This window comes from Serratia sp. PGPR-27 (assembly GCF_022678525.1).
GTDB lineage: Bacteria > Pseudomonadota > Gammaproteobacteria > Enterobacterales > Enterobacteriaceae > Serratia > Serratia nematodiphila.
This window is the reverse complement of the sequence record NZ_JALBYS010000023.1, coordinates 1-56,547: the sequence shown is the minus strand read 5'-3', so window position 1 is coordinate 56,547 and position 56,547 is coordinate 1. Positions and strand designations below refer to the sequence as shown.

54 protein-coding genes, 1 other RNA gene and 1 pseudogene (1 of these 56 only partly in view) are annotated in these 56,547 nt (G+C 60.6%); 26 read left to right on the top strand and 30 right to left on the bottom strand.

Annotation, left to right across the window (positions count from 1 at the left end; genetic code table 11):
• The 7 genes from MMS95_RS14260 to MMS95_RS14230 all read right to left on the bottom strand — a co-directional run.
• Positions 1-763: the 5' portion of a sugar ABC transporter ATP-binding protein gene (locus MMS95_RS14260; RefSeq protein ID WP_082997434.1), read on the bottom strand. 755 nt of this gene lie to the left of the window's left edge; 763 of the gene's 1,518 nt are visible here — the first part of the coding sequence; its start codon is at positions 761-763; the stop codon falls past the left edge of the window.
• Between the two features lie 2 nt (positions 764-765).
• Complete coding sequence (locus MMS95_RS14255) at positions 766-1,749, bottom strand: substrate-binding domain-containing protein (protein ID WP_025304134.1); 984 nt, start codon at positions 1,747-1,749, stop codon at positions 766-768.
• A 47-nt stretch (positions 1,750-1,796) separates the two neighbouring features.
• Complete coding sequence (locus MMS95_RS14250) at positions 1,797-2,615, bottom strand: DeoR/GlpR family DNA-binding transcription regulator (RefSeq protein WP_004931653.1); 819 nt, start codon at positions 2,613-2,615, stop codon at positions 1,797-1,799.
• A gap of 381 nt (positions 2,616-2,996) precedes the next feature.
• A complete protein-coding gene (locus MMS95_RS14245; protein ID WP_004931651.1) occupies positions 2,997-3,314 on the bottom strand; it encodes a BrnA antitoxin family protein in 318 nt (105 codons plus the stop codon).
• Positions 3,277-3,600, bottom strand: a complete 324-nt coding sequence (locus MMS95_RS14240) for a BrnT family toxin (RefSeq protein WP_015378978.1) — start codon at positions 3,598-3,600, stop codon at positions 3,277-3,279. The genes MMS95_RS14245 and MMS95_RS14240 overlap by 38 nt, the downstream gene beginning before the upstream one ends.
• 77 nt (positions 3,601-3,677) lie before the next feature.
• A complete protein-coding gene (locus tag MMS95_RS14235; protein WP_242141796.1) occupies positions 3,678-4,424 on the bottom strand; it encodes an SDR family oxidoreductase in 747 nt (248 codons plus the stop codon).
• Between the two features lie 96 nt (positions 4,425-4,520).
• On the bottom strand, positions 4,521-4,754 hold the full coding sequence (locus MMS95_RS14230) for a hypothetical protein (RefSeq protein ID WP_242141795.1): 234 nt from the start codon (positions 4,752-4,754) through the stop codon (positions 4,521-4,523).
• Between the two features lie 189 nt (positions 4,755-4,943).
• Between MMS95_RS14230 and MMS95_RS14225 the strand changes: the two genes are divergently transcribed.
• From MMS95_RS14225 to MMS95_RS14215, 3 genes are read left to right on the top strand one after another with little or no spacing between them, the layout of a single operon-like run.
• Positions 4,944-5,603, top strand: a complete 660-nt coding sequence (locus MMS95_RS14225) for a response regulator (protein WP_004931642.1) — start codon at positions 4,944-4,946, stop codon at positions 5,601-5,603.
• 4 nt (positions 5,604-5,607) lie between these two features.
• Entirely contained in the window at positions 5,608-7,014 is a 1,407-nt protein-coding gene (locus MMS95_RS14220; protein WP_118891730.1) for an ATP-binding protein, read from the top strand.
• A gap of 11 nt (positions 7,015-7,025) precedes the next feature.
• Positions 7,026-7,553: a GNAT family N-acetyltransferase gene (locus MMS95_RS14215; protein WP_242141823.1), complete on the top strand. Its 528-nt coding sequence runs from the start codon at positions 7,026-7,028 to the stop codon at positions 7,551-7,553.
• A 10-nt stretch (positions 7,554-7,563) separates the two neighbouring features.
• On the opposite strand, the gene MMS95_RS14210 is transcribed toward MMS95_RS14215, so the two are convergent.
• The 8 genes from MMS95_RS14210 to MMS95_RS14175 form a co-directional block, all read right to left on the bottom strand.
• A complete protein-coding gene (locus MMS95_RS14210) occupies positions 7,564-8,529 on the bottom strand; it encodes a zinc-binding alcohol dehydrogenase family protein (RefSeq protein WP_048324709.1) in 966 nt (321 codons plus the stop codon).
• A 108-nt stretch (positions 8,530-8,637) separates the two neighbouring features.
• Positions 8,638-11,517, bottom strand: a complete 2,880-nt coding sequence (gene gcvP, locus MMS95_RS14205) for an aminomethyl-transferring glycine dehydrogenase (protein WP_082997438.1) — start codon at positions 11,515-11,517, stop codon at positions 8,638-8,640.
• 92 nt (positions 11,518-11,609) lie between these two features.
• Positions 11,610-11,996 carry a glycine cleavage system protein GcvH gene (gene gcvH / locus MMS95_RS14200; RefSeq protein WP_004931633.1) on the bottom strand — a complete coding sequence of 129 codons (387 nt, stop codon included), beginning with the start codon at positions 11,994-11,996 and terminating at the stop codon, positions 11,610-11,612.
• 46 nt (positions 11,997-12,042) lie between these two features.
• Positions 12,043-13,140 carry a glycine cleavage system aminomethyltransferase GcvT gene (gene gcvT, locus MMS95_RS14195; protein WP_004931631.1) on the bottom strand — a complete coding sequence of 366 codons (1,098 nt, stop codon included), beginning with the start codon at positions 13,138-13,140 and terminating at the stop codon, positions 12,043-12,045.
• 506 nt (positions 13,141-13,646) lie between these two features.
• Positions 13,647-14,849 (bottom strand): FAD-dependent 2-octaprenylphenol hydroxylase, encoded by a 1,203-nt coding sequence (gene ubiI / locus MMS95_RS14190; RefSeq protein ID WP_004931629.1) that lies wholly within the window; start codon positions 14,847-14,849, stop codon positions 13,647-13,649.
• An 81-nt stretch (positions 14,850-14,930) separates the two neighbouring features.
• Positions 14,931-16,109, bottom strand: coding sequence for a 2-octaprenyl-6-methoxyphenyl hydroxylase (gene ubiH / locus MMS95_RS14185; protein WP_242141794.1), 1,179 nt, complete (start codon positions 16,107-16,109; stop codon positions 14,931-14,933).
• A gap of 1 nt (position 16,110) precedes the next feature.
• Positions 16,111-17,427, bottom strand: a complete 1,317-nt coding sequence (pepP, locus tag MMS95_RS14180; protein ID WP_242141793.1) for a Xaa-Pro aminopeptidase — start codon at positions 17,425-17,427, stop codon at positions 16,111-16,113.
• Between the two features lie 55 nt (positions 17,428-17,482).
• Positions 17,483-18,061 (bottom strand): YecA family protein, encoded by a 579-nt coding sequence (locus tag MMS95_RS14175; RefSeq protein WP_004931622.1) that lies wholly within the window; start codon positions 18,059-18,061, stop codon positions 17,483-17,485.
• Between the two features lie 319 nt (positions 18,062-18,380).
• On the opposite strand from MMS95_RS14175, the gene zapA reads away from it, so the two are divergent.
• The 3 genes from zapA to MMS95_RS14160 all read left to right on the top strand — a co-directional run bounded on the left by zapA (position 18,381) and on the right by MMS95_RS14160 (position 19,595).
• Positions 18,381-18,710 carry a cell division protein ZapA gene (gene zapA, locus MMS95_RS14170; RefSeq protein ID WP_004931621.1) on the top strand — a complete coding sequence of 110 codons (330 nt, stop codon included), beginning with the start codon at positions 18,381-18,383 and terminating at the stop codon, positions 18,708-18,710.
• Positions 18,711-18,751: 41 nt separating this feature from the next.
• Positions 18,752-18,934: non-coding RNA, 6S RNA (ssrS, locus tag MMS95_RS14165), on the top strand.
• A 52-nt stretch (positions 18,935-18,986) separates the two neighbouring features.
• A complete protein-coding gene (locus MMS95_RS14160; RefSeq protein ID WP_015378987.1) occupies positions 18,987-19,595 on the top strand; it encodes a 5-formyltetrahydrofolate cyclo-ligase in 609 nt (202 codons plus the stop codon).
• Positions 19,596-19,643: 48 nt separating this feature from the next.
• On the opposite strand, the gene serA is transcribed toward MMS95_RS14160, so the two are convergent.
• Both serA and rpiA read right to left on the bottom strand, forming a co-directional pair.
• A complete protein-coding gene (gene serA / locus MMS95_RS14155) occupies positions 19,644-20,882 on the bottom strand; it encodes a phosphoglycerate dehydrogenase (protein ID WP_004931617.1) in 1,239 nt (412 codons plus the stop codon).
• A 292-nt stretch (positions 20,883-21,174) separates the two neighbouring features.
• A complete protein-coding gene (gene rpiA / locus MMS95_RS14150) occupies positions 21,175-21,831 on the bottom strand; it encodes a ribose-5-phosphate isomerase RpiA (protein ID WP_004931614.1) in 657 nt (218 codons plus the stop codon).
• 204 nt (positions 21,832-22,035) lie between these two features.
• Here rpiA and MMS95_RS14145 point away from each other — a divergent pair, with 204 nt between their 5' ends.
• Positions 22,036-22,929, top strand: a complete 894-nt coding sequence (locus tag MMS95_RS14145; protein WP_004931613.1) for a LysR family transcriptional regulator ArgP — start codon at positions 22,036-22,038, stop codon at positions 22,927-22,929.
• A gap of 48 nt (positions 22,930-22,977) precedes the next feature.
• Here MMS95_RS14145 and MMS95_RS14140 read toward each other — a convergent pair whose 3' ends face one another.
• The 3 genes from MMS95_RS14140 to MMS95_RS14130 form a co-directional block, all read right to left on the bottom strand.
• Positions 22,978-23,709, bottom strand: coding sequence for an oxidative stress defense protein (locus MMS95_RS14140; protein ID WP_004931607.1), 732 nt, complete (start codon positions 23,707-23,709; stop codon positions 22,978-22,980).
• Positions 23,710-23,830: 121 nt separating this feature from the next.
• Positions 23,831-24,448, bottom strand: coding sequence for an arginine exporter ArgO (gene argO / locus MMS95_RS14135; protein ID WP_004931603.1), 618 nt, complete (start codon positions 24,446-24,448; stop codon positions 23,831-23,833).
• 125 nt (positions 24,449-24,573) lie between these two features.
• Positions 24,574-25,392 carry an IclR family transcriptional regulator gene (locus MMS95_RS14130; RefSeq protein WP_033632146.1) on the bottom strand — a complete coding sequence of 273 codons (819 nt, stop codon included), beginning with the start codon at positions 25,390-25,392 and terminating at the stop codon, positions 24,574-24,576.
• 374 nt (positions 25,393-25,766) lie between these two features.
• On the opposite strand from MMS95_RS14130, the gene MMS95_RS14125 reads away from it, so the two are divergent.
• The 12 genes from MMS95_RS14125 (at position 25,767) to MMS95_RS14070 (ending at position 38,079) form a co-directional block, all read left to right on the top strand.
• Positions 25,767-27,320 carry a sugar ABC transporter ATP-binding protein gene (locus MMS95_RS14125; RefSeq protein WP_033632145.1) on the top strand — a complete coding sequence of 518 codons (1,554 nt, stop codon included), beginning with the start codon at positions 25,767-25,769 and terminating at the stop codon, positions 27,318-27,320.
• A complete protein-coding gene (locus MMS95_RS14120) occupies positions 27,313-28,398 on the top strand; it encodes an ABC transporter permease (protein ID WP_103086245.1) in 1,086 nt (361 codons plus the stop codon). The genes MMS95_RS14125 and MMS95_RS14120 overlap by 8 nt, the downstream gene beginning before the upstream one ends.
• A 14-nt stretch (positions 28,399-28,412) precedes the next feature.
• Positions 28,413-29,513 (top strand): substrate-binding domain-containing protein, encoded by a 1,101-nt coding sequence (locus MMS95_RS14115; RefSeq protein WP_033632144.1) that lies wholly within the window; start codon positions 28,413-28,415, stop codon positions 29,511-29,513.
• On the top strand, positions 29,510-30,385 hold the full coding sequence (locus MMS95_RS14110) for an SMP-30/gluconolactonase/LRE family protein (protein ID WP_242141792.1): 876 nt from the start codon (positions 29,510-29,512) through the stop codon (positions 30,383-30,385). The genes MMS95_RS14115 and MMS95_RS14110 overlap by 4 nt, the downstream gene beginning before the upstream one ends.
• A 256-nt stretch (positions 30,386-30,641) precedes the next feature.
• Positions 30,642-31,640 carry a 3-dehydro-L-gulonate 2-dehydrogenase gene (yiaK, locus tag MMS95_RS14105; protein ID WP_016930017.1) on the top strand — a complete coding sequence of 333 codons (999 nt, stop codon included), beginning with the start codon at positions 30,642-30,644 and terminating at the stop codon, positions 31,638-31,640.
• 13 nt (positions 31,641-31,653) lie between these two features.
• Positions 31,654-32,127 carry a YhcH/YjgK/YiaL family protein gene (locus MMS95_RS14100; protein ID WP_156866481.1) on the top strand — a complete coding sequence of 158 codons (474 nt, stop codon included), beginning with the start codon at positions 31,654-31,656 and terminating at the stop codon, positions 32,125-32,127.
• 121 nt (positions 32,128-32,248) lie between these two features.
• On the top strand, positions 32,249-33,544 hold the full coding sequence (locus MMS95_RS14095; RefSeq protein WP_016930019.1) for an MFS transporter: 1,296 nt from the start codon (positions 32,249-32,251) through the stop codon (positions 33,542-33,544).
• The gene (locus MMS95_RS14090; RefSeq protein WP_099982739.1) at positions 33,544-35,034 is read left to right on the top strand and encodes an FGGY-family carbohydrate kinase; all 1,491 of its coding nucleotides are present in this window, start codon (positions 33,544-33,546) and stop codon (positions 35,032-35,034) included. The genes MMS95_RS14095 and MMS95_RS14090 overlap by 1 nt, the downstream gene beginning before the upstream one ends.
• A complete protein-coding gene (gene ulaD, locus MMS95_RS14085; RefSeq protein ID WP_099982740.1) occupies positions 35,031-35,687 on the top strand; it encodes a 3-keto-L-gulonate-6-phosphate decarboxylase UlaD in 657 nt (218 codons plus the stop codon). Before MMS95_RS14090 ends, ulaD begins: the two co-directional genes overlap by 4 nt.
• Before the next feature lies 1 nt (position 35,688).
• Positions 35,689-36,549, top strand: a complete 861-nt coding sequence (locus MMS95_RS14080; RefSeq protein ID WP_082997448.1) for an L-ribulose-5-phosphate 3-epimerase — start codon at positions 35,689-35,691, stop codon at positions 36,547-36,549.
• Positions 36,543-37,238: an L-ribulose-5-phosphate 4-epimerase gene (gene araD, locus MMS95_RS14075; protein ID WP_079452420.1), complete on the top strand. Its 696-nt coding sequence runs from the start codon at positions 36,543-36,545 to the stop codon at positions 37,236-37,238. The genes MMS95_RS14080 and araD overlap by 7 nt, the downstream gene beginning before the upstream one ends.
• 142 nt (positions 37,239-37,380) lie before the next feature.
• Entirely contained in the window at positions 37,381-38,079 is a 699-nt protein-coding gene (locus MMS95_RS14070) for an RluA family pseudouridine synthase (protein WP_049277087.1), read from the top strand.
• Between the two features lie 7 nt (positions 38,080-38,086).
• Here MMS95_RS14070 and MMS95_RS14065 read toward each other — a convergent pair whose 3' ends face one another.
• Positions 38,087-38,626 (bottom strand): DUF2058 domain-containing protein, encoded by a 540-nt coding sequence (locus MMS95_RS14065; protein WP_242141791.1) that lies wholly within the window; start codon positions 38,624-38,626, stop codon positions 38,087-38,089.
• Between the two features lie 303 nt (positions 38,627-38,929).
• Between MMS95_RS14065 and MMS95_RS14060 the strand changes: the two genes are divergently transcribed.
• From MMS95_RS14060 to MMS95_RS14050, 3 genes are all read left to right on the top strand, one after another.
• A complete protein-coding gene (locus MMS95_RS14060) occupies positions 38,930-39,907 on the top strand; it encodes a DUF1852 domain-containing protein (protein WP_049277091.1) in 978 nt (325 codons plus the stop codon).
• Between the two features lie 25 nt (positions 39,908-39,932).
• Positions 39,933-40,964, top strand: coding sequence for a methionine synthase (locus MMS95_RS14055; RefSeq protein WP_015378990.1), 1,032 nt, complete (start codon positions 39,933-39,935; stop codon positions 40,962-40,964).
• Positions 40,965-41,136: 172 nt separating this feature from the next.
• Positions 41,137-42,486, top strand: a complete 1,350-nt coding sequence (locus MMS95_RS14050; protein ID WP_118891721.1) for an aromatic acid/H+ symport family MFS transporter — start codon at positions 41,137-41,139, stop codon at positions 42,484-42,486.
• A gap of 82 nt (positions 42,487-42,568) precedes the next feature.
• On the opposite strand, the gene mscS is transcribed toward MMS95_RS14050, so the two are convergent.
• Positions 42,569-43,435, bottom strand: a complete 867-nt coding sequence (gene mscS, locus MMS95_RS14045; RefSeq protein WP_015378992.1) for a small-conductance mechanosensitive channel MscS — start codon at positions 43,433-43,435, stop codon at positions 42,569-42,571.
• 205 nt (positions 43,436-43,640) lie between these two features.
• Between mscS and MMS95_RS14040 the strand changes: the two genes are divergently transcribed.
• Entirely contained in the window at positions 43,641-44,309 is a 669-nt protein-coding gene (locus MMS95_RS14040; RefSeq protein WP_049186806.1) for a DUF1345 domain-containing protein, read from the top strand.
• Positions 44,310-44,365: 56 nt separating this feature from the next.
• Here MMS95_RS14040 and fbaA read toward each other — a convergent pair whose 3' ends face one another.
• The 8 genes and pseudogenes from fbaA to MMS95_RS14000 form a co-directional block, all read right to left on the bottom strand.
• On the bottom strand, positions 44,366-45,445 hold the full coding sequence (gene fbaA, locus MMS95_RS14035) for a class II fructose-bisphosphate aldolase (RefSeq protein ID WP_004931586.1): 1,080 nt from the start codon (positions 45,443-45,445) through the stop codon (positions 44,366-44,368).
• Between the two features lie 116 nt (positions 45,446-45,561).
• Positions 45,562-46,725 carry a phosphoglycerate kinase gene (pgk, locus tag MMS95_RS14030; protein ID WP_004931584.1) on the bottom strand — a complete coding sequence of 388 codons (1,164 nt, stop codon included), beginning with the start codon at positions 46,723-46,725 and terminating at the stop codon, positions 45,562-45,564.
• A gap of 70 nt (positions 46,726-46,795) precedes the next feature.
• Entirely contained in the window at positions 46,796-47,812 is a 1,017-nt protein-coding gene (gene epd, locus MMS95_RS14025; protein WP_004931582.1) for an erythrose-4-phosphate dehydrogenase, read from the bottom strand.
• Between the two features lie 311 nt (positions 47,813-48,123).
• A pseudogene (locus MMS95_RS14020) lies at positions 48,124-48,249 on the bottom strand (LysR family transcriptional regulator); the annotation flags it as partial.
• Positions 48,250-48,298: 49 nt separating this feature from the next.
• The gene (locus tag MMS95_RS14015; protein WP_015379001.1) at positions 48,299-49,369 is read right to left on the bottom strand and encodes an ABC transporter ATP-binding protein; all 1,071 of its coding nucleotides are present in this window, start codon (positions 49,367-49,369) and stop codon (positions 48,299-48,301) included.
• Positions 49,362-51,131, bottom strand: a complete 1,770-nt coding sequence (locus MMS95_RS14010; protein WP_004931567.1) for an iron ABC transporter permease — start codon at positions 51,129-51,131, stop codon at positions 49,362-49,364. The genes MMS95_RS14015 and MMS95_RS14010 overlap by 8 nt, the downstream gene beginning before the upstream one ends.
• A gap of 78 nt (positions 51,132-51,209) precedes the next feature.
• Positions 51,210-52,298, bottom strand: a complete 1,089-nt coding sequence (locus tag MMS95_RS14005; protein WP_041922370.1) for an ABC transporter substrate-binding protein — start codon at positions 52,296-52,298, stop codon at positions 51,210-51,212.
• Between the two features lie 169 nt (positions 52,299-52,467).
• On the bottom strand, positions 52,468-53,385 hold the full coding sequence (locus MMS95_RS14000; RefSeq protein WP_004931563.1) for a DMT family transporter: 918 nt from the start codon (positions 53,383-53,385) through the stop codon (positions 52,468-52,470).
• A gap of 287 nt (positions 53,386-53,672) precedes the next feature.
• Here MMS95_RS14000 and MMS95_RS13995 point away from each other — a divergent pair, with 287 nt between their 5' ends.
• From MMS95_RS13995 to brnQ, 3 genes are all read left to right on the top strand, one after another.
• Positions 53,673-54,005 carry a tRNA-binding protein gene (locus MMS95_RS13995; RefSeq protein WP_004931561.1) on the top strand — a complete coding sequence of 111 codons (333 nt, stop codon included), beginning with the start codon at positions 53,673-53,675 and terminating at the stop codon, positions 54,003-54,005.
• A 30-nt stretch (positions 54,006-54,035) separates the two neighbouring features.
• Complete coding sequence (locus MMS95_RS13990; protein WP_033632129.1) at positions 54,036-54,911, top strand: 2OG-Fe dioxygenase family protein; 876 nt, start codon at positions 54,036-54,038, stop codon at positions 54,909-54,911.
• Between the two features lie 199 nt (positions 54,912-55,110).
• Positions 55,111-56,433 (top strand): branched-chain amino acid transport system II carrier protein, encoded by a 1,323-nt coding sequence (gene brnQ / locus MMS95_RS13985; RefSeq protein ID WP_242141790.1) that lies wholly within the window; start codon positions 55,111-55,113, stop codon positions 56,431-56,433.
• Positions 56,434-56,547: the final 114 nt, after the last annotated feature.

Sequence of the window (56,547 nt, the reverse complement as noted above, 5' to 3'; positions counted from 1 at the left end):
AGTCCAGCTTCAGACCGGTCATCAGCTCGGTCAGACGATCGCCGGTGATCTCCGCCGCCGGCCAGGTGCCGACTTTGTTGCCGTCGCGGATCACCGTGACGCGATCCGAGATCTCCAGCACCTCGTCCAGCCGGTGGCTGACGAACACCACGCAGATGCCCTGCGCTTTCAGATAGTCCACCGTGCGCAGCAGTTGGTTGACCTCGGTGCGGGTCAGCGAAGCGGTCGGTTCGTCCATGATCACCAGCCGCGCCTGCGCCACCAGCGCGCGGCAGATCGCCACCTGTTGGCGCTGCGCGATCGGCAGCTCCGCCACCCGTTTGTCGAGATCCAGATTGAAACTCAGCGATTGCAGCTGGCGTTCGGCGGCGCGCCGCAGCCGCGCCGGGCGGTGCCAACCCAGCAACCCGCGCAGGTTGTGTTCGAAGGCGATGTTTTCCGCCACCGTCAGGTTGGGAAACAGCGACAGATCCTGATAGATCACCTGAATGCCGAAGGCGCGCGCCTGATCCGGCGACAGCCGGCCGAAGGTTTGCCCATCGAGGGTAATGCGGCTGCCGTCGTCCGGTTGATAGACGCCGGCGATCGCCTTGATCAGCGTGCTCTTGCCGCAGCCGTTGGTGCCGGCCAGACAGTGCACCTCCCCCGGCATCAGCGCCAATGAAATATCGTTCAGCGCACGCTGCCCGCCAAAGGTCATCGACAGCTGTTGCAGTTCGATAAGCGGCGCGCCCTGCGTTGCCGTATTGCCGGAAATCGCCATAATTACAGCCCCATCTTCACCAGCTTCGGCAGGTTTTGCTTATCCAGGCTTTCGGTGGCGTTGCCGAGAATGGTGTGCTGCTGCGCATCCACCTGCACCTTGCCCATGCCTTCGATGGTCATGCCGTCGGTGATTTTCTCCCCCTTGTGCATCATGTCGGCGATGCGCACGAACACTTCGCCGGCCACCATCGGATTCCAGATATAACCGCCCTTGATGGCGCCGCGATTGACCAGCGAAGCGCCCTGGCCCGGGCTGAACGGCCCGATGACGCAGATATCGTTGCTTTTGCCGCGGTTGAGCACCGCGCGCCCGGCGCCGATCGGCCCCTGCGAGCCGAACGCCAGCACGCCTTTCAGATCGGGATACTTGGCCATCAGATCGTTGGTGGTGCGCACGCTGTCATCCAGCGATTCCCCCACGCCGAACTTGTCGCCCACCAGTTGCATGTTCGGGTAGTGCTGCTTCTGGTAGTTGATGGCCGAGTCCGACCAGGTGATGTGCAGCGGCACCGTCAGGCTGCCGACGTATACCGCGTACTTGCCCTGCTCTTTCATGCAGGCGGCCAGTGCTTTCATGTGGTTGACCCCGTGCTGCGAGGCGTCCACCAGCTCAAAATCCCAGTCGGCGTACTTCTGGCCGGGGGATTCGTGCACGATCACCTTGATGCCCGCCTCCTGCGCGCGCTTGAGCACCGGCTCCAGCACCCGGGCGTCGTTCGGCACCACGCCGATGATGTCCACCTTCTGCGCGATCAGATCCTCGATGGCGCGCACCTGCAGCGCCGGATCCGCCGCCGTCGGCCCGACCATCCAGGCGTCGATGCCGCGTTTGGCGCTCTCACTTTTGATGCCGGCCTCCATGGCGTTGAACCAGGGAATGCCGCCGATCTTCACCACCACGCCCATTTTCAGCTTGTCCGCCGCCTGCGCGGAGACCGACAGCAGCAGCGAGGCAAACAGACCGACCAGTACGGATTTTTTCATTGTTCTCTCTCCACAAGTGTTGGCTGTAATAAGGGTTTTCATTGTTGTTATCGCGCCGCCCTTTTCGCGGCGGGTGAAACTTCAATCACGTCGACGTTGTTCCAGGCCAGTTCCTGACGAAATTCGTCGTCGCTGAGCCTGTCGGTGATCAGCGTGTCTATTTCCCGGTAATGGCAAATGCGGGCGAACGAGCGGCGGCCGAACTTGTTGCTGTCCACCAGCAGGAACTTGCGTTCCGACGCCAGCAGCATCTGCTGCTTCAGCCGCGCATGGTGCTCATTGCTTTCGCGGATGCCGCCGTCCTGGCAGATGCCGTGGCAGGAGAAAAACAGCTTGTTGATCACGAACTCCTTCAGCATCTGCTCCGCCAGCACGCCGATAAAATCCTCGTACTTGGCGGAATACTCGCCCCCCAGGCCGATGGTGCGCACGTTGGCCTTGCAGGCCAGCGTCTGGATGATGTGCAGCGAGTTGGTCAGCACCACCAGCGAGATATCCGGCAGTTGGCGCGCCAAAAACCAACTGGTGGAACTGCTGTCCAGCAGCAGGCAGTCCCCCGGCGCGATAAATTCCAGCGCGCGTTTGGCAATGCGCGTCTTCTGTTCCGGCGCCTCGTTGCTGCGCTGGCGGAAAGATTCCCCCTGGTCTATCTCGGCGGGCACATAGGTTTTCTCCACCGCCGGCGGCTCGACGAACACCGCGCCACCGTGGCTGCGCAGCAGCAGGCCGCGCCGTTCAAGCAAGGCCAGATCACGCCGCGCCGTCTCGATAGAGATGTGGCACAGCTGCGCCACCTCCTGCACCATCACGCGGCCGCGCTGGCTCAAGACTTCGGTGATAAAGCGATGACGTTCTACAGGCAGCATGTTTATTTTCTCCTCCACAACGTTGATTACGATATCGATTTGCCGCGCCGCGTTTTGCGCGCGGACGCAAAGCGCATCGCCCTGCGATCGGTCAACGATCGCGATGTGATAGTTGTCAAAAAAATCGGGAAGGAAATGAAATGAATAATTACGAAAGTGTGGAGTAACAGGCAGTTATGATGCGCGTACGCCTGAGGTAAACAGGAGAGAAACGGTAAACGGTCACAATTCCACGCTCCGCAGTATGACCGTTAATGACCGTTTGTGTGGTTTTGACCGAGCGTCACAATTAGACCGCCGGCGTTGATAACGCATTACCTGAAAAAACGGCAAAAAAAATCCGGTGAGAACCTCACCGGATCGTTAGCCGCCTGGCACACATTATTCCCCGTGTTCATGCTCTTTCAACATCGCCTCACGCAACACGGCGTTCAGGCGTTTCTGATAGCCTTTGCCTGGCCGCTGAAGCCAGGCCAACACATCCGCATCGATGCGGATGGTTTTCGATACTTTCATCGGTTTATAAAAACGCCCCTGAACCGCAGCCTGCCACTTTTCCTCATCCAGTGCCGGCGCATCGGCATAATCGATGTCCTCGTCCGGCAACGCACTCAGTGAAGCAATTTGCGCTTTCTGCTCCTCCGTCAACGGCGGGAGTACGCTATGGGCCAGATTTTTGGCGGAATTTTTGCGCTTCATCTCTTCCCCTCTCTTTGGCATCGGCCTTGCGTGCTGAAATGATACGCACGATCTCTACTGTATCGCCTTCGACATCCGTTTCGATCGTCGTATGTGCCACCAGCAACAGCAAGCAGGATCCGACCATGCCGATCGTTTGCCAACGTTCTTCTCCACCCTCGATCCTTTCCAACACAGCCAAATGGTTGGGATCCAGAAAAACCCGTTGCGCAATCTCAAAACTGACACGGTGTTTGCGCTGGTTACTGTGATTTTTATCCTGATTCCATTCAAAATAAACATACATTTTTGTAACTACATTTTGATTGTTATTTAATCAAAACACCTCGCATCCAGAGGGATGTCAAAACCCTACGGATGCGTTCAACGCCCGCCTGCGGCCTCGATAAAGGTGCCGGTCACGTAAGATGCGGCGTCAGACAGCAACCAGGCGATCGCCTCCGCCACTTCCTGCGGCTGGCCGCCGCGCTGCATCGGCAAACTGTCCTTCACGCGATCCACCCGGCCAGGCTCGCCGCCGCTGGCGTGCATCTCGGTATAGATGAATCCGGGCCGCACGCCGTTGACGCGAATGCCCTGCGCCGCCACTTCCCGCGATAACCCGATGGTCAGCGTATCGACGGCGCCTTTCGAGGCGGCATAGTCGACGTACTCTCCCGGCGCGCCTAAACGAGAAGCGGCGGAAGACACATTGACGATAGCGCCGCCCTGCCCGCCATGACGCTGCGCCATGCGCTTCACCTCCTCGCGGCAACACAGGAAGTAACCGGTAACGTTGGTGCTGAGCACCTGATTGATGCGCTCGGCGGTCAACTGTTCAATGTTCGCCTGCTGGAACAGAATGCCGGCGTTGTTGACCAGCGCGCTGAGCGTGCCCAGCCCGGCATCCAGTGCGCCGAACATTGCCATCACCTGCGCTTCGTCGGCCACGTCAGCCTGCAATGCCAGCGCCTTACCGCCCTGCGTCTCAATCTCCGCCACCACCTGGCGCGCCGCACTTTCGTCACGCAGGTAATTCACGCCCACCGCATAGCCCTGCCGGGCCAGCAGCAAAGCGGTCGCGCGGCCAATTCCCCGGCTTGCGCCGGTTACCAATGCCACTTTCGTCATCGTATTTTTTCTCTGGTTGGCGATATAAAAATAACGGCCTGCGCACAGGCTCCCCGTTTGCCAGTCAGAGTATAGAGCGGCGCTCTAGAAAACGCTTCAGAGCTGAGCCAGGCGACGCAGCAGCTTTTTAATCCGATATTTCGCGCAGCCGGAGGCGTCCGTTACCGCCACCTGATGGCCCCGCTGCAAACCGGAAGCATGCAGGCCTTTGTGAGCAGGGCTGTGCACATCGCCGCGAAACGACAGCATCAACAGCACGAGCAGCATCGCCACGCCTGAATACATCAGCCGCCGCGAGGCGCTCGCGAGCGGGGAACCGTCAGTCTGCATGTTTCGCTCCCTCAGCCATGATTTCGAATGGCAGCAAAATAACTGAAATCCCCCCTCGTTCCCTTAACGCGAGATTAAAGCCAGATTAAGGTTTGCTTAAGAACGTGCAGGCAGCGCAGGTTTCCCCGTTGTCTTCCCGTCAGCGTTATAGTTAGATAAGCGCGACTCAAGGCTCTCAGCGGAAATAACGTGAACATACTGTTGGTGGAAGACGACCTGCAATTAGGCAAGGCGCTGTGCCGAGCATTGGAGCTGGCCGGCTTTAATTTGTGCTGGGTGCGCCTGCTCGTCGACGCGGAAAATAAACTTTCATCCGGCGGGTTCGATTTGATGCTGCTGGATCTCACGCTGCCGGACGGTGACGGTTTGCAGAGGCTGATCGCCTGGCGCGCCGCTGGGCAAAATATCCCGATCATCATCCTGACCGCCCGCGACCGCATTGAAAGCCTGGTGAACAGCCTGGATTCCGGCGCGGACGACTTTCTGGCCAAACCCTTTGCGCTGCCCGAACTCATCTCGCGCGTCAAGGCGGTCAACCGGCGCATGGCGGGCTTCGCGTCACAAACCTGGAGCCTCGGCGCGCTGTATCTCGATCCGGTCAACCATCAGGTCATGCTGGATAACGAACTGCTGATGCTGTCGAAAAAAGAGTATCACCTGCTGCACGAACTGATGCGTTGCGCCGGCACCGTGGTGCGCAAAGCGGTGTTGGAACAGCGGCTGTTCGGCCACGGCGACAGCGTGGAAAGCAACTCGCTGGAAGTGCACATGCATAATTTACGGCGCAAGATCGGTAAAGAAAGAATTATTACCGTACGCGGCATTGGTTATTTGCTGAAGAAAGAGTAGCGGAATGATCGGTTTCAAATCCTTCTTTATGCGCACCATTATTTTCCAGGTGCTGGCCATTTTATTATTGTGGGGGCTCCTCGTCGCCTGGGTGAAATATTGGTATTACCCCGACATGGAGAAATATTTCGATAATCAGCAACGCATCGTCGCTGCAGGCATCGCCAATATTCTCGACGAAACCGGCACTGACCATATCGATTACCGCGGCATCATCAAGACCATTGAAGGCATGTACATTGATTCCATCAATAACGGCATGCAGGACGAAATCGACTATCACCCGCTGTTTGTGGTTTACGATCGAGACAACCGGGTGCTTTACAGTTCGCAAACGCAGGGAGAGCCGCTGCGCCTGCCGCCTTCGGTGCTGTCCGGCTCGGTCAATTACGCCGGCGCCAACTGGCATCTCGCCGGCAGCTGGAGCGAGAATCGCCAGTACCGGGTGATCGTCGGCGAATCGTTCAACGATCGCACCACGCTGTTCGGCAACCCGGCGGAGAGCACCGCCGTACCGCTGCTGGGCATTCTGGCGGCCATCATCATCACCTTGCTGTTTACCGCCTATTTCAGCCTGCGGCCGCTGCGCCAGATCGCCCGCACCATTTCCGATCGTCAGCCCGGCAATCTGTCGCCGATCAACGTCAGCGAACAGTATCAGGAAATCCGGCCGGTGGTGATGGAGGTCAACAAACTGATGGCGCGCATCGACGCCGCCAATCAGCGCGAGAAACGATTTATGGCCGACGCCGCGCATGAGCTGCGCACGCCGATCGCCGCCGTGCTGGCGCAGCTGCATTTGCTGACCCAGGTCAGCGAGCAGCAGGAGCGCCGGGAAATCATCGGCGACATGCAACAAGGGCTGGATCGGGCGGCGTCGCTGTCGCGCCAGCTGATCAACCTGGCCAAACTGGAGGCGGAAGATTTTCCGCTGAAGATTGAGGCGGTGGATATCTATGCGGAGATCGGCAAATGCATCGCGCAGCACGTTCCCTATGCATTGGAAAAGGATGTCGAACTGTCGCTCGACGGCAGCGAGGAGGTGGTGGTGAGTACCGACCGCCATGCGCTGATCGCCATCTTCACCAATCTGCTGGACAATGCGCTCAAATACGCGCCGCCCGGCAGCCGCATCGAAGCCAATATCCGCTCGCTGGCGCCGCTCGGCTGCTATATTACGTTGCGCGACAACGGCCCCGGGGTGAGCGAAGAGCACCTTCCGCGCCTGTTTGAGCGCTTTTACCGCGTGCCCGGCACGCAACAGACCGGCAGCGGGCTGGGATTGGCCATCGCCCGCAACCTGGCCGACAAAATCGGCGCGCAGCTGCGCGTCACCGAAGGCCTCGACGATCGCGGCATCGGCTTTATCATCGATTTGCCGGAAAGTTACCGGCCACAGATTGAGAGTTAACCACGAGCATGATCGCCCCTGTACTGCTGCAACGGCAGCAACTCGACCGGCTGTGGGATATCGACCGCAGCGAAATTATCGACACCCTGTATCGCCTGCAGGACGGCAAGCTGCACCCCTACCCGGACTACTACGATGTGCGCGGCTGGGATCCGCACGATCGGGAAACCTATACGCCGATCCACGAAGCGTGCTTCGATCGCGGCGGCGCGTTCTTCGCGCTGTTCGAAGGCGAGGATATCGTGGCAGCGGCGGCGCTGGACACCGAACCACGCGGCCCGCGGCAAGATCTGCGCCAATTGCTGTTCTTTTACGTCAGCGCGCACCAACGCGGCCAGGGGTTAGGCAAGCAGCTGTTCCAGCTCTGCCTGCGGCAGGCGGCGCAAGAAGGCGCCGCCGGGCTGTACGTCTCCTCCATTCCCAACAAAAGTACCGTAGACTTCTATCTGGCGCAGGGCTGCCGGCTCATCGAACAGCCGGATACCGAATTGTTCGCCCGTGAGCCGGAGGACATTCACCTGGTCTGCCTCTGCCGCTAGCGGCCGGGGATTAACGGGCGATGCGTATCACCGAACGCACGTCGCTTTTCTTGTTCAGATCCCACACCTCGTTGATATCCGCCAACGCGTGCTCCTGCGTCTCGATAGTGAGCGCTCCGGTCGCCGCCAGCGCCAAAATCTCGGTCGCGTAGCGCTGCATCTCCGGGATCGGCGGGAAGTTGCCGGTGCCGCTGCCGAGGATCTGCAGCTGATTGCTGCGCAGCACCGCCGCCGGCAGCCGGATGTCCGGCGCGGCCATCGAGCCGACGTTGACCAAGCGAATGCCGCGCCCCCCGGCGTAAGACGAGAGATCGTGATTATTGAGCGTCGCCAGCAGCGCTTCGGTCGCCGGGCCCCAGATGTAATCGACAATCACCTGATAACCACCCGGCCCCGCCGCCGCCGCGAAGGCCTGCGCCAGCGCCTCGCCCTGCAGGCTCAGATCCACCGTGGCGTCCACACCCAACGCCTCCAGCACGCTCAGGCGCCGACCGGCGGCAACGATGCGCCCGGCTCCCGCCTGACGCGCCGCTGCAACCGCCAGTTTGCCCGAGGTGCCGGTAGCGCCGATGATCAGCACCGTTTCACCAGGCTGCAGATCCGCTCGCCAACGCAGCGGCAGCCAGGCGGCGAAGGCCGGATTGATCAGCGCCGCCGCCGTGGCGTCGTCCACCGCCTCCGGCACCGGCACCGTCCATGACGCGACGCTGCGCTCTGCCATCGCGCCGTAAGGGCGACGGAAAGAGGCGAAGTACACCCGTTGCCCGTCCGCCGTGCGGCCCACGCCGTCGGTGCCGGGCACGATCGGCAATTGCTTCGGGCTGGAATAATGAGTGCCGGCGACGGTGGCGCGATCCAGCTGCTTGATGCCGGCCGCCAGAACGTCGATCGGCACTTCATTCGCCTGCGCCTGAGGCTCCTCAAAGGTGCCGAAAACCGGGGCTTGCCCCAGCGCTGTTACGATTGCCGCTTGCATGATGACTCCTCAAATCGTGGGAACGTACCGGAAAGAATAGGCCGCGATAAAATAAAAAGGGACACCGCATCATGCGGTGTCCCCCAAACACAAACTTTGCCGAACGTGTTATTCGTAATCGCTCATCGGCACGCAAGAGCAGAACAGGTTACGGTCGCCGTACACGTCGTCCAGACGCTTAACGCTCGGCCAGTACTTGTTCTCGCGTACGCCGGCCACCGGGAACACCGCCAGCTCGCGGCTGTACGGGTGCTGCCAGTCGTTGACCAGCTCCGCCTGCACGTGCGGCGCATTCACCAGCGGGTTGTCTTCCAGCGGCCATTCGCCTTTGGCGACGCGGTCGATTTCGCTGCGGATCGCCAGCATCGCATCGATAAAGCGATCCAGCTCCACCTTGCTTTCCGACTCGGTCGGCTCGACCATCAGCGTGCCCGCCACCGGGAACGACATGGTCGGCGCGTGGAAACCGAAGTCGATCAGGCGCTTGGCGATGTCCATTTCGCTGATGCCGGTCTCTTCCTTCAGCGGACGAATATCGAGGATGCATTCGTGCGCCACACGGTGATCGCGGCCGGTATACAGAATCGGGTACGCGTCTTTCAGACGGGTAGCGATGTAGTTGGCGTTCAGGATCGCCATCTGACTGGCCTGCTTCAGGCCCTCCGCGCCCATCATGCGGATGTACATCCAACTGATAGGCAGGATGGAGGCGCTGCCGAACGGCGCCGCGGAGACCGCGCCCTGCTGGGTGGTCACGCCGTCGATCTGCACCACGCTGTGGCCCGGCACGAACGGCGCCAGGTGCGCTTTCACGCCGATAGGGCCCATGCCCGGGCCGCCGCCGCCGTGCGGAATGCAGAAGGTTTTATGCAGGTTGAGGTGCGAAACGTCTGCGCCGATGTAGCCAGGCGTGGTGATGCCCACCTGGGCGTTCATGTTGGCACCGTCGAGATACACCTGACCGCCGAACTGATGCACGATCTGGCATACTTCACGGATGGTTTCTTCATACACGCCGTGGGTCGACGGGTAGGTCACCATGATGCAAGAGAGTTCTTCGCCTGCCTGCTCCGCCTTGACGCGCAGATCGTGCAGATCGATGTTGCCGTTCTTGTCGCAGGCGACCACCACCACGCTCATGCCCGCCATCTGGGCGGAGGCCGGGTTGGTGCCGTGCGCCGAGCTTGGGATCAGGCAGACATGACGGCCCGCTTCATTACGGCTTTCGTGGTAGCGGCGGATCGCCAGCAGGCCGGCGTATTCGCCCTGCGCGCCGGAGTTCGGCTGCATGCACACCGCGTCATAGCCGGTCAGCTGCACCAGCCACTGAGACAGTTGGCCGATCATCTGCTGGTAACCGGCCGCCTGCTCCGGCGGGCAGAACGGGTGCAGTTCGGAGAATTCAGGCCAGGTGATCGGGATCATTTCCGCCGCGGCGTTCAATTTCATGGTGCAGGAACCCAGCGGGATCATCGCCTGGTTCAGCGCCAGATCCTTACGCTCCAAGCGATGCATGTAACGCATCATCTCGGTTTCGCTGTGATAGCGGTTGAATACCGGGTGGGTCAGGATCGGATCCTGGCGCAGCATGGCGGCCGGGATCGATTGACTGTTTTTGCTCACCGCCGCGTCCAGCGCGTCGATGTCCAGACCGTGATTGTCGCCGGCCAGCAGTGCGAACAGCGTTTGCACGTCTTCACGCGAGGTGGCTTCATCCAGCGTGATGCCCACGGCGCCGTGGATGTCGGTACGCAAGTTGATGCCGAAGCTCAGCGCACGTTCCAGCACGGCGGCCTTGTCTTTCACTTCAACGGTCAGGGTGTCGAACCAGGTGTTGTGGCGCAGCGTCAGGCCGGCCTTCTGCAGCCCGGCGGCCAGGATGTCGGTCAGGCGGTGGATGCGCCCGGCGATGCGCTGCAGCCCTTGCGGGCCGTGATACACCGCATACAGACTGGCGATGTTGGCCAGCAGCACCTGCGAAGTACAGATATTCGAGTTGGCTTTCTCGCGGCGGATATGCTGCTCGCGGGTCTGCATCGCCATGCGCAGCGCGGTGTTGCCGGCGGCATCGCGGGAAACGCCGATGATGCGGCCCGGCATCGAGCGCTTGAACTCGTCGCGGCAGGCGAAGAAGGCGGCGTGCGGGCCGCCGTAGCCCATCGGCACGCCGAAGCGCTGCGCGGAGCCGAACACCACGTCGGCGCCCTGCTTGCCCGGCGCGGTCAGCAGCACCAGGGCCATGATGTCGGCGGCCACGCTGGTGATGATTTTGCGCGATTTCAGTTCAGCCAGCAGCGCGCTGTAGTCGTGCAGTTCACCGGTGGAGCCCACCTGTTGCAGCAGCACGCCGAACACGCCGTCCAGCTCCAGCACTTTTTCCGCTTTATCGACGATGACGTCGAAGCCGAAGGTTTCGGCGCGGGTGCGCACCACGTCCAGCGTCTGCGGATGCACGTCGTCAGCCACGAAGAAGCGGTTGGCGTCTTTCAGCTTGCTGGCGCGTTTGGCCAACGCCATCGCCTCGGCGGCGGCGGTGGCTTCATCCAGCAGCGATGCGGAGGCCAGATCCAGGCCGGTCAGATCGAGGGTCACGGTCTGGAAGTTCAGCAGCGCTTCCAGACGGCCCTGCGACACTTCCGGCTGATAAGGGGTGTAGGCTGTGTACCAGCCCGGGTTTTCCAGCATATTGCGCAGGATCACCGGCGGCGTCAGCACGGCGCTGTAGCCCATGCCGATATAGGATTTGTAGCGCTGATTCTGCGAGGCGATCGCCTTCAGCTCAGCCAGCGCCTGGTGTTCGGTCGCCGCGTCGCCAACCGGCGGCGGCCCCGGCAGCTGAATGTCCGCCGGCACGATCTGTTGGATCAGCGCGCTGAGCGAGCGAGCGCCCACCGCTGCCAGCAACTCCTGGCGTTGTTCCGCAGAAGAGCCGATGTGGCGTTCGATGAACGCTTCGCTGTGTTCGAGTTGGCTGAGTGTCTGAGTCATTGCTACAAATTCCTGAATGCTTGCGTGATACGGGATATAGCTTGAACGGTAACTAAAACACCCCGGCCGAAAGGCCTGGGGCGTGGGCACGATTACTCGTCGATCGAGGCCTGATAAGCCGCGGCGTCCAGCAGGTTCGCCAGCTCGCCTTCGTCGGAGGCTTTAATCTGGAACAGGAAGCCGTCACCGTAAGGTTCGCTGTTCACCAGCTCCGGGGAGCTTTCCAGCTCGGCGTTCACCGCCACGATTTCACCGCTGATTGGCGCGTAGATGTCCGACGCCGCCTTGACGGATTCCGCCACGGCGCAGTCTTCACCGGCGGCGACTGTGCGGCCCACTTCCGGCAGATCGACAAACACCATATCGCCCAGCAGTTCCTGCGCGTGTTCGGTGATGCCTACGGTGTAAACGCCGTTACCTTCTGCGCGAACCCACTCGTGAGAGGATGCGTATTTCAATTCTGTTGGCACATTGCTCATCGCCGGTTACTCCTTCGAAGAAATAAAAGAATCAATCAATAAAAAATCAATTTGTCAGCGGCTTGCCGGCGCGAACGAAACCGGGCTTGGTCACTTTGACCGGCATCTCGCGGTTGCGGATCTGCACGATGGCCTGCTCGCCGATGCCCGCCGGCACGCGCGCCAGCGCGATGCTGAAGCCCAGCGTCGGGGAGAACGAACCGCTGGTGATCACGCCTTCGTGGGTTTGCCCCGCCGCGTCGGTGAAACGCACCGGCAGCTCATTACGTAATACGCCTTTTTCCGTCATGATCAAGCCGACCAGTTGCTCGGTGCCCTGCTCGCGCTGTTGTTCCAGCGCTTCGCGGCCGATGAAACGGCGATCTTCCGGCTGCCAGGCGATGGTCCAGCCCATATTGGCGGCCAGCGGCGAAACGCCTTCATCCATCTCTTGCCCGTAGAGGTTCATGCCCGCTTCCAGGCGCAGGGTGTCGCGCGCGCCCAGACCGGCCGGCTTGACGCCCGCGGCCAGCAATTTTTGCCAGAAATCCGCCGCCTGCTCTTTCGGCAGCGCGATCTCATAGCCGGCCTCGCCGGTGTAACCGGTGGTGGCGATGAACAGCTCGCCGGCCTGCACGCCGAAGAATGGCTTCATGCCTTCGACCGCGCTTTTTTGTTCCGGGGTGAACAGGGTGCCGGCGCGCTCTTTGGCCTGCGGGCCCTGCACCGCGATCAGCGCCAGATCGTCTCGCACCGTCAGCGCGACGCCATACGGCGCGGCGTGCTCTTCGATCCAGGCCAGGTCTTTGTCGCGGGTGGCGGAGTTCACCACCAGGCGGAAATAGTCTTCAGTGAGGAAATAAACGATCAGGTCGTCGATCACGCCGCCGGAGGCATTCAGCATGCCGGTGTACAGCGCTTTACCGGGTTGGGTCAGTTTGGCGACGTCGTTCGCCAGCAGGTAGCGCAGGAACTCGCGGGTGCGAGCGCCGTGCAGATCCACGATGGTCATGTGAGACACGTCGAACATGCCGGCATCCTGACGTACCGCGTGGTGCTCATCGAGCTGCGAGCCGTAGTGCAGCGGCATCATCCAGCCGTGAAAGTCTACCATGCGCGCACCGCACGCCACGTGCTGGTCGTACAGTGGGGTTTGCTTTGCCATCTTTTCCCTCTTTCCACTCGTCGCTAGAAGTTAGGGTGCTGCCACGCAATGCGGCGGAGCCTGGCTCGCGGCCCGATCGCCATGGCGCACTGACTGCTCAACACAAATGCTGCGCCGGGACGGGCGAAAACTGCGTGCAACCGCCGTGACGCAAACGATACCTTTCCCCCGAACTTATCACCGAACGACCACATTAACCATAAGTTAAAATAGGCTCATCGCCGTTCCGGGGCGGTAAAATGCCGGGCTAGTGTGCAGAGTTTTTCACTGGAAAAATGCGCCTTAAGGCACAAAATTAACAATTAAAGCGGCAAAATGCCGAACTTATATAACAAACCTATGGCCGCACATGGGATCCGGACTTTTGATAACCGAACATGGAATTAGAAAAAGTAATGATAAAAAGCGGCTGAAATTAGATTATTTCAAATGAAGGGTTATATAAGGAAACGCGATGGCATAAAGCGAGAAGCGCGAGCCCGCTGCGGGCTCGCAGAAGGCAGGTGTCAGGCAAGCCACTCGGGCAGATCGTTCAGGCCCATCGCCTGACGCACCAGCTTAGGCTTGACGCCAGGCAGGCTGTCCGCCAGCCGCAGCCCCACGTCGCGCAGCAGCTTTTTGGCCGGGTGGTTGCCGTCGAACAGTTCGCGGAAACCCTGCATGCTGGCCAACATCACCGCCGCGCCGTGTTTGCGGCGGCGCTCATAGCGGCGCAGATAGAGGTGCTGGCCAATATCCTTGCCCTGCCGCTGCAGGCGGCGCAGTTCGGAAATCAGCTCGGCGGCGTCCATAAAGCCCAGATTCACGCCCTGTCCGGCCAGCGGATGCACGGTATGCGCCGCATCGCCCACCAGCGCCAGGCGGTGCGCCGCGAAGCTGCGCGCATAGCGGCCGGTCAGCGGGAACGCCAGCCGTTCACTTTCCAGGCTGCAGGCGCCCAGACGCATATCGAAGGCCATCGCCAGTTCGCGGTTGAATTGTTCCGGCTCCAGCTGCTTGAGACGCTCAGCGTCTTCCGGCGCGACCGACCAGACGATGGAGCTCAAATGCGGATCGCTGAACGGCAGGAACGCCAGAATGCCGTCGCCGTGGAAAATTTGCCGCGCCGTAGCCTGATGCGGCTCTTCGGTGCGGATGGTGGCCACCAACGCGTGGTGGCGATAGTCCCAGAAGGTCAGCGGGATATCGGCATGCTGGCGCAGCCACGACTGGGCGCCGTCGGCGCCAATCACCAACCGGGCGGTCAGCATACGGCCGTCCTCCAGCGTGATGAAGGCGTCATTCTCGCCCCACGCCACCTGCTTGAGCGCGGCCGGGGTAATCAGCGTGATGTCCGACAGGCTTTCGGCGCGCTTCCACAGCGCCTGCTGGATCACCGAATTTTCGATGATGTGGCCGAGATGGCTGAAACCGCACTCGTCGCCGCGGAAGGCGATTTTGCCGAAGCTGTCGCGATCCCACACTTCCATCGCGTTGTAGGCGCTGGCGCGCTGCTGGAGGATGTCGTCCCACACGCCGATATGCTGCAGCAAACGCTCGCTGGCGGCATTGATGGCGGAAACGCGCAGCGCAGGCTGCTCCGACGGCGGCGCCATATCCGGCTGGCGCTGCTCCAGCACCGCCACGCGCAGCCCGCTGCCCTGCAGGCCGCAGGCCAACGCCAGCCCCACCATACCGCCACCGGCGATAATCACGTCAAATGATTGCATGCTGCTCGATTTCCTTAAATAACGCGCGACGCCTTGCCACGCCGCGTTTTTGGGCGCGCCACAGGGCGCCCGATTCTGTGTCTAACGTTCTACCCAGCCCAATGTGCGCTTGGCGAAGGCGTCGCGCACCGCCGGCAAACGCGCCATCGCCATCAGCCCCAGATTGCGGCCGACCACCAGCGGGGCATAACGGTTGGCGAACAGGCGAATCAATCCGTCGGTCACGCCGATCGTCGCCTGCTGATCGTTTTGTCGCCGCTGCTGATAGCGGCTCAGCAGCGCATAACCGCCGGCGTCTTCGCCGCTGTTCATCGCTTCCGCCAGCGTTTCCGCCAGCGACATCACATCGCGCAGACCAAGGTTGAACCCCTGCCCGGCGATCGGATGCAGCGTCTGCGCCGCGTTGCCCACCAGCGCCAGCCGGTGGCTGACATGACGATCGGCGGTTAGCAGGCCAAGTGGATAACTGTGCCGCTTACCGGCCTTGAGGATGCGCCCCAGCCGCCAGCCGAAGGCCTGTTGCAGCTCGGCGATAAAACGCGCGTCGTCCCAGGCATCCACCCGGGCGCGATCTTCGCGCGCATGGCACCACACCAGCGAACTGCGCCCCTGTGACATCGGCAACAGCGCCAGCGGCCCATAACGGGTAAAGCGCTCGAAAGCTCGCCCCTGCGGATCTTCCGCCGTGGTGACGTTGGCGATGGTGGCGAACTGCGGATAGTCCTCCTGCCGCCACTGCACGTTGCAGGCCTGCGCCAGCGCCGAACGCGAGCCGTCGGCCGCCACCAGCAGCTGCCCGCGCAGACGCTGGCCGTTGTCCAGCAGCACTTCCGCCCGCTCCGCGGTGCGAATCACGTCCACCACCCGCGCGGGGCAGTGCAGCGTGACGCCCGGCGCCTTCGCCAGCAGCGCGAACAGCCGCTGCCCGGCGTCGTGCAGTTCGATCACCTGGCCGAGCGCATCGACCTGATAATCCTGCGCCTGCAGATTAACGAAACCGGCGTGACCGCGATCGCTGACGTGCACCTGAGTGATCGGCGTGGCGCAGTCGCGCAGCGCCGGCCAAACGCCGATGCGCGCCAGCTGTTGGCAGGTGCCCTGCGCCAAAGCGATGGCGCGGGCGTCAAAGCCAGGATGGCTGCGGTCGTCCGGCCGGGTCGCCTCGACCAAATCCACCGCCATTTTTCCCTGAGTAAGCGACGAAATGGCCAGCGCCAACGTCGCGCCCGCCATCCCGCCGCCAACGATAATAACGCTCATGCTACGACCTTGCCGCCGCCATCAAGGCCTCGATGGCATCGGCGTCTTTCACCACGGTGGCGGTCAGGTTTTCATTGCCGTCGGCGGTGATCACGATGTCGTCCTCGATGCGGATGCCGATGCCGCGGTATTCCTCCGGCACGTCCGCATCCGGCGCGATATACAGCCCCGGCTCCACGGTCAGCACCATGCCCGGCTCCAGCAGCCGATCGCGGCTCGGCGTGCCGTAGTGGCCAACGTCGTGCACGTCGAGACCCAACCAGTGGCTCAACCCGTGCATAAAGAACTGACGGTGAGCCTGCTCGGCGATCAATTGATCGACTTCACCTTTCAATACGCCCAGCTCCACCAGCCCGACCACCATGATGCGCACCACTTCGTCGTTGACTTCGCGGATGCTGGTGCCGGGCTTAAACAGCTCCAGCGCACGCTGCAGCGACGCCAGCACGATATCGTACACCGCGCGCTGCGGCCGGCTGAACTTGCCGTTGACCGGGAAGGTGCGGGTGATGTCGCCGGCATACCCCTGGAACTCGCAGCCCGCGTCGATCAGCACCAGATCGCCGTCGCGCATCTGGCTCTCGTTCTCGGTGTAGTGCAGGATGCAGCCGTTTTCGCCGCTGCCGACAATGGTGTTGTAAGACGGGTAGCGAGCGCCGAGGCGGGTGAACTCATGATGAATTTCCGCTTCCAGCTGATATTCGAACATGCCCGGGCGGCATTTTTCCATCGCGCGGGTATGCGCCAACGCGCTGATCTCACCGGCGCGGCGCATCACCGTCAGCTCTTCCGGCGATTTGAACAGCCGCATATCGTGCAGCCACGGCCGCCAGTCGGTCACGGTGGCAGGCGCCTGCAGATTCTGGCGGAACCCCTTGCGCAGCTTGTCCAACGCGCCGAACAGGATCTGATCGGCATAGGCGTATTCGCCCTGCGCGTGGTAGACCGCATCCAGGCCGTTGAGCAGCAGGTGCAGTTGGTCATTGATTTCATCGAACGGCAGCGCGCGATCCACGCCCAGCTTTGCCGGTGCGGCGTCTTGCCCCAGGCGGCGGCCAAACCAGATTTCCGCCGTCAAATCGCGCACCCGGTTGAACAACACGCTGTGGTTGTGCGTTTCATCGCTTTTAATCAGCACCAGCACCGCTTCCGGCTCATTGAAGCCGGTCAGGTACCAAAAATCGCTGTTCTGCCGGTAGGGATAGTCTGAATCTGCACTGCGCGTCGTTTCCGGCGCAGAGAAAATAACCGCCGCGCTGGCCGGCGCCATTTTCGCCAACAGCGCCTGGCGGCGGTTGTTGAATTCCTGCTGAGTCATTACCTTCTCCTGAAATCATGCCATCCGCACCGCCGGCGGAGGGGCGATAGAACGTTTAGTGCAGCGTCGGTTTGATATTTTCCGGCGCCGTCGGTTTGTGACGGGTGAATTCGCCGTGGCACATGATGGCGGCGACCCGCACATACTCCGCCACTTCTTCCAACGACTGTTCCAATTCTTCCTGATCTTCGTCTTCGTCGTAGCCCAGTTGCGCGATGTTGCGCAGATCGTCGATCGCTTCACCGACTTCGTCTTTCACCTGAGCCAGCTTCGGCTGCATCATGCCCAGACCGAGCAGGAAGTGGTTGACCCAACCGGCCAGCGCGTCGGCGCGATCGAACACGCTGACGATCTCCCCTTCAGGCAGCATCAGTTGGAACAGGAATTCGTCATCTTCCAGCGTGTCACGCGTCGCTTCATACAGCTGCTGCAACGGTTGGCTGAGCGCCTGTGGGAAGGCGACGCCTTCGTTGGTCAGATCGTGCACCAGCGCCTGCCAGCCGGCGTCACGGCTGCCGCCACACAGCAGGCCGCTGATCAGGCCGTGCATTTCTGCCGCGGTCAACGCCACCGACTGCTGGTTGAGGGCCACGGTTAAAGATTGGTAACTTGGAAATGTATTCTGTATAGACATGCGCATTCGTCATCGTTGGCAGGATAAGTTCGTGTTATGCTACCACCAAGGTCCGTCGCTATACCAGATAAGCGCGACACCTCAGTGGCTAGTTATAATCGCGATGTGGCAGGTTTCACACTGCGCCGGCGGGTGACGGAAGTGCGGTAAATACGCATTTTGAAACCCTTTTTTGACTGGCAATGTGCGCCACAGTAGATTACAACCAGGTACTGAAAAAGGGGTTGTATCTTGGTACCGAGGTATATATAGTGGCGCCCGCTTTGACGGCCCGGCCAGGGCGGACAAGGCTGGCGCGAAATTTAGGCAGGAAGGTGGCATGTCTGCACAACCGGTAGATATTCAAATTTTTGGCCGCTCGTTAAGAGTCAATTGCCCGCCAGAACAACAAGATGCGTTGAATATGGCGGCGGACGATCTTAACCAACGGTTGCAAGATCTTAAAGTTCGCACTAGAGTCTCCAATACTGAGCAACTGGTTTTCATCGCGGCATTGAACGTCTGTCACGAACTTGCTCAAGAACGGTTGAAAACCCGTGACTATGCGTCCAATATGGAACAACGCATACGGATGCTGCAGCAGACCATTGAACAAGCGCTGCTTGAACAAGGTCGCATCTCTGAACGTCAGGATGCACAATTCGAATAACTTAAGTTGTTGAAATCACAGTTTTCAGCAACGAGTACAAAATTTCTCTGAGATGTTCGCCAGCGGGCCAGTCCCCTGAGCCGATATTTAGTACAAACAGAATGTGTTGCTCCGCGATCGGTGAGCACGCTCGGTGCGCCGAGAAGCCTTAAGATTGCGACGGCACGTTCACCTTGAACCATGGGTTCAAGGGTTACAGCCTGCGACGGCATCTCGGAGATTCCCCTTCTCAGCGGTTTATGTGTGCTGAACACCACACAGAGCAAGCCTGATACGATGCCTTTTCAACCCCAATTCGCGCAGCAGCGCCAAACCATTCGTCAACACATTCGCCAACGTCGGCGCGAGCTTACGCCGGGCCAGCAACGCTTTGCCGCAGAAAAGATAGCCGAACGCCTCGTCACGCATGAACGCATTCAGACGGCGCACAGCATCGCGGTGTTTTTGTCGTTTGACGGCGAACTCGATACCGGGCCGCTGATCGAACGGCTGTGGACGCTCGGCAAACGGGTTTACCTGCCGGTGCTGCATCCGTTCAGCCCGGGCCACCTGCTGTTCCTGCGCTATGCGCCGGAAACGCCGCTGGTGCGCAATCGCTTCAATATTCTCGAACCGCGCCTCGATGTGCGCAAGGTGTTGCCGCTGGGTGAACTGGAGGTGGTGCTGACACCGCTGGTGGCGTTCGATCATACCGGGCAGCGTCTGGGCATGGGCGGCGGCTTTTACGATCGCACCCTGCAAAACTGGCGCAGCGGCGGCCCCTATCCCATCGGCCTGGCCCATGATTGCCAGCAGGTGGAGCATCTGCCGACCGAACACTGGGATATCCCGCTGCCGGAAATCCTCACCCCGCTCTGCAGCTGGGCGTGGCACGAGCCAAAATAGCAAAAGGCCGGATCGCTCCGGCCTTTTTCGTTGCGGCATGCCGCCGAATCAGAACAGCAGGCGGGCGCGGATGGTGCCGTCGATGGCCTTCATGCGCTGCAGCGCGGCGTCGGCGCGCGCGGTTTCCGCTTCGATGTCGATCACCACATAGCCGATTTCCGGCCCGGTTTGCAGATACTGTGCGGCGATGTTAACCCCCTCTTCGGCAAAGATCTGGTTAATCTGCGTCAGCACGCCCGGACGGTTTTCGTGGATGTGCAGCAGGCGGCTGGCGTTCGGGCCATGCGCCGGCAGCGACACTTCCGGGAAGTTGACGGCGGACAGAGTCGATCCGTTGTCGGAGTATTTCGCCAGCTTGCCGGCCACTTCGTCGCCGATGTTCTCCTGCGCTTCCTGAGTGGAACCGCCGATGTGCGGCGTCAGCAGCACGTTGTCGAACTCACACAGCGGCGAGTTGAACGGATCGCTGTTGGTCGCCGGCTCTTCCGGGAAGACGTCGATCGCCGCGCCCGCCAGGTGATTGCTGGCCAGCGCGTCGCACAGCGCGGGAATATCCACCACGGTGCCGCGCGAGGCGTTGATCAGAATGGCGCCCGGTTTCATCAGCGCCAGTTCTTCCGCCCCCATCATATTTTTGGTCGATGGCGTTTCCGGCACGTGCAGCGTCACCACGTCGCTCATATTGAGCAGATCGGACAGATGGCGCACCTGCTGCGCATTGCCCAGCGGCAGCTTGTTCTCGATGTCGTAGAAGAACACCTTCATGCCCAGCCCTTCGGCCAGAATGCCCAGTTGGGTGCCGATATGGCCGTAGCCGATGATGCCCAGCTTTTTGCCGCGCGCCTCATAGGAGCCCACGGCCAGTTTGTGCCACACGCCGCGGTGCGCCTTGGCGTTGGCGGCCGGAATGCCGCGCAGCATCAACAGCAGCTCGCCCAGCACCATTTCGGCCACGGATCGGGTATTGGAGAAGGGGGCGTTGAAGACCGGAATACCGCGTTTGGTCGCCGCTTTCAGATCAACCTGGTTGGTGCCGATGCAGAAGCAGCCCACCGCCACCAGTTTTTCTGCGGCGGCGAACACCTCTTCAGTCAGATGCGTACGCGATCGGATGCCGACGAAGTGTGCATCGCGGATGGATGCCTTCAAAGATTCGGTGTCTAACGCACCCTTGTGGTATTCGATGTTGGTATAACCGGCGGCACGCAAATTATCGACCGTGCTCTGATGAACCCCTTCCACCAACAGGAATTTAATCCTGTCTTTCTCCAATGATACTTTTGCCATTTACCCGACCCTATGTTCAGACTTCAGAAGCGGCTGTGACGACACAGCTCCCATCCAACATAACAAAAATAACGCGGGCGGCAATACAAACGATTGCCTGCCCGGCAGGACAAGGCGCAGCGTTGATGGCGGTTTACGGCAGAAAATGCCATAGGGAAAGTTTTCGGCAGAAGCTTTGGGGAGTCAGTTTTCACAATGTGACATAAGTCACCAAATTTGCCGTTTTTCAGAAAAGATATTTTAACCGAAGAATTATGCGGCCCGGCACCGCCGGGCCACAGACGGCAGAAGCTTATTTGACCACTTTCACGCCTTCCGGGGTGCCGACCAGCGCCACGTCCGCGCCACGGTTGGCGAACAGCCCCACGGTCACCACGCCGGCGATGCCGTTGATCTTGTTCTCCAGCGCCACGGCGTCGGTAATGCTCAGGTTATGCACATCGAGGATCACGTTGCCGTTGTCGGTCACCACGTTCTGGCGATACTCCGGCAGGCCGCCGAGTTTCACCAGCTCACGCGCCACGTAAGAGCGAGCCATCGGGATCACTTCCACCGGCAGCGGGAACTTGCCCAGCACGTCCACCTGCTTGCTGGCGTCGACGATGCAGATAAATTTCTTGGCGATGGCGGCAATGATCTTCTCGCGCGTCAGCGCCGCGCCGCCGCCCTTGATCATCTGCATATGGCCGTTGATTTCGTCCGCGCCGTCCACGTAGATATCGAGCGAGTCCACTTCGTTGCTGTCGAACACGTGGATGCCGAGGCTTTTCAGCTTGGCGGTGGAGGCATCGGAGCTGGACACCGCGCCTTCGATCTGGTGCTTGATAGAGCCCAGCGCGTCAATAAAGTGGGCGGCGGTAGAGCCGGTGCCGACCCCGACGATGGTGCCCGGCGTCACGTATTCCAGCGCCGCCCAGCCCACCGCTTTTTTCAGTTCATCCTGCGTCATAATATGTCCCTTGCCTCTGTACGAAAACGTGTGCGTATTATAGGGTAAAACGCTGTTTTTCACGCCGGCAGGATCACACTTATTTACCGCAGCCCGCATTTTTACCCGCTTGGCGGCGAGCTGGGGGCGTGATTTTTCCACCTGCGCCATGCGTAAAATGTGGCATAGTGCCGGTATCATTCTAATTTAAGGGATATCTTTCCGATGAAACGCCCAGACTATCGTACGCTGCAAGCGCTGGACGCGGTGATCCGTGAGCGCGGCTTCGAGCGCGCCGCGCAAAAACTCTGTATCACGCAATCGGCGGTATCCCAACGCATCAAACAGCTGGAAAACCTGTTCGGCCAACCGCTGCTGGTTCGTACCGTGCCGCCGCGCCCGACCGAACAGGGGCAAAAGCTGCTGGCGCTGCTGCATCAGGTGGAGCTGCTGGAGGAAGAGTGGCTGGGCAACGACACCGGCGTCGATACGCCGCTGCTGCTGTCGCTGGCGGTCAACGCCGACAGTCTGGCGACCTGGCTGCTGCCGGCGCTGAAGCCGGTGCTGGCGGACTCCCCCATTCGCCTGAATCTGCAGGTGGAAGATGAAACCCGCACCCAGGAGCGGCTGCGCCGCGGTGAAGTGGTGGGCGCGGTGAGTATTCAGCCGCAGCCGCTGCCGAGCTGCCTGGTGGATCGGCTGGGGGCGCTGGACTACCTGTTCGTGGCCTCCAGCGGCTTCGCCGAGCGCTATTTCCCGAACGGCGTCACCCGCTCCGCGCTGTTGAAAGCGCCGGCGGTGGCCTTCGACCATCTCGACGACATGCACCAGGCATTCCTGCAGCAGAACTTCGATCTGTCGCCGGGCAGCGTGCCCTGCCACATCGTGAACTCATCGGAAGCCTTCGTGCAGCTGGCGCGTCAGGGCACCACCTGCTGTATGATCCCGCATCTGCAGATCGAAAAGGAGCTGGCATCCGGCGAACTGATCGATCTGACGCCGGGGCTGTACCAGCGCCGCATGCTGTACTGGCACCGCTTCGCGCCGGAGAGCCGCATGATGCGTAAAGTGACCGACGCGTTGCTGGAGCACGGTCACCAGGTATTGCGCCAGGATTAAAACGAAAAAAGGTTCGCCGCGGCGAACCTTTTCTTCAATACCACACCCTTACTGCGCGGCGTTACGCTGCAGCTCAAACACCACATCCACCTGATCGTCGAAGTGAATGCTTTGCTGTTCATAGGTTTGCGCCGCGTCGTTTTCCGCCGCCGCGCCGGCCGCCTTATACATCCGCGCCACCGGCATCGGCTGGTAGTTGGCGACCCGGTAGCGAATGCTGTACACCGGCCCCAGCTTGGCGTGGAAGCCCTTGGCCAGGGATTCGGCCTGCTGAGTCGCGTTCTCGATCGCTTTTTGCCGCGCCTGCTCGCGATAGACGTCCGGTTTGGCGACACCCAGCTCCACCGCGCGGATCTCGTTCAGGCCGGATTTCAGCGCGCCGTCCAGCAGCTCGTTCAGTTTGTCCAACTGGCGCAGGGTAACCTGCACCTGACGCACCGCCCGGTAGCCCTTCAGCACCGACTCGCCGGTTTTCAGGTAGTCATATTCCGGCTGGGTGCGCAGGTTGGCGGCGCTGATGTCTTTCTTCTCGATGTTGTTTTTCTGCAGGAAATCAAAGTACTGCGCCACGCGCTCGTCCACCTGCTTCTTCGCCTGGGCGGCGTCTTTGGAGGAAACGCTCACTTCGATCGCCAGGGTGGCGATATCCGGCGTGGCGTCCACGCTGGCGGTGCCGGAGGTGACGACGTGCGGCCCTTCAGGCACTTCAGCCGCCTGCAGCGCCATCGGTAACGTCCCTAATCCGACCATTGCGGCCATAGCCAATGCTTTTAGCTTCACAGTGTCTCCTTAATGACAGGCTGTCTCTGATCGCCGGCTTTTCCCTGCGAGAACCGCCGGATTCCTGGCATCAAACGTAGCATATCGCACGGCGTTTTGAATTCGGATTAGTGACAAATTCTTATAAATTTGCCCCCTGCCAGGCCAGCTGCAGCGCGATGCCCCACATCACCAGCCCGACCAGCGCATTGATGATGCGCTGCGCCCGCTGCGTATTCAGCCACGGCGCCAGCCAGGAGGCCAGCAGCGCCAGGCCAAAGAACCACACCGCCGACGCGCTGACCGCGCCAAGCGCGAACCAGGAGCGGACATCCGCCGTCAGCTGTCCACCCAGGCTGCCGAGCACCACGAAAGTGTCCAGATAGACGTGCGGATTCAGCCAGGTGACCGCCAGCATGGTGACCACGATGCGCCAGCGGCTCTGCGCCAACTCCTGCGCCGCGGCCTGCGCCGGTTGCGGGCTGAAGGCGGAACGGAACGCGCCCCAGCCGTACCACAGCAGAAACGCCACACCGCCCCAGGTGACCAGCGCTAACAGCAGCGGCGAGCGGGTCAGCAACGCGCTGCCGCCGAAAATACCGGCGCAGATCAGCACGATATCGCTCAGTGCGCACAATGAGGCGATCATCAAATGATACTGACGGCGAATGCCCTGATTCATCACGAATACATTCTGCGGGCCCAGCGGCAGGATCATGGCGGCGCTCAGGGCAAAGCCCTGCAGGAAGACGGCTAACATGGGAGATTCCTCGAATGATAAAAGGCGCCGGACGTGGGCGCGTATCGGTTAACACGCGCATCATACGAGGAAGCGATCATTAGGTGAAATTGATGTTTCTAATCCAGCATCAGAAGCACTAATACTCAAATCGGCGTGACGAACCCCAGCTCCTGCGAGATGCGTTGCGCGGTGGCCAGCACCGGTTTGATCAGGCTTTTGACGCCGATCTGCTGCAGCTTGGCGGTCGGCAGAGAAACAGACACCGCATAAGGCACGCGCTGTTGAATATCGAACACCGGTGCCGCCACGCAGGAGACCCCCAGCTCGTTTTCCTCGCGATCCATCGCCAAGCCGCGCTGGCGAATATCGGCCAGTTCCTCATACATCTTCGGCAGCTCGGTAATGGTATTGCGCGTCAGCGTCTGAATCTCCTGCTGGTGAGTCTGCCAGTAGTGAGCCGGATAATCGTCGTTGCCGTAGGCCATGAAGATTTTACCCATCGCCGAACAGTACAGCGGCATATGCTGGCCGATATAGGCGCGAGTGCGCATCATGCCGGTGGTCGGCTCCAGCTTGTAGATCAGGATGACGTGGTCGTCTTCGCGGCTGGAGAAGTTGACCGTCTCCCCCACTTCCAGGTTCAGCTGCTCCAAATGCGGCGCAGCCACGTGGATGATGTTGAGTGACGACAGCGCCTTCTGGCCGATGGAAATGAACTTGGTGGTCAGGCGGTAACTGCCCGGCGACGGCGCCTGGGTCACATAGCCGCTGGTGTGCAACCCCTGCAGCAGACGATGCACCGTGCTCTTGTTCATGCCGGCCAGCTCAGACAGATGCGCCAGTGGGCACCCGTTGGGAAAATTGCTCAGGATCTCAATCAACTGCAAACCGCGGAACAGGCTTTGGCTGCCCAGCGGTTTGTCTTTCTTGTCATCTTTCTCGTCGACGGCTTTCAGGCTCATAGCGAAAATCTCTCCAGTGTCGAACCGCCAACCGGCGCTGCGGCGAAGTCAGCAGGCTCTTTGCCGGGCATGTTACCCCAAGGCCCGCATCAGGTGAAGACGGAACGCCGTTTCATTGTCCGCAGCGGGCCAAAAATCCGCAATATTTCCCCCGCATTGAAGTGAGCCATCGGTCACACTTCCGCAAAGTAAAAAATAACCCATTGTTTAATAACAGTAATTAAAACCTCATCGCCTTTGATTTAGCGCAACGAACGTCATATTATTTTTGAAATTGAATTTCGCATATTGAAATTTAAAGACCAGATACTCACCAGCGGTTTAGCTGATTTGCCCGGCATCTTCGCACGGGCGCAACACCAGGGGCGCATCACATGACTATCGATAATGCGGCACAACCCATCCTTACCCTCAGCCACATCGTCAAACGATTTGGCGGCAACGTGGCGGTCAACGACGTCAGCCTGCAGGTGATGCCGGGCGAAGTTCTGGCGCTGCTGGGCGAAAACGGCGCCGGCAAATCGACGCTGATCAAAGTGCTGGCAGGCGTCTACCCGCGTGACGGCGGCGATATTCGCTTTCAGGGCGCAAGCATCGCCTCCGCCGCCGCGATAAAAAGCGCCAGCCGCCAGCCGATCGCCTTTATTCATCAGGATCTCGGCCTGATCGAATGGATGACGGTGGCGGAAAACATGGCGCTGGTGATGGGGTTTCCCCGCCGCTTTGGGTTGATCGACTGGCGCGCCATTCGCCGCCGAGCGGCGCAGGCGCTGCAAGACGTCGGCATCGCGCTCGATCCCGATGCGCGCGTCTTCGAACTGTCTCGCACCGAAAAATCGCTGCTGGCGATCGCCCGCGCGGTGGCGGTCAACGCCGAGCTGCTGGTGCTGGATGAACCGACCGCCTCCCTGCCCGCCAACGACGTGCGTCATCTGTTCGCCGTGATCAACCGGCTGCGCGCCAAAAAGGTCGGCATGATTTATGTCACCCACCGTCTGGACGAAGTGATCGAAATCGCCGATCGGGTCTGCGTGATGCGCGACGGGCGCTATGTCGCCGGCGGCCACACCGCCGACTACTCGCTGCGCGATCTGGTGCAAACCATCGTCGGCGAAGCGATGGCGGACGATCAGCGCAAACCGCTGCCGGAGCATCGTCCGCCGGTGCTGCAGCTCGATAGCGTCACGGTGGGCGACATCGGCCCGGTGAGCTTCGAGTTGCAGCCGGGCGAGATGCTGGCGTTGGCCGGCCTGCGCGGGGCCGGGCAAGAAGAGATTGGCCGGCTGCTGTTCGGGTTGCGTCAGGCCGACGGCGGCGCGATTCAGTTTCGCGATCGGCCCTATCTGGCGAGCTCCCCGCAGCAGGCGATGGCCTGCGGCGTTTCACTGGTGGCGGGCGATCGCACCGGTGAAAGCCTGGTGATGTCGATGAGCGTGCGTGAAAACCTGTTTATCAACCCCTGCGCCAGCGGCCACCGGCTGCTCTCCCGCTACGGGCGGCGAGCGGAGATCGGCGCCAGTTGGTGGAAGGTGCAGCTGTTCGACGTACGCCCCAAGGACGTCAATATCGATATCAGCGCGCTGTCCGGCGGCAACCAGCAAAAGGTGGTGATGGCGCGCTGGATGCACCTGGGGGCGCCGCTGCTGATCCTGGAAGATCCCACCGCCGGCGTGGACGTCGGCGCACGAGCGGAAATCTACCACCTGTTGAATAAATCCCTGGCGGAAGGCGTGGCGGTGCTGGTGATCTCCAACGATTTCGAGGAGATCGCCCATATTTGCAACCGCGCGCTGGTATTCAACCGCGGGAAAGTGGTCGGCGAATTGAAAAATCAACAGGTGTCATTCGCCAATTTATTGGAGCTGGCCTCCGCCAGCACCGGGGAAAGCGTCGCAATCACGTCAGAATCCGAGGTAGGCCATGTCTAAAACATCCGTTAAATCAACCGCGCTGGAGCAGCGCGTCAGCCTGGCGCAGGACGGCGCCGGCCCGTGGCTGATGCAGGTTCTCACCCGCTATGGCCTGCTGCTGCTGTGCATCGCGCTGGTCGTGCTGTTCTCACTGCTCACCCCCTCCTTCGCATCGATGCTGACGCTGCAGGCGATCCTGTCGAGCAAGGCCAAAATCGCCCTGTTGGCGCTGGCGGCGACCATCCCGATGATCGTGGGCAAGATCGATCTTAACGTCGGCTTCGGCATTGTGCTGTGGCACATCCTGGCGATCACGCTGCAGGTGGAATACGGCTTCTCCTGGCAGATGGCGGTGCTGACGGTGCTGGCGATTTCGGCGCTGTACGGGTTGCTGAACGGCATTCTGGTGGCACTGGCCGATATCGACAGCTTCGTCGCCACCCTCGGCTCCGGCACCGTACTGTACGCCATTGCCCTGTGGCACTCCGGCGGGCGGCAGATCGTCGGCGACTTGCCGGATGCCTTTATCGCGCTGCACCACACCGAGATCGCCGGCATTCCGATCGTGGCGTTTTACGTGCTGATCGTCGCGGTGGTGCTCTGGCTCATCACCGAACATACCCCGCTCGGCCGCTGCATGTATGCGGTGGGCGGCAACCCGGCGGCGGCGCGTCTGAACGGCATCTCGGTCAATCGCTTTACCATCGGCGCCTTCATCGCCTCCAGCGTGCTCACCGGTTTCAGCGGCGTATTGATCGCCGCCGAACAGGGCGTCGGCCAGGCCAGCGTCGGCATGGACTATCTGCTGCCGGCGCTGGTCGGCGCCTTCCTCGGCAGCACCACCATTCGCCCAGGGCGCGTCAACGTCTGGGGCACCGTGGTCGGCATCGCCATTCTGGCAATCGGCATCGCCGGCATTCAGCAGTTCGGCGGCGAATTCTGGGTCGAGCCGCTGTTCAACGGCGCGACGCTGTTGCTGTCGATCACCCTGGCCGGCTATGCCCAACGCCGTCGGCTGCTCAATCAGAAAGCGGTACAACGCAGCCAGGCGACGCCGGCTGACAACAACAACAATCAGACAGCGACCCACCCTTAAACCAGGAGCACACCATGAAACGCATTTGGCTGTTACCGGGGTTCACGACCTTGCTGCTCGCCGCATCGCCGGCCTGGGCCGACGCCTATCTCGATCAGGCCACCGCCGCCGTCGCGAAGGCCACCGCCAGCGCCACCCAGTGGGACGGCCCCACCAGCGGCCCGCAGCTGCAGGCCAACAAGAAGATCATTTTTATCGCCTCCGACATGAAGAACGGCGGCGTGCAAGGGGTGCAACAGGGGTTGAGCGAAGCGGCGAAAGCCGCCGGCTGGAGGCTGGAAACGCTCGACGGCGGCGGCTCGGTGAAAGATCAGCTGGCATCGCTCAATCAGGCCATCGCCCAGAAACCGGACGGCATTGTGATCGGCGGCTGGAACCCTAACGTCGCCAAGATCCCGCTGAAAAAGGCCGTACAGCAGGGCATCGTGCTGACCGCCTGGCACGCGGTGCCGGAACCGGGCCCCATCGCCAAATACAACGTGTTCTATAACGTCACGTCGGATTCCAACGAAGTGGCGCGCATCGCCGCGCAATACGCGGTGGTGCAGTCCGGCGGCAAGGCGAGCGTCTTGATCTTCACCGACTCGCTGTACCAAATCGCGTTGGACAAGGCCAACGTCATGAAAGAAGAGATCGCCAAATGCAGCGGCTGCACGCTGCTGGAATTCATCGACACGCCGCTGGCCGATACCGCCAACCGCATGCCGGCGATGACCTTCAGCCTGCTGCAGAAGTACGGCGACAAATTCCAATATGCGCTGGCGATCAACGATCTGTACTTCGACTTTATGGCTCCGGCGCTGAAGACTGCCGGCAAAGGCGGCAAGAACGCGCCTTACAACGTGTCGGCCGGCGACGGTTCGATCTCCGCTTACCAGCGTATCCGGTCAGGCGACAGCCAGTCGGCGACGGTGCCGGAGCCCTTGAAACTGCACGGTTGGCAACTGCTGGACGAATTCAACCGCGCCTTCGCCAAGCAGCCGCCTTCCGGCTACGTCACGCCGGCGCACCTGGTGACACGCGACAATATCGCCGCCGACGGCGGCGCCAATAACCTGTATGACCCGCAAAATGATTATCAGGGCCATTACAAAGCGATCTGGGGCGTGAAGTGAACGGCGGCATTCGGCATTCATTGCGCACGCACGCTCAGCTCGAGCGCTTGTGCTCACCGGCGATTTGGGCCGAAGGGCCGGTCTGGCTGCCGCAGGAGGATACGGTGGTGTTCAGCGACGTGAAAGGCAACCGCATGTTCCGCTGGTCGCGCCGGGGTGAGCTGGCCCTATACCGTTCACCGTCGCACTACGCCAACGGCAATGCGCGCGACGGCGAGGGGCGCGTGGTCAGCTGCGAACACGGGCGGCGCGGCATCAGCCGCACCGAAAGCGATGGCGAAGTGCGCCTGTTGATCGACCGCGTCGACGGCAAGCGCTTTAACTCGCCGAACGACGTGGCGGTGCGTTCCGACGGCACCCTGTGGTTCACCGATCCGCCCTACGGCATCATCGGCGACGAAGAGGGTTACAAATCGGAAAGCCAGGTGATCGGCTGTTACCTCTACAGCTTCGATCCGCGCGACGGTTCGCTAACTATTGCCGCCTGCGACCTGCAGCGCCCGAACGGCCTGGCGTTTTCACCGGATGAAAAGTGGCTGTACGTGGCGGACATGTCGATCGTGGATTTCCCGACGCTGGGCCGCCGCGAGCTGCGCGTCTATGCGGTCAACGGCCGCGAGCTGGAAGCCGGCCGCCATTTCGCGACGGTGGAGCCCGGTTTCCCAGACGGGTTCTGCGTCGATCGGGCCGGCAATCTGTTTTGCAGCTGCGCCGACGGCGTGCTGGTCTTTGATCCAGAGGGGCGACAGATCGACAAAATCAGCGTGCCGGAACGCGTCTCCAATTGTACCTTCGGCGGCCCGAACGGCGATGAGCTCTATATCACCGCCACCACCTCGCTCTACCGCATGGTGTTGAACACCCACGGTTAGCCGGGGTCTTGCAAGACGCAGGGTGGGTGTCGATCCGCCCTGCTTTGCCACGTCTGAAGCACGCCATCTCCACCAAAATGTGGCGGCGATCACAAAATCACCACTCAATTTTAACGTCATGTTTTTCATGAATAATTTTACTCCCCCTTGCTTTGACTTCCCTGAATCGCCGGGATAGCATTTATTTGAAATGCAATTTCGCATATTGAAATTTAGCGAACCAAAAACAGACGATTCGCACAGGCGGAGAACCGGCATGAGAGTGAGTTACAGCGAATTAAAACAGCAATTCAAACGCGTGCTGCTGGCGCGCGGCGTGGCGGAACATCTCGCCGACGACTGCGCCGGCATGTTCGCCGACACCACCGCCAGCGGCGTTTACTCCCACGGCGTTAACCGCTTTCCGCGCTTTATTCAGCAGCTGGACGCCGGCGATATCGTGCCGGACGCCGAACCCAGCAAACTGTTGTCTCTGGGGGCGATCGAGCAATGGGATGCGCACCAGGGCATCGGCAACCTTACCGCCCGCCGCATGATGGATCGCGCCATGCAGTTGGCCGACGATCATGGCATCGGCCTGGTGGCCCTGCGCAACGCCAACCACTGGATGCGCGGCGGCGGTTACGGCTGGCAGGCGGCGGAGAAAGGCTATATCGGCATTTGCTGGACCAACTCGATCGCCGTGATGCCGCCGTGGGGCGCCAAAACGTGCCGTATCGGCACCAACCCTTTGATCGTCGCCGTGCCGGGCAACCCGATCACTATGGTGGACATGTCGATGTCGATGTTTTCCTACGGCGCGCTGGAGCTGAACCGGCTGGCGGGCAAAACCCTGCCGGTGGACGGCGGCTTCGACAACGACGGCCATCTGACCCGCGATCCGGCCACCATCGAAGAGAATCGGCGCATTTTGCCGATGGGGTACTGGAAAGGATCGGCGTTGTCGATCGTGCTGGACATGATCGCCACCCTGCTGTCAGGCGGTGCCTCGGTGGCGGAAGTGACGGAAGATCACCGCGACGAATACGGCGTCTCGCAGGTGTTCATCGCGATTGAGATAGACCGGTTGATCGACGGCGACAGCCGCGATCAAAAACTGCAGCGCATCATGGATTACGTCACCAGCGCCGAACGGGACAACCCCGACGTCGCCATTCGCCTGCCGGGCCACAAGTTCCCGCGCATTCTGGCAGAGAACCTGCGCGACGGCATTCCGGTCGACGAACGAGTCTGGGCGCGCATTCAGGCGCTGTAACGGGAGGAGCATCATGATATTCGGCCACATCACCAACACCGCGCCCGAGCAGTACCCGACGCCGGTCGCCAACGCCGTCGCCTATTTGCAGCGCACCGATTTCAGCGTCTTGCCCGCAGGGCGCTATGAAGATCCCGCCACCGGCTACGTGGTGCAAGTGCTGGATCTGCATACCCAACCACCGGATGCGCTGCGCCCGGAAGTCCACCGGCAAAACGTCGACGTGCAGTTTCTGGTCAGCGGCACCGAACTTATCGGCGTAGCGGCGGACAACGGCGACAACGTCGTTCATCAGGAGCTGCTGGCGCAGCGCGACATCCTGTTTTATCAGGACGTGGCCGACGAATCCTGGCTCACGATGCGGCCCGGCAACTTCGCGGTATTTTTCCCACAGGACGTACATCGCCCGGCCTGCATTAACCAACGCCCCAGCGCGATACGCAAGGTGGTGGTGAAGATACCGCTGGCGTCGTTTAGCGCCAGATAGCCGCCACACCCGTAACGATAACAACACCGGTCCATGGGCCTGTGCGGGCGCCCCTGCGCCCAAATCAAGCAAAACAATAACGCCCGACCCTACAAAAAAGCGAACATCGAAAGAGGTCCTTATGAATACAGCCTCCGTTTCCGTCAGCCAAAGCCAGGCGATCCCCAAGCTCCGCTGGCTGAGGATCGTGCCGCCGATCCTCATCACCTGCATCATTTCTTACATGGACCGGGTCAACATCGCCTTCGCCATGCCCGGCGGCATGGATGACGAACTCGGCATCACCGCCTCGATGGCCGGGCTGGCCGGCGGCATCTTCTTCATCGGTTACCTGTTTCTGCAGGTGCCCGGCGGCAAGCTGGCGGTATACGGCAACGGCAAGAAATTCATCGGCTGGTCACTGTTGGCCTGGGCGGTGATCTCGGTGCTGACCGGGCTGGTCACCAACCAGTACCAGCTGCTGTTCCTGCGCTTCGCCCTCGGCGTTTCCGAAGGCGGCATGCTGCCGGTGGTGCTGACCATGATCAGCAACTGGTTCCCGGATAAGGAGCGCGGCCGCGCCAACGCCATCGTCATCATGTTCGTGCCGATCGCCGGCATTCTCACCGCCCCGCTGTCGGGTTGGATCATCACCGCCTGGGACTGGCGCATGCTGTTTCTGGTGGAGGGCGCTCTGTCGCTGGTCGTCATGGCGCTGTGGTACTTCACCATCAGCAACCGGCCCCAGGAGGCCAAATGGATCTCGCAGGCGGAAAAAGAGTATCTGGTAAAGACCCTGCACGACGAACAGCTGCTGATCAAAGGAAAAACGGTGCGCAACGCCTCGCTGCGCCGGGTGCTGGGCGACCGGATCATGTGGCAGCTGATCCTGGTGAATTTTTTCTACCAGACCGGTATCTACGGCTACACCCTGTGGCTGCCGACCATTTTGAAAGGGCTGACCCACGGCGATATGGAGCAAGTGGGCCTGCTGGCTATCTTGCCCTATATCGGCGCCATCTTCGGCATGCTGATCATCTCCACCCTCTCCGATCGCACCGGCAAGCGCAAAATCTTCGTCGCCCTGCCGCTGGCCTGCTTTGCCGCCTGCATGGCGCTGTCGGTGCTGCTGAAGGATCACGTCTGGTGGTCTTACGCTGCGCTGGTCGGCTGCGGCGTATTTATTCAGGCGGCGGCCGGGGTGTTCTGGACCATCCCGCCCAAATTGTTCAACGCCGAAGTGGCCGGCGGCGCGCGCGGCGTGATCAATGCACTGGGCAACCTCGGCGGCTTTTGCGGCCCGTATATGGTCGGCGTCCTGATCAGCCTGTTCAACAAGGATGTCGGCGTCTACAGCCTGGCTGCCTCGCTGGCGATCGCCTCCGTGCTGGCGTTGATGCTGCCCAATAAATGCGACCACAGTACGAGGAGCGAATGATGGAATATTGGCTGGGGCTCGACTGCGGCGGCACCTTCATCAAGGCGGGTTTATACGACCGCAGGGGCCATGAACACGGCGTTGCGCGGCGTAATCTGGCGATCGTCGCGCCACAGCCTGGCTGGGCCGAGCGCGATATGGCATCGCTGTGGCACACCGCCGCCGAGGTGATCCGTGAAGTGCTGTCCGCCAGCGGCGTCGTCGCCGGCGCCATCCAGGCCATCGGCATCTCGGCGCAGGGCAAGGGCGCGTTTCTGCTGGATAAACAGGGGCAGCCGCTGGGCAACGCCATGCTTTCTTCCGATCAGCGCGCGCTGGCGCTGGTGCAGGAATGGCAACGGCAGGGCGTGCCGCAAGCGCTGTATCCGCAAACGCGCCAAACGCTGTGGACTGGGCACCCGGTCTCGCTGCTGCGCTGGCTGAAGCGGCATCAGCCGGAACGTTACGCCCGCATCGGCAGCGTGCTGATGGCGCACGACTACCTGCGCTATTGCCTGACCGGCGAGCTGGCCTGCGAAGAAACCAATATCTCCGAATCCAACCTGTATCAGATGCGCAGCGGACGCTATGACCCGGCGCTGGCGCAGCTGCTGGGCATCGGCGACATCATGCCCGCCCTTCCGACGATTGTCGGTTCGGCCGATATCGCCGGGCGCGTCGCGGCAAACGCCGCGGCCATTACCGGCCTGCAAATCGGCACCCCGGTAGTCGGCGGGTTGTTCGACGTGGTGTCCACCGCGTTGTGCGCCGGCCTGCAGGACGAAACCCGGCTCAACGCGGTGATGGGGACCTGGTCGGTCACCAGCGGCATCACCGACGCCATCGTCGAGGGTTTCGATCATCCCTTTGTCTATGGCCGCCACGCCGAAAACGGCCAATACATCGTACACGAAGCCAGCCCCACTTCCGCCGCCAACCTGGAATGGTTCTGTCACCAATGGGGACTGCAGGACTACGACCAGCTTAACCGCTGGGTCGCCGCCCTGCCGAAAGCCGCCGGCGATCTGCTGTTCGCCCCTTTCCTGTATGGCTCCAACGCCGGCCTGGGGCTGAGCGCCAGCTTCTACGGCCTGCAGGCCTTCCACCAACGCGAGCACCTGGTGCAGGCGATCTACGAAGGCGTGGTGTTCTGCCACATGACGCACCTTAACCGCATGCGCCGGCGTTTCCCTGAGGCGCAGGCGCTGCGCGTGACCGGCGGCCCCGCCAAATCCCTCCCCTGGATGCAAATGTTCGCCGACGTCAGCGGCCTGCCGGTTGAGCTGCCGCAGGTGGAAGAAACCGGCTGTCTGGGCGCGGCGATGGCGGCCATGGTCGGCAGCGGCGTCTTCAGTGATTTCACCGCCGCCCAGCGCCGGCTGGCGCCGCGTATCGAGCGGCTGCTGCCAGATGCGGCCGCCGCCGAAGCTTACAACCACAAATACCAACGTTATCAGGCGCTGATTGCTGCATTGCAACATCTGCAGCCCGCCAACAAGGAGGCTCCATGAGCACGAAACCGCGCCTGCAGCTGGCGCTCGATCAAACCCGTTTGGATACGGCGCTGCGCACCGCCGAGACCCTCAGCCCCCATGTGGACATCATCGAGGCCGGTACCATTTTGTGCATCAGCGCCGGCATTCAGGCGGTTAGCGCGCTGCGCGAGCGCTGTCCGCAGCACACGCTGGTGGCCGATCTCAAGGTGGCCGACGCCGGTGCGACGCTGGCCGAGCAGGCCTTCGGCCAGGGCGCGGACTGGATGACCGTGATCTGCGCCGCGCCGTTGGCCACCATGGCCAGCGCGCGGGAGGTCGCCGAGCGTCACGGCGGCGAAATCCAGATCGAACTGTTCGGCCGCTGGACATTGGAGGATGCGCGGCAATGGCACGGCCTTGGCATTCGCCAGGCGATCTATCACCGCGGCCGCGACGCGCAGGCCAGCGGGCAAACCTGGGGCCGACAGGATCTGGATCGGATGAAGGCGCTGTCCGATCTGGGCATCGAGCTGTCGGTGACCGGCGGCATCACGCCCGCCGACCTGCCGCTGTTTAAAGAGATCGCCGTCACCGCCTTTATCGCCGGCCGCGCGCTGGCCGAGGCCGGCGATCCGCCGGCGGCCGCCAGGCAGTTCCGCGCCGCCATCGATGACATCTGGAGATCATGATATGCGTCAGCACCCGTTGGGAATCTACGAGAAAGCACTGCCGAAACACCTGAGCTGGCCCGAGCGCCTGGCGCTGGCCAAGGCCTGCGGCTTCGACTTCGTCGAAATGTCGGTGGACGAAAGCGATGAACGCCTGGCGCGCCTGAGCTGGAGCAAGGCGCAGCGCTTGGCGCTGGTGGAAGCCGTGCTGGAAACCGGCATCCGCATCCCGTCGATGTGCCTCTCCGGCCACCGGCGCTTTCCGTTTGGCAGCCACGATCCGGCGCTGCGCCAGCGCGCCTTCGACGTGATGGAACAGGCCATTCAGCTGGCCAAAGACGTTGGTATCCGCACCATCCAGCTGGCCGGCTACGACGTGTATTACGAAGAGCAGGACGAGGGGACGCTGGCGCGCTTTAGCGAAGGCATGCAGTGGGCGGTAGAGCGTGCCGCCGCCGCCCAGGTGATGCTGGCGGTGGAAATCATGGATACCGCCTTTATGAACTCGATCGGTAAATGGAAAGCCTGGGACGCCCTGCTGGCCTCGCCGTGGTTCACGGTGTATCCGGACGTCGGCAACCTCAGCGCCTGGGGCAATGACGTGCCGCGCGAGCTGGAGCTGGGCATCGATCGCATCGCCGCCATTCACCTGAAAGACACCTACCCGGTCACCGCCGTTTCGCCGGGACAATTCCGCGACGTGCCGTTTGGCGAAGGCTGCGTCGACTTCGTCGAGGTGTTTCGCACGCTGCAGCGCCTCAATTACCGCGGCGCATTCCTGATTGAGATGTGGACCGAAAAAGCCGAGGAGCCGGTGGCCGAGATCGTTCAGGCCCGCCGCTGGATCGAACAGAAAATGCAACAAGGGGGCATGACATGCTGACTCAGTTAAAACAACAGGTGCTGGAGGCCAATCTCGATCTGCCGCGCCATAAGCTGGTGACCTTTACCTGGGGCAACGTCAGCGCGGTGGATCGCGAACGCGGCCTGGTGGTGATCAAGCCTTCCGGCGTTGAATACGAGCATATGACGGCGGAGGATATGGTGGTGGTCGATCTGGCCAGCGGCCGCACCGTCGAGGGGGTAAAAAAACCGTCGTCGGACACCGCCACCCATCTGGCGCTGTACCGCGAATTCGCCGATATCGGCGGCATCGTGCACACCCATTCGCGCCACGCCACCATCTGGGCGCAGGCCGGGCTGGACATCCCCGCCTGGGGAACCACCCACGCCGACTACTTTTATGGCGCGATCCCCTGCACTCGCCTGATGACCCAGGATGAAATTGAGCACGATTACGAACTGGAAACCGGCAACGTGATTATCGAAACCTTCCGCCGGCGCGATATTAATCCCAACGCGATCCCGGCGGTACTGGTCAACGCCCACGGCCCCTTCGCCTGGGGCAAAGACGCCCACAATGCGGTGCATAATGCGGTGGTGCTGGAAGAAATTGCCTACATGGGCATTTTCTCGCGCCAGCTGACGCCGGGCATTCACAGCATGCAGCGCGAACTGTTGGACAAACACTACCTGCGCAAACACGGCCAACACGCCTACTACGGGCAGTAGCGCGCCGGGGCTTTAACCGTGGCACCCGATGCTTTGCCGCATCGGGTGCCAACGGGCATGAGGCGCAGTGTAGCGAAAACCGCATTCGCTCATCGACGCGAAATTCGCTATCATCCGCACCCACCCTCCAGCCGGCCGCCCGATGTCTACGATCACCGATACCTTTATCGCCCCGCCATGCCATGACCAGATAGAGATCCTCTATCAGGACGATCATCTGGCGCTGATCAATAAGCCGGCCGGGCTGCTCAGCCTCTCGGGCAAAAATCCGCAGAATCTCGATTCGGTACACCACCGGCTGGTACAGCTGTTCCCCGGCTGCGCCCTGGCGCACCGCCTGGATTTCGGCACGTCCGGTTTGATGGTGGTGGCCCGCAACAAGGCCGTCAACGCCGCGCTCTGCCGGCAGTTCAGCGAACGCACCGTCGGCAAAGTGTACAGCGCGCTGCTCTGCGGCCATCTGGCGGATAACGAAGGGGTCATAGACGCAGCGATCGCCAAAGATCCGGCGTTGTTCCCGCTGATGTCGATTTGCGCCCTCCACGGCAAGCCCGCCCGCTCCCGCTATCGGGTCGTCGAACGTTTTTATCGTGAAATGGAAGGCGGGATCTCGCTGCCGCTGACGCGGGTGCAGCTCACCCCGGAGACCGGACGCACCCACCAGCTGCGTATTCACAGCCGGCAATTGGGCCATCCTATTTTAGGTTGCGATCTGTATGGCGGGCGCCTGCTGCCGGGTACCGAGCAGACGCCGCGGCTGATGCTGCACGCCAGCGAGCTGGACTTTGTGCACCCCATCAGCGGAGAGCGGATAGCCGCTCGTCACGCCGCGCCGTTCTGAACGCGGCTTACCACATCAAATCGTCGGGCACTTTAAAGTCGGCGTACGGATCGTCTTCATCCTGCTCTTCCTGACTCAGCGCACTGTGCAGCACTATGCTGCCCGCATCGCGCTGCGCGATTTTATCGGCGACGCTCGCGGGGATAATCGCGTATTCACACTCTTCCCGGTTCTCGATCAGCAAACGCGCAATGGCGAGGCGGCCATTGATCAGCTGCGTCTGGGTCGCTTTATCCACCAGGATTTTTTTGATCAGGTTACCGTCGGTGAAGTTGAAACCGATATCGCCTTTCGCCAGGACGATGCGGTTCATCTCGATCAGCTGCTTCACCTGCGCCTTGTATTCTTTGGACAGCGCGGCCTGCTTTTGCTTCTCGCTCAGTTGCTTATCGCGCTCAAGCTGCGCCTTTTTATTCTCTTCCACCGCCTCTCTGGCCTCGCGCGCCTGAACGCGTGATTTTTTAGCCGTTCTCTGGACTTTGGCCATTTTCTTGCTGGTTACCAAGCCCGCTTTGAGCATCTGCTCTTGTAAGGTGAGTTTTGTCATGTTCGTGTCTGAAGCCTTGGGGTCATGGGGGGATTATACCCGTAATTTTTCAGGCTGCACCAGCTTGCCGGGCGGCTGCACCGCAGGGCAACGGCGGCAAACCCACCTGAACCCCAGATCATGAATGTGGCTCATGTAGTAATGAAATTAAGTCTCTTTCACTCCCACCGGGACTCTGGCAAAAATAGACCTCATTAACGACAGACAATATGAAATTGGCTGAATGAAAAAATATAAAAACAAGCCATTGAAATAAATGGATAAACCCAGCCTTCATATCATATAACAGGATGCTATAAGACGATGAATAGAGACTTTACCTTTACGATTAAGAGCAGTTCTTTCAATGAAGATTATAACCCTTCTGAAAATACGCGTATCACCACCAACTTCGCCAATTTGGCCAGAGGGGAAAACCGCCGGGAGAACCTGCGCAACACGCTGGTGATGATTAACAACCGCTTCAATTCGTTGGCGCATTGGGATAACCCCAAGGCCGATCGCTATGCGGTCGAGCTTGAAATCATTTCGGTTGAGATGCGCATTGAAGATCACAGCGCCAGCTTCCCGGTAATAGAAATCCTGAAAACCAACATCCTTGATAAAAAAACGCAAACGCGTATCGAGGGCATCGTCGGGAACAATTTCTCCTCTTACGTGCGCGATTACGACTTTAGCGTCTTGCTGCCGGCGCACAATAAAAACACGGCGGAATTTACCATTCCGGATGATTTCGGCGATTTGCACGGCAATATCTTTAAGCACTTCGTCAATTCAAACGAATACCATGAGAATTTCAGCAAACCGCCGGTGATCTGCCTCAGCGTGTCCAGCAAAGACACCTATCATCGGACGGGCAATCAACACCCGGTCTTGGGCGACGAGTATCGGCAAGACGGCGCTTCGCTGACCGACCGGTATTTTAAAAAAATGGGCCTGCAGGTGCGCTACTTCATGCCGAAAAATAGTGTCGCGCCCCTGGCGTTTTATTTCCCCGGGGATTTGCTGAGCGATTACACCGATCTGGAGCTGATTGGCACCATCAGCACGATGGAGACCTTCCAAAAAATCTATCGGCCTGAAATTTACAATGCCAACTCGGCGGCGGGGCAATGCTATCAGCCAAGCCTGAATAACCAGGATCATTCATTAACCAAGATTGTTTACGATCGCGAAGAGCGTAGCCAGTTGGCGATTGAGCAGGGGAAATTTACGGAAGAGCAATTTATCAAACCCTACAAGCCTATTCTTGAGCAATGGTCTGCTCACTACGCGCTTTGATTCACTTAAATACAGGTCACCTATCATGAAAATATTGCTCCCCACATCGACCGCCGGCAGCTTACCCAAACCGGTCTGGCTGGCCCAACCGGAAACCCTGTGGTCGCCCTGGAAATTGCAAAATGAAGAATTAATCGAAGGCAAGCAAGACGCCCTGCGTTTGTCGCTGGCAGAGCAACAACAGGCCGGCATCGATATCGTCAGCGATGGCGAGCAAACGCGCCAGCACTTCGTCACGACGTTTATCGAACACCTCAGCGGCGTCGATTTCGAGAAACGCGAAGTGGTTAAAATCCGCAATCGCTACGAGGCGAGCGTGCCAACCGTGGTGGGGGCGGTCTCGCGTCAAAAGCCCGTTTTCGTTGAAGACGCCAAATTTTTACGCCAGCTGACCCAGCAGCCGATTAAATGGGCCCTGCCGGGGCCGATGACCATGATCGACACGCTCTATGACAACCACTATAAAAGCCGCGAGAAATTGGCCTGGGAGTTCGCCAAGATCCTCAATCAGGAAGCCAAAGAGCTTGAGGCCGCCGGCGTCGACATTATTCAGTTTGATGAGCCCGCATTTAATGTGTTCTTTGACGAGGTGAATGACTGGGGCATCGCCGCCCTGGAAAGAGCCGTTGAAGGGCTTAAGTGTGAAACCGCCGTACATATCTGCTATGGATACGGCATTAAGGCCAATACCGACTGGAAAAAGACGCTGGGCTCTGAGTGGCGGCAATATGAAGAGGCGTTTCCCAAGCTGCAAACGTCGACTATCGATATTATCTCGTTGGAGTGCCATAACTCGCACGTGCCGATGGATCTGCTTGAACTGATCCGCGGCAAAAAGGTGATGGTCGGCGCCATCGACGTGGCGAATCATGCCGTTGAGACGCCGGAAGAAGTGGCCGACACGCTGCGCAAAGCGCTGCAGTTTGTCGATGCCGACAAGCTCTATCCGTCGACCAACTGCGGCATGGCTCCCCTGCCTCGTCAGGTCGCCCGCGGCAAGCTGAATGCGTTAAGCGCAGGCGCCGAGATCGTGCGCCGAGAGCTGTTGGCCAAATAACCGCGCCAGCGCCCGCCGCAGTAGCCTCCTGCGGCGGGCGATTATCAATCGACTCCTTCTCCCCGCAACGCCCCCGCGCTGGTGTATACTCGGATTTCTACGCGATGCCAGCCACAGCGGCCTGAACGGCCCCTCAGCCAGCCCACACCAGCTTAATAACAGTGGAACCCTCATGAGCCCAGATACCGCTCGCATCAGCGAAATCATCGATCGCGCCAGGATCTCACCCTACCAAATCCTGATCCTGACCTTATGTTTCCTCATCGCCCTGCTGGACGGCTTCGATACCGCCATCATCGGCTATATCGCCCCGGCGCTGCGCGAAGAGTGGGGCCTGCAGCCAGCGCAGCTCTCCCCCGCCTTCGGTGCGGGATTGTTCGGTCTGCTGATCGGCAGCCTGCTGTTCGGGCCGATCGCCGACGCTATCGGCCGCAAGCGCGTACTGCTCGTCGCGGTGCTGGTGTTTGGCGGCTGCACCCTGGCTTCAGCCTATGCGCATTCGATCGAATCCCTGACCTGGTTGCGCTTTATCACCGGCATTGGCCTCGGCGGCGCGATACCGACCTGCATCACCCTCAGCTCTGAGTACTCACCGGCGCGCCGGCGCATGTTGATGGTCACCCTAAGCTGGAGCGGCTTTACCGCCGGGCTGGCCCTGGGCGGCCTGCTGGCCGGGCAGATCATTCCAGCGTTCGGCTGGCGCGGCCTGCTGCTGGTCGGCGGCATTGCACCGTTGGCGCTGCTGCCGCTGTTGGCCTGGCAGATGCCCGAGTCGGTGCGCTTTATGGCCGCCAGCGCCAAACATGCCGATCGGCTGCGCCGGGTGGTCGAGCGTATCACCGGCCAGCGTTGGACGGGGGGACCCATTGTCGATGACGAGCGCCCGGCGCAGGCCAGGTCGCCGATCTCGCACCTGTTTATCGAAGGGCGCGCCGTGCGCACCCTGCTGCTGTGGGCGGCATTCTTCTGTTCGCTGTTCGTGTTCTACCTGCTCACCAGTTGGCTGCCGACGATCCTCAAAGACGCCGGTTTCGATATCGCCCACGCCTCGCGCATCGGCGCGATGGTGCCGCTCGGCGGCACCCTGGGCGCCATCCTGATGGCGCTGCTGATGGATCGGGTCGGGCCCTATCGCGTGCTGGCCTTCTCCTACCTGGGCGCCGCGCTGGTGATCGGCGCTACCGGTTACCTGATGGGCGACGCATACACGCTGGCCGCCGTCGTGTTCCTGATAGGCTTCGGCGTGGCCGGCGCGCAAAACGGCCTGAATCTGGTTTCCGCCACCCTTTACCCGACCGCAGCCCGCGTGACCGGCGTCAGCTGGGCCATGGCCAATGGCCGCTTCGGCTCGATCGTCGGCTCGATGCTCGGCGCCTGGATGATGACCGCCGCCGGTTCGCCGGAAGTGTTCTTCCTCTGGCTGGCGCTGCCGGCGCTGCTGGGCGCAGTCGCCATCTTCCTGCTTTATCGCCTCAGCCTGCGCCGCCGCGCGCCGCTCACCGAACCGGCGGCCGGCATCTGAACTCGCGGAAAATAAAAGGCCGAGACGCCATCAGTGACGTCTCGGCCTGCAATCAAAAAGGGGGCCAAGGCTCCCTTCTGCGTTATTCCGCCTTGGCGGAAGCGTCTTCGGTGCGATACAGGTGCACGTCCATTTGCGGGAACGGAATGCCGATGTTGTGGGCATCCAGCGCGCGCTTGAAGTTTTCCATCAGATCGAAGTACACGTTCCAGTATTCCGCGTTGGTGGTCCAGGAACGGGTCACGAAGTTCAGAGAGGACGGCGCCATCTCGTTCAGACGCACGGTCACGCCTTTAGCGTGCATGATGCGCTTGTCGGCGGCGATCACGTCGCCCAACACCTTCTTCACCACGTCGATATCGGCGTTGTAGGCCACGCCTACCACGATGTCCACACGGCGGTTCGGTTCGCGGGAGTAGTTGATGATGTTGCCGGCGATGATTTTACCGTTCGGCACCACGATGGTTTTGTTGTCTGCGGTACGCAGGGTGGTGGAGAAAATCTGCACCTGATCGACGGTACCGGCCACGCCGCCCAGATCGACATACTCACCCACGCGCAGCGGGCGGAAGATCACCAGCAGCACGCCGGCGGCGAAGTTGGACAGCGAGCCTTGCAGCGCCAGGCCGACGGCCAAACCGGCGGCACCCAGCACGGCGATCACCGAGGTGGTCTGCACGCCGACGCGCCCCAGCACCGCGATGAAGGTGAACGCCAGCACGCCGTAACGTACGATCGCCGACAGGAAGTCCGCCACCGTGGCATCGATGCCGCGCAGCTTCATTACGCGGTTCAGCGCATTGCCGACCACGCGGGCCACGATCGAACCGATGATCAGGATAACGATGGCGGCGACGATATTCACCGCGTACTGGATCAACAGATCCTGGTTCTTCACCAACCAGTCTCCGGCACCGTTGATGCCGTCTACTACATTCAAATCTTTCATTCGTGTCGTCCTAACTCAGTCCCTAACGGGAGAAACTCGCAAAAATACACTGGCTTCGGCAGCCAGTAGGAAACCACCGCCTAAGGGTAACCAACATTAAAGGCTCATGCCAACCGTCAGCGTTAAAAATAGCCGAAACCGCCCGCCGCTTCTTCTATGCTGAAAACAGCGCGTTGGCCATTTCACGACAAGGGATCCGTTCTTCATGCACATTCGCTCTTCGCTCAAACACTATTGGCAAGTGCGGCCCAGGCTGCTGCTTTCCGTCGGCGCCGGGCTGTTGTGCTTTTTGCTGCTGCCGGCCCAGCTCTCGTTGCTGCAGCGTTTGATGATCGGCTGGAATACGCTGGCCTGGCTCTATCTGCTGTTTCTCTGGCGGCTGATGCTGGTCAGCACGCCGCAGCACATTCGCCAGATCGCCCGGCGACAGGATGAAAGCGCCAGCACAGTGTTGGCGCTGGTCAGTTTCGGTTGTCTGGTGAGTATTCTGGCGATCCTGTTCGAATTGAGCAGCGCCAAACAGGCCAGCGACTCGCTGAAAACCCTGCATCTGGCACTAACCGGCGGAACGCTGGCGGTCTCCTGGCTGCTGCTGCCGACCGCCTTCACCATGCACTATGCTCATCAGTTTTATCGCCAGGGCGCACAGCAGGATCCTTTGCCGCTGCTGTTCCCCGGCAATCTCACCGAGCCAACCTATCTGGACTTCGCCTACTTCTCCTTCACCATCGCGGTCGCGTCGCAAACCGCCGACGTGGCGGTCGGCGCCGCGGAGGTGCGTAGAATCGCGCTCGTGCAGTCGGTCATTTCGTTCGTGTTCAACATGCTGATCCTGGGCCTGTCTATCAACGTCGGCGCCGGCTTGCTGAGCTGAAAACGAAAAAGGCTCCCCGCAGGGAGCCTTTTGCATCGTGCAACAGCTGGCGAAGATTACAGAACGTCTACCGCGTTCAGATCTTTGAAGGCCTGCTCAAGACGCGTCACCATGCTGGTCTGCGCTGCGCGCAGCCAGACGCGTGGATCGTAGTATTTCTTGTTCGGCTGATCGGCGCCTTTCGGGTTGCCCAGCTGGCCCTGCAGGTAAGCTTCGTTCGCTTTGTAGTACTGCAGGATGCCGTCCCAGGTCGCCCATTGGGTGTCGGTGTCGATGTTCATCTTGATCACGCCGTAGCTGACGGACTCTTTGATTTCCGCATCGCTGGAACCGGAACCGCCGTGGAACACGAAGTTCAGGCTGTTATGCGGCAGGTTGAATTTCTCGGAAACGTATTTCTGAGAATCGCGCAGGATGGTCGGAGTCAGCTTAACGTTACCTGGCTTGTACACGCCGTGCACGTTACCGAACGATGCAGCGATGGTGAAGCGCGGGCTGATGGCGTTCAGTTTTTCGTACGCGTAAGCCACGTCTTCCGGCTGGGTGTACAGCGCGGAAGCGTCCATATGGCTGTTGTCCACGCCATCTTCTTCACCGCCGGTGCAGCCCAGTTCGATTTCCAGCGTCATGCCGATTTTGGCCATGCGCTTCAGGTAGGCGCTGCAGATCTCGATGTTTTCTTCCAGAGATTCTTCAGACAGATCGATCATGTGGGAAGAGAACAGCGGTTTGCCGGTAGCGGCGAAGTGCTTCTCACCGGCGTCCAGCAGGCCGTCCAGCCATGGCAGCAGTTTCTTCGCGCAGTGGTCGGTGTGCAGGATCACCGGCACGCCGTAGTGTTCAGCCATCTGGTGAACGTGGTGTGCGCCGGAGATAGCGCCCAGAATCGCTGCGCCCTGAGGCACATCGGTCTTCACGCCTTTGCCGGCGATAAACGCGGCGCCGCCGTTGGAGAACTGAACGATGACCGGCGCGCGCACTTTAGCCGCGGCTTCCAGCACTGCGTTGATGGAGTCGGTACCCACGCAGTTTACCGCTGGCAGCGCAAAGTTGTTCTCTTTAGCAACTGCGAAGACTTTCTGAACGTCATCACCCGTGATGACACCCGGTTTTACGAAATCAAAAATTTTAGACATGTTACTTTGTCCTGTTTCGTCGGCCGTAGATGGATGTAAATCGATGTTTTCACGCCGCGCAGCGTTAGCCGCGCGGTATAAAACAAACGGGCGGCTTTCGCCTCCCGTTGTCTGAATTACTGCTTAGCGCGCTCTTCCAGCATCACGACTGCAGGCAGCGGTTTCCCTTCAACGAATTCCAGGAATGCGCCACCGCCGGTGGAGATGTAGGAAATTTTGTCAGCGATACCGAACAGATCGATGGCTGCCAGAGTGTCGCCGCCGCCAGCGATAGAGAAAGCGTCGCTATCGGCGATCGCGCGGGCGACAATTTCGGTGCCCTTACGGAAGTTAGGGAACTCGAATACGCCAACCGGGCCATTCCACAGAATGGTCTTGGCGTTCTTCAGGATAACGGCCAGACGCTCGGCAGAGACGTCGCCCATATCCAGAATTTGCTCGTTGTCCTGGATCTCGCTCGCCGACTTCACGGTCGCGGTTGCGGTTTCGGAGAACTCGGTCGCTACGCGCACGTCGGTCGGCACCGGAATGTCGCAGGTTTCCAGCAGTTTCTGCGCGTTCGGGATCAGGTCAGGTTCGTACAGGGACTGGCCCACGTTGTTGCCCTGCGCCGCCACGAAGGTGTTGGCGATGCCGCCGCCGACGATCAGCTGATCGGCGATTTTGGACAGGGAATCCAGCACGGTCAGTTTGGTGGAGACTTTAGAACCGCCCACGATGGCGACCATCGGACGGGCCGGGTTGCCCAGCGCTTTGCCCAGCGCTTCCAGTTCGGCGGACAGCAGCGGGCCGGCACAGGCGACAGGCGCGAACTTGCCCACGCCGTGGGTGGAAGCCTGCGCGCGGTGCGCGGTGCCGAATGCATCCATCACGTACACGTCGCACAGCGCCGCGTATTTCTTGGACAGGGTTTCGTCGTCTTTCTTCTCGCCCTTGTTGAAGCGGACGTTTTCCAGCACCACCAGTTCGCCTTCGGCAACGTCGACGCCATCCAGATAATCCTTCGCCAGACGCACTGGGGATTTCAGGTGGTCTTTCAGGTAGTTGACCACAGGCAGCAGGGAGAATTCTTCGTTGTACTCGCCTTCGGTAGGACGACCCAGGTGGGAGGTTACCATCACGCGGGCGCCTTGCTTCAACGCAGCTTCGATAGTCGGCAGGGAAGCGCGGATACGCGCGTCGGAAGTCACTTTACCGTCTTTTACCGGCACGTTCAGATCGGAGCGGATCAGTACGCGTTTACCCGCCAGATCCAGATCGGTCATCTTAATTACAGACATGGTGAACCCTCTTTATTGAATCTCTATAAAATTGCCTGAGCAGCGCGCCAATCACGCCGGCGCCGCCGTACTAGAAACCGCTGGCGGCCATTGCCCGTGTTGTATCCAACATCCGATTGGCAAAGCCCCATTCATTGTCGCACCAGACCAAGGTCTTTATCAGGTGCTGCCCGCTGACCCGGGTCTGCGTACCGTCGACGATAGCGCTGTGCGGGTCATGGTTAAAATCGATCGAGACCAATGGTAATTCCGTGTAGTCAACTATACCACGAAATGATTCCCGTGCGGCCTTTTGCAACAGCTGGTTGACCTCCGCCACCTTCACCGCGGCGCTCACGCTGACGCTCAGATCGATAGCCGTCACGTTAATGGTCGGCACGCGCACCGAGATCGCCTCGAAGCGGTCGCAAAACTGCGGGAAGATACGGGTGATGCCCGCAGCCAGCTTGGTATCGACCGGAATGATCGACTGGCTCGCCGCGCGGGTGCGCCGTAAATCCGCGTGATACGCGTCGATCACCGGCTGATCGTTCATCGCCGAGTGAATGGTGGTCACGGTGCCGGATTCGATGCTGTAGGCGTCGTCCAGCAGCTTGATCACCGGAATAATGCAGTTGGTGGTGCACGAGGCGTTGGACACGATGCGATGTTCCGCCAGCAGCGTCTGATGGTTAACGCCGAACACGATGGTGGCGTCCAGATCGTTGCCGCCCGGGTGGGCGAACAGCACTTTCTTCGCCCCCGCCGCCAGATGGGCTTCGCCATCCGCCCGGCTGCCGTACACGCCGCTGCAGTCCAGCACCACGTCGACGCCCAGTTCGCCCCAGGGCAACTGCTCCACCGCCGGCTGATGCAACAGGCGAATCGCGTCGTCCCCGACGCTCAGCGTGTCGCACTCCTGCCGCACATCCCAGGCGAAGCGGCCGTGGCTGGAGTCGTACTTCAGCAGATGGGCCATGCCCTCGGCGTTCGCCAGCTCGTTGATCGCCACCACGGAGATTTCCGCCCGTCGTCCCGATTCGTACAGTGCGCGCAATACGCTGCGGCCGATGCGGCCAAAGCCGTTTATCGCTATGCGGATGGTCATGCTGCTCCTGAAAAAGGGCCGTCCACGCCGGGTGACTCACCGGCGCCGCCCGGCGCTGACTGGTTGTCTCACTAACCCGCATAGAGTAGTGGATCGTACCGCCCGCTGTGAATCGCCGAGTTTGCATTATTCCCGCGCTTCAGCGGTTTTTCACCGCCGTCACATCGGCATTTCTGTTGAAGAGCGCTTCAACTGAAACGCTTCAGCTGAGCATAAACCAAAGTTTTGGCAAAAGGAACAGGTGCAACAGTCCCGCAAGTAACGGAGGGGAGTTTTACGAGCATAAGATGATCTGGCGCACATTTTTGGCCTTAAGATCGCGGTGGATTTTCGCTCGCCGCCCCCGTTTCGCCGTAGTGCTCGCGGAAATAGTCGCGCAAAAATTCGACCGTCACCCGCACTTTCGCCGACGTTGCCAGCCGGGAAACGTATACCGCTAGCGGTTTAACTCTGTAAACGAAACGCCCGCATCGGCGGGCGTCCTGGTTAGGCTTTCGGGAATATCCACAGATGCTCGGCCGGCAGGGAGAGCCGGCACAGCGCCCGATCGCGCGCCTCATGCCCATAGGCGCGCACCACGAAGTCTTCGGCCACGGTGCGGAACAGGTATTCCCAGCGATCGCCAAGATACATGCTGGTCAGCAACGGCAGCTCAAGCTGGTTGCCCTGCGGATCTTCGCCCAACTGCACGCGCTCCACGCGGATCACCGCCGTGCCCTCCTGCCCGACCTGCACGCCTGCGCCCGCTTTGCCCCACAGAGCCCAATCCTTGCCTTCGATGCGCGCCCGGTCGCCTTCCAGCGCCACGATCTTGCCCGGCAAGCGGTTGTTGCTGCCCATGAACTCGGCGGTGAACAGCGTGGTGGGCGAGCCGTACATCTCCTGCGGCGTGCCCTGCTGTTCGATTTTGCCGTTATTGAGCAGCAGGATGCGATCGGAAATGGCCATCGCCTCGTTCTGATCGTGAGTCACCATCAGCGCCGACAGACCGAGCTTGATGATCAGCTCGCGCAGGAATACCCGCGCCTCTTCGCGCAGCTTGGCGTCGAGGTTGGACAGCGGCTCATCCAGCAGGATCACCGGCGGGTTGTAGACCAGCGCACGCCCGATCGCCACGCGCTGCTGCTGGCCGCCGGAAAGCTGGTGCGGGTGCCGCTTGGCCAGATGCCCCAACCCGAGCTGATCCAGTACCGCCTGCACTCGCTGGGCGATTTCCGCCGAGCCGGTCTTACGCAGCTTCAGCGGGTAAGCGACGTTCTCAAACACCGTTTTATGCGGCCACAGGGCATAGGACTGAAACACCAGCCCCAGGTTGCGCTCTTCGGCGGGAATTTCGCTGCGCGCGCTGCCGTTGTACACCGCGCTGTTGCCGATGACGATCCGCCCCTGGCTCGGTTTCTCCAGCCCGGCCACCGCCCGCAGCAGCGTGGTTTTGCCACTGCCCGACGGGCCCAGCAGCGAGACCACTTCGCCCCGTTTCAGATCCATCGACACCCCTTTCAGCACCGGGTTGTCGCCATAGGTCAAATGCAGATTCTCTACCGAAAGTTCAATCATGTAATTTCACTCCAAAGCGCAAGGCGATCCCCAGCCCCAGCACCACCAGCAGAATATTGATGAACGACAGCGCGGCGACGATATCGATAGCGCCCGCGGCCCACAGAGAAACCAGCATCGAGCCGATGGTTTCCGTGCCCGGAGACAGCAGATACACCCCGGTGGAATATTCGCGTTCAAAAATCAGGAACATCAGCAGCCAGGAGCCGATCAGGCCATAGCGCGACAGCGGAATGGTGACGTGGCGGGTGATCTGGCCGCGGCTGGCGCCGGCGCTGCGCGCCGCCTCTTCCAGCTCCGGCCCCACCTGCAGCAACGTGGAAGAGATCAGCCGCAGGCCGTAGGCCATCCACACCACGGTGTAGGCCAGCCAGACGCTGAATATGGTGCTGCGCAGCGAACGCAGCCAGACAATCCAGTTAGCACGCAGCCATTCGGCCATCGGCAACGCCGACAGCCAGCCTTCCTTGAGCGATTTGTCCAGCCACATCGGCAGGAACAGGAACACCCACAGGAATGCCAGACCGGCCAGCAGCCCCGGCACCGCGCGCGGCACCAGCACGCTGTAGTCGAGGAAGCGCGTGGCGCCATCCGGCTTGCGGTGCATCGCGATGCCGATAAACAGGTAGCACGCCACCGCCAGCGCCCCGCCGATCACCCCGATCGCCATCGAGTTGACGATGGCGCGCAGCAGGTTGGGCTGCGCCCAGATGGTGCGAAAGGTGTTGATCGACAGTTCGTCCCAGACAGACACGCCCACGCCCCAGTTGGAGATAAAGGCGCGCAGCACCACGCCGATCAGCGGCACGCCGATGGTCACGGTCAGCCAGAACACCACCACCGCGCCGGCCACCCAGCGCCATTTACCCAGCGGCAGCGCGCGGGCCTGCGAGGCTTTGCCCTTGACGGTGACAAAGCGGTTGGCGGTGCGCATCAGCCGGCGCTGCAGCATCACCAACGGAATAGTGATGCAAATCAGCACCACCGCCACCGCCGCCATCAGATGGTAAGACGGCGTGCCCAGCTTGTTGGTCAACTGGTACAGGTAGGTCGCCAGCACCAGGTTGCCTTCCGGATCGCCCAGCACCAGCATCAGGCCGAACACTTCCAGCCCGAGGAAGAACAGCAGCACCCCGGCGTACAAGATAGACGGCCGCACCATCGGCAGACTGACGGCGGTCATCACCTGCAGCGGTGTGGCGCCGGCGGTGCGCGCCGCTTCTTCAACGTCGGAGCCCACGCTGCGCAGCGCCGAGGAGATGTACAGGTAGGCATGGGGCACGTGCGTCAATCCGGCTATCACCACGATGCTGGCCATTGAGTAGATGTTCCACGGCACGAAGCCCAGCAGCGCCTCCGCCCACAGCGAGAAGAAGCCTACCGGCCCCGCCGCCACCACGTAACCGAAACCCAGCACCATCGGCGACACGAAGATCGGCACCAGAATCAGCGGTTCGATGATTCGCCGCCCCGGCAGATCGGTGCGCACCATCAGGAAGGCTAAAATACCGCCGAGCGGGATGGCGATAATCACCAGGCCGAATGCCAGAATAAATCCGCTTTTCAGGGCTTTGTAGAAATCCGGGTCGGTAAAGATGAACTCGAAGGCCTCAAGGCTGAAGACCTTGGAAGGAGAGAAAAACGGTGCCGAGAGGAAGCTTTGAATGATGATAAACGACAGGGGGACATAGATAACCAGCGCGGTTATCAACACCACCAGGCCGCGCGGCAGGCTCTGCCACTTTCTGCGCCATGCTTGCATAAATGCTCCCTATGGTTGTAAACGACGACCAAAGGGCGCGCGCCCGTGCGACAGGCGCGCGTCCGAATGCAGTCCCTGTTATTTCGCCGCGGCGGCGCGCCATTGTTTGATGTAGTCGAGACGCTTGGCCGGCTGCAGATATTCCAGCAGGCTGTCATCGACCGGGATCGGCTTGAGCGCGTTACCCAACAGCTTGGTCATGCCATCGATGTCGTTCTTGCCTTCGATGTCGTTGCGGATCGAGGGGATATCGGCCTGATTGGCGAGAATATTTTGCCCTTTCTCCGACAGCACGTAGTCGAACCACAGCTTGGCGGCGTTAGGGTTGCCGGCCTCTTTGCTGATGAAGCTCACGCGCGACAGCACCAGGGTGTAGTCTTTCGGATAGACGATGCCGAGCGACGGGTCGCTCTTGGCGCGAGCCTCGGCGTACGAACCGAGGATATTGAAGCCGATCAGGTTTTCACCGGAGGAAACGCGTTCCATCATGGTGCCGGTGGAGGATTGCACCGCCAACCCGCCCTTGGCCACATCGGCCAGCGTTTTGAAGTAGTTGGGATCGGCCTTGAAGTCCTGCACCGACAGCATGAAGCCGACGCCGGATTTTTCGATGTCGTAGGTGGTGACTTTCTTCTTGAATTTGTCCGTCTGGCCGGCGATCAGCTTGGCCAGCGCCGCATGCGAATCCGGCACATCGCCTTGCGGGATCAGGCGTTTGTTATAGATAAACACCACCGGCTCGTAGGTGGTGCCATACACCTTCTCTTGCCATACCGCCCATTTCGGCAGCTGAGCCTGCTCGGGGGAGGCATATTCCTGCGCGTAATCGCCCGCCAGTTTCAAAATGGTGTCCATCGACGAACTCCACACCACGTCGCCGCTGGTGCCGCCGGCCGCCTGCTCGCTGATAAAGCGGTTATACAGTTCGGTGCTGTTCATGTCGTTGTATTCGACCTTGATGCCCGGATACAACGCCTCGAACCCCTGGATCAGCGGCGCCGCCGCCTTGGTGTCGGTGGTCGAGTAAATCACCACCTTGCCTTCTTTCTTCGCGCCGTCGACCAGTTTCTGATAGTCGGCGGGGTAGCCCGCCGGGAAGGCCGCATAGGCGGAAACGGAGCCCAGCAAGGTGATTGCCGCTACGGTCGCGCTGATTTTTTTCATCATCATCATCCATCCCCTGATCACATTTAATAAACCAAAAATTAACATATAGTTAATAACTGAGACGTAGCAACGGCGTTGCTTTGTTATCTTTCGGTTTTGTGAGGTTGGACGTTTTTCAGCCAATAAAAAAGCCCGGCAGCGCGGGCTTTACGGCACTTCCAGTCGCAAACTATTCGGCCAGGCGAGAACGCCGCAGCAGGCGAATTCGCTGTACGATGGCTACCCCCAGCAGGGTCAGGGCAAACCCCGCCAACTGCACCAGCGACAGCGCCTCGCCAAACAGCGCATAAGCCTGCAGCGCTGCCGCCGGCGGCACCAGCAGCATCAGCGCGGTAATGCGAGTCAAATCGCCGTGGCGCACCATCCAGATGAACAGCGCGGTGCCGCCCAGCGACAACACGCCGGCCGACCACAGCAGCGAGAACCACAGCGTCGGCGAATTGTCCCAGGCGCCGGAGCCCATCACGGCCGCCAACGCGCCGGTCACGATCGCCGCACCGAGGTGCTGAATGGCGCCCGCAGCCCGCAGATCGGCCGCCGCCAGCGAAGACTTCTGCACCATGATGCCGATCGTCAGCGCGACGATGCTGCCAAACCCCATCAGGATCGGCAACAGCGCCATATTGCCGACATCAATGCCGGTCAGCCGGGGAGAAAGCACCAGCGCAACGCCGATAAAGCCGATCGCCAGCCCGGCCCAGGAGCGTAACCCTATCGATTTGCGCAGCACCAACGCGAAAATCAGCGCGGTGAACAGCGGCTGCAAGCCGCCGATCAGCGACATCACCCCGGCCGCCAGGCCGTTCGCTACCGCCCACCAGCTTGCAGCGAGATAAACGCCATTCATCAACATGCCGGTCAGCAGGTGCATCACGAACTGCCGCCCCTTGGGCCAGGCGCAGTGCAATGCCAGCAAAGCGAATACCGCGGCGGCGATCAAAAAGCGAAAGGTCAGGAAAAGGTTGGGATCGGCATGATCCGCCACCGCCCGCGCGGCAATAAAACCCGTCGACCAAATTAATATCAGGAAAAACGGCGCGATAAATGCCTTTCGCCGATCGCGTTTTTCACGCGGGGTTATTTCCATATCACTACCTGAAAGAATGCGGTTGATGAATGAAGGCATACTAACCAATTTAACACGGGCTTAACAGTGCCGAGCGGACGCCCAAGTTCAGATGGTACACATAATTACCGGTGAATAATGAAGTTTCAATTTCATATAATTCATCAAGCTTATAATTAATTACGCTACGTTACGACAATGTAAATTAATTGCTACATCGGGTATAAATATTCCCCTCTTGGCGACATTGTCGGGATAATTCCCCTTTGCTAGCCTTTCTGAAGCCATTTAATTAACGGGACTGACTCATGGCCGAAATCACTGATTTTATGAAACTGGATATGCGTATTGGCGAAATTATTTCCGTGGAATATAACGACAAGGCGTTAAAACCCGCCTATAAGCTGCGCATTGATTTCGGCGAGGAAATTGGCATTAAAAACAGCTCGGCACAATTATGCGAAAACTATCAGGAAGATGACCTGCTTGGCAGAAAAGTCATCTCCGTCGTTAATTTCCCCGCCAGGCGGGTTGCCGGATTTAAATCCGAAGTGCTGGTTCTTGCCGCGGTCACCAGGGATCAAGGCACCGTCTTGCTGAAACCCGATTTCGACGTGGAGATCGGCAGCAAGATTTTATAACCGCCCCATCATTCGTGAGGCCACCGAGAAATGCGACAGTTATCTCTGCTTGATGAAGTTAAGAAGGCATACCAGGAACACCGTTCAGCCTTTATCCCCGGCGCTACCATGCAGGCAATCCTGCTGGCGCTGGGCGCGCGGCCGGAAGATTTCGCCAGGCTGCAGCAGGTCAGCGCCAATCTGGCGGACGATCCCACGCTGCCTTTCCGCAAGTCCAGAAACGGCCGTTTCTGTTTCGACTTCGATCGCGCCCGGATTGAGCGGCTGGAGTTCCAGCCTTTCGTGCTCTCGGTCGAGGAAGACTTCATCCGCTACGATTCGGGAAAGGTGCGCCATTTCCGCGGCATCAACGACGATCTGCAGTTGAATACGGCCTTTCAGGCGCTGATGAAATTCAAAGCCTACGTGATCGATGGCGTGAGCGTGACGCCGCGCCCCCGGCTTAATCAGGAGATCAACAAGTTCGTCTGCACCGTGTTCAACCTGCGCACCGTCACCACGCCGCAGATGCTGGGCGAACCGGCGCTGGAAGGCGTGCACAGCGACGGCGTCGACCACACCATGACAACCTTCCTCGGCTGCGACAACATGACCGACGACAGCGCCAAGACCTTTATTCACGATATGCGCGAAACCAGCGGGATCAAATTCGATCGGGCCCGGCCGGAATGGATTTTGGGCGAAATACAGCATCGGCATTTCCTCGACACCCTGCTGATTGTCGACCACGAGCGCAAACACAGCCTCTCTCCGGTGAAAGCGCAGGACAAACGTAAGGATTCAACCCGCGATATGCTGATCTTTTTCACCCGCAAACCGGTCGAAGACGGCCACGTCTCTTTCGCGTATGATTCTTTCAAGCCGCACATCGAAATTCCGCTGTCGATAGACATGGTGGCGCGCTAACGCGCTGCCGGGCCGGCCGCCATGATCCCTCTGTGCGGCCGGTTCACGCCAGGATAAACAACGCTGGATTAATCAGGTTTTTGTCGCCGAATTATTATATCCTGCCGGACGAAAATTTTTGCGGGCGCTCGCTGCCCCACGCGCCAGCCCTCTGCAGGCGGGCCGTTTATTTCATGAATACAGGCAGTGCCATACCGTTATGACCAAGAGTTTATCCCCGAAAGACATTATCGCCCTGGGCTTTATGACCTTTGCCCTGTTTGTCGGCGCCGGCAACATCATTTTCCCGCCGCTGGTGGGGCTGCAGTCCGGCGAACATCTGTGGCCGGCCGCCCTCGGGTTTATGGTGACCGCCGTCGCCCTGCCGGTGATCGCCGTGATCGCGTTGGCGCGCGTCGGCGGCAGCATCAGCCTGCTTACCGGCCCCATCGGCCGCACCGCCGGCCTGCTGCTGGCGACCGTCTGCTATCTGGCGCTCGGCCCGCTGTTCGCCACGCCGCGAACCGCCAATGTCTCTTTCGCCCTCGGCATTGCGCCTTTCACCGGCGACGGCGCCCTGCCGCAGTTCATCTACAGCCTGCTGTTCTTTACCCTGGCGATGATTGTGTCGCTATATCCCGGACGGTTGCTCGATAACGTCGGCCATATTCTGGCGCCGCTGAAAATTCTGGCGCTGGCCGCGCTCGGCATCGCCGCCCTGATCTGGCCCGCAGGCGCGCCGCTCTCCGCCGTCGGCAGCTATCAGGCCGCGGCGTTTTCCACCGGCTTCGTACAGGGTTATCAAACCATGGATACGCTGTCGGCGCTGATGTTCGGTTCGATTATCGTTACCGCCGCACGCTCGCGCGGCGTCAGCGACAGCGGGTTGCTGCTGCGTTATACGCTGTGGGCCAGCCTGATCGCCGGCGTCGGCCTGACGCTGGTCTATATCTGCATGTTCAAACTCGGCGCCGGCAGCGGCAGCCTAATCGAGAATGGCGCTCAGGATGGCGCGGCAATCCTGCACGCCTATGTACAGCACACCTTCGGCGATCTGGGCAGCGTCTTTATGGCGGTGCTGATGTTCATCGCCTGCCTGGTGACAGCGGTCGGCATGACCTGCGCCTGCGCGGACTTCTTCTCCCGCTACCTGCCGCTCTCTTACCGCACGCTGGTGGTCATCCTCGCCCTCTTCGCCATGCTGGTCTCCAACATGGGGCTGGCCAATCTTATCCGCGTCTCGCTGCCGGTGCTGACGGCGATCTACCCGCCCTGCATCGCGCTGGTGTTGCTCAGCTTCAGCCAGAACCGCTGGCGCAGCGCCAGGCGCGTCTTTGCGCCAGTGATCGCCACCAGCCTGGTGTTTGGCCTCGCCGACGGCCTGAAGGCTTCCAGCTTCAGCGGCCTGCTGCCCGCCTGGTTCGATAAGCTGCCGCTGGCCGAGCAGGGTCTGGTCTGGCTGCAGCCTACGCTGTTGGTGCTGTTGCTGGCGGCCGCTTACGACCGGTTGCGCAGCGCCGAAAGCGCCAACGCCGCGTCGTAATCGCGATTTCCGCCCATAAAAAAAGCCGGTCATCATGACCGGCTTTTTTATCGGCTGGCGCCAGGCCGCTTACTTCAGCAGCGCCTGCGCCTTCGCCACCACGTTGTCCACGGT

Coding starts and splice junctions, on each gene's coding strand:
- MMS95_RS14255 (WP_025304134.1), bottom strand. CDS start 1,749: ATGAAAAAATCCGTACTGGTCGGTCTGTTTGCCTCGCTGCTGCTGTCG.
- MMS95_RS14250 (WP_004931653.1), bottom strand. CDS start 2,615: ATGCTGCCTGTAGAACGTCATCGCTTTATCACCGAAGTCTTGAGCCAG.
- MMS95_RS14245 (WP_004931651.1), bottom strand. CDS start 3,314: ATGAAGCGCAAAAATTCCGCCAAAAATCTGGCCCATAGCGTACTCCCG.
- MMS95_RS14240 (WP_015378978.1), bottom strand. CDS start 3,600: ATGTATGTTTATTTTGAATGGAATCAGGATAAAAATCACAGTAACCAG.
- MMS95_RS14235 (WP_242141796.1), bottom strand. CDS start 4,424: ATGACGAAAGTGGCATTGGTAACCGGCGCAAGCCGGGGAATTGGCCGC.
- MMS95_RS14230 (WP_242141795.1), bottom strand. CDS start 4,754: ATGCAGACTGACGGTTCCCCGCTCGCGAGCGCCTCGCGGCGGCTGATG.
- MMS95_RS14220 (WP_118891730.1), top strand. CDS start 5,608: ATGATCGGTTTCAAATCCTTCTTTATGCGCACCATTATTTTCCAGGTG.
- MMS95_RS14210 (WP_048324709.1), bottom strand. CDS start 8,529: ATGCAAGCGGCAATCGTAACAGCGCTGGGGCAAGCCCCGGTTTTCGGC.
- gcvP (WP_082997438.1), bottom strand. CDS start 11,517: ATGACTCAGACACTCAGCCAACTCGAACACAGCGAAGCGTTCATCGAA.
- gcvH (WP_004931633.1), bottom strand. CDS start 11,996: ATGAGCAATGTGCCAACAGAATTGAAATACGCATCCTCTCACGAGTGG.
- gcvT (WP_004931631.1), bottom strand. CDS start 13,140: ATGGCAAAGCAAACCCCACTGTACGACCAGCACGTGGCGTGCGGTGCG.
- ubiI (WP_004931629.1), bottom strand. CDS start 14,849: ATGCAATCATTTGACGTGATTATCGCCGGTGGCGGTATGGTGGGGCTG.
- ubiH (WP_242141794.1), bottom strand. CDS start 16,109: ATGAGCGTTATTATCGTTGGCGGCGGGATGGCGGGCGCGACGTTGGCG.
- pepP (WP_242141793.1), bottom strand. CDS start 17,427: ATGACTCAGCAGGAATTCAACAACCGCCGCCAGGCGCTGTTGGCGAAA.
- MMS95_RS14175 (WP_004931622.1), bottom strand. CDS start 18,061: ATGTCTATACAGAATACATTTCCAAGTTACCAATCTTTAACCGTGGCC.
- zapA (WP_004931621.1), top strand. CDS start 18,381: ATGTCTGCACAACCGGTAGATATTCAAATTTTTGGCCGCTCGTTAAGA.
- MMS95_RS14160 (WP_015378987.1), top strand. CDS start 18,987: ATGCCTTTTCAACCCCAATTCGCGCAGCAGCGCCAAACCATTCGTCAA.
- serA (WP_004931617.1), bottom strand. CDS start 20,882: ATGGCAAAAGTATCATTGGAGAAAGACAGGATTAAATTCCTGTTGGTG.
- rpiA (WP_004931614.1), bottom strand. CDS start 21,831: ATGACGCAGGATGAACTGAAAAAAGCGGTGGGCTGGGCGGCGCTGGAA.
- MMS95_RS14145 (WP_004931613.1), top strand. CDS start 22,036: ATGAAACGCCCAGACTATCGTACGCTGCAAGCGCTGGACGCGGTGATC.
- argO (WP_004931603.1), bottom strand. CDS start 24,448: ATGTTAGCCGTCTTCCTGCAGGGCTTTGCCCTGAGCGCCGCCATGATC.
- MMS95_RS14130 (WP_033632146.1), bottom strand. CDS start 25,392: ATGAGCCTGAAAGCCGTCGACGAGAAAGATGACAAGAAAGACAAACCG.
- MMS95_RS14125 (WP_033632145.1), top strand. CDS start 25,767: ATGACTATCGATAATGCGGCACAACCCATCCTTACCCTCAGCCACATC.
- MMS95_RS14120 (WP_103086245.1), top strand. CDS start 27,313: ATGTCTAAAACATCCGTTAAATCAACCGCGCTGGAGCAGCGCGTCAGC.
- MMS95_RS14115 (WP_033632144.1), top strand. CDS start 28,413: ATGAAACGCATTTGGCTGTTACCGGGGTTCACGACCTTGCTGCTCGCC.
- yiaK (WP_016930017.1), top strand. CDS start 30,642: ATGAGAGTGAGTTACAGCGAATTAAAACAGCAATTCAAACGCGTGCTG.
- MMS95_RS14100 (WP_156866481.1), top strand. CDS start 31,654: ATGATATTCGGCCACATCACCAACACCGCGCCCGAGCAGTACCCGACG.
- MMS95_RS14095 (WP_016930019.1), top strand. CDS start 32,249: ATGAATACAGCCTCCGTTTCCGTCAGCCAAAGCCAGGCGATCCCCAAG.
- MMS95_RS14090 (WP_099982739.1), top strand. CDS start 33,544: ATGGAATATTGGCTGGGGCTCGACTGCGGCGGCACCTTCATCAAGGCG.
- ulaD (WP_099982740.1), top strand. CDS start 35,031: ATGAGCACGAAACCGCGCCTGCAGCTGGCGCTCGATCAAACCCGTTTG.
- MMS95_RS14080 (WP_082997448.1), top strand. CDS start 35,689: ATGCGTCAGCACCCGTTGGGAATCTACGAGAAAGCACTGCCGAAACAC.
- araD (WP_079452420.1), top strand. CDS start 36,543: ATGCTGACTCAGTTAAAACAACAGGTGCTGGAGGCCAATCTCGATCTG.
- MMS95_RS14070 (WP_049277087.1), top strand. CDS start 37,381: ATGTCTACGATCACCGATACCTTTATCGCCCCGCCATGCCATGACCAG.
- MMS95_RS14065 (WP_242141791.1), bottom strand. CDS start 38,626: ATGACAAAACTCACCTTACAAGAGCAGATGCTCAAAGCGGGCTTGGTA.
- MMS95_RS14060 (WP_049277091.1), top strand. CDS start 38,930: ATGAATAGAGACTTTACCTTTACGATTAAGAGCAGTTCTTTCAATGAA.
- MMS95_RS14055 (WP_015378990.1), top strand. CDS start 39,933: ATGAAAATATTGCTCCCCACATCGACCGCCGGCAGCTTACCCAAACCG.
- MMS95_RS14050 (WP_118891721.1), top strand. CDS start 41,137: ATGAGCCCAGATACCGCTCGCATCAGCGAAATCATCGATCGCGCCAGG.
- mscS (WP_015378992.1), bottom strand. CDS start 43,435: ATGAAAGATTTGAATGTAGTAGACGGCATCAACGGTGCCGGAGACTGG.
- MMS95_RS14040 (WP_049186806.1), top strand. CDS start 43,641: ATGCACATTCGCTCTTCGCTCAAACACTATTGGCAAGTGCGGCCCAGG.
- fbaA (WP_004931586.1), bottom strand. CDS start 45,445: ATGTCTAAAATTTTTGATTTCGTAAAACCGGGTGTCATCACGGGTGAT.
- pgk (WP_004931584.1), bottom strand. CDS start 46,725: ATGTCTGTAATTAAGATGACCGATCTGGATCTGGCGGGTAAACGCGTA.
- epd (WP_004931582.1), bottom strand. CDS start 47,812: ATGACCATCCGCATAGCGATAAACGGCTTTGGCCGCATCGGCCGCAGC.
- MMS95_RS14015 (WP_015379001.1), bottom strand. CDS start 49,369: ATGATTGAACTTTCGGTAGAGAATCTGCATTTGACCTATGGCGACAAC.
- MMS95_RS14010 (WP_004931567.1), bottom strand. CDS start 51,131: ATGCAAGCATGGCGCAGAAAGTGGCAGAGCCTGCCGCGCGGCCTGGTG.
- MMS95_RS14005 (WP_041922370.1), bottom strand. CDS start 52,298: ATGATGAAAAAAATCAGCGCGACCGTAGCGGCAATCACCTTGCTGGGC.
- MMS95_RS14000 (WP_004931563.1), bottom strand. CDS start 53,385: ATGGAAATAACCCCGCGTGAAAAACGCGATCGGCGAAAGGCATTTATC.
- MMS95_RS13995 (WP_004931561.1), top strand. CDS start 53,673: ATGGCCGAAATCACTGATTTTATGAAACTGGATATGCGTATTGGCGAA.
- MMS95_RS13990 (WP_033632129.1), top strand. CDS start 54,036: ATGCGACAGTTATCTCTGCTTGATGAAGTTAAGAAGGCATACCAGGAA.
- brnQ (WP_242141790.1), top strand. CDS start 55,111: ATGACCAAGAGTTTATCCCCGAAAGACATTATCGCCCTGGGCTTTATG.